The sequence below is a fragment of the Streptomyces sp. NPDC031474 genome (assembly GCF_055581185.1).
Map to the genome: position 1 here is coordinate 172,165 of NZ_JBVIJX010000011.1, position 55,554 is coordinate 227,718.

Annotated in this window: 55 protein-coding genes and 5 tRNA genes (2 of these 60 cut by a window edge); 34 read left to right on the top strand and 26 right to left on the bottom strand. The window is 70.1% G+C overall.

The window, feature by feature from the left end; translation table 11 throughout:
* The 4 genes from ACZ5SK_RS24275 to serA form a co-directional block, all read left to right on the top strand.
* On the top strand, nt 1-1,583 hold the 3' portion of the coding sequence (locus tag ACZ5SK_RS24275) for an acetolactate synthase large subunit (protein ID WP_334577021.1). 265 nt of this gene lie to the left of the window's left edge; only the last 1,583 of its 1,848 coding nucleotides appear in the window; its start codon lies off the left edge, out of view; it ends in the stop codon at nt 1,581-1,583.
* Between the two features lie 22 nt (nt 1,584-1,605).
* Nucleotides 1,606-2,130: an acetolactate synthase small subunit gene (gene ilvN, locus ACZ5SK_RS24280; RefSeq protein ID WP_079659303.1), complete on the top strand. Its 525-nt coding sequence runs from the start codon at nt 1,606-1,608 to the stop codon at nt 2,128-2,130.
* Nucleotides 2,131-2,260: 130 nt separating this feature from the next.
* Nucleotides 2,261-3,259: a ketol-acid reductoisomerase gene (ilvC, locus tag ACZ5SK_RS24285; RefSeq protein WP_093781113.1), complete on the top strand. Its 999-nt coding sequence runs from the start codon at nt 2,261-2,263 to the stop codon at nt 3,257-3,259.
* Nucleotides 3,260-3,494: 235 nt separating this feature from the next.
* On the top strand, nt 3,495-5,084 hold the full coding sequence (gene serA, locus ACZ5SK_RS24290; protein ID WP_361705167.1) for a phosphoglycerate dehydrogenase: 1,590 nt from the start codon (nt 3,495-3,497) through the stop codon (nt 5,082-5,084).
* Between the two features lie 165 nt (nt 5,085-5,249).
* Here the strand turns inward: serA and ACZ5SK_RS24295 are convergent, their stop codons facing one another.
* Nucleotides 5,250-6,761 carry an MFS transporter gene (locus tag ACZ5SK_RS24295; RefSeq protein ID WP_334577013.1) on the bottom strand — a complete coding sequence of 504 codons (1,512 nt, stop codon included), beginning with the start codon at nt 6,759-6,761 and terminating at the stop codon, nt 5,250-5,252.
* Between the two features lie 97 nt (nt 6,762-6,858).
* Here ACZ5SK_RS24295 and ACZ5SK_RS24300 point away from each other — a divergent pair, with 97 nt between their 5' ends.
* Nucleotides 6,859-7,440, top strand: a complete 582-nt coding sequence (locus ACZ5SK_RS24300) for a TetR/AcrR family transcriptional regulator (protein WP_334577011.1) — start codon at nt 6,859-6,861, stop codon at nt 7,438-7,440.
* Between the two features lie 421 nt (nt 7,441-7,861).
* Here the strand turns inward: ACZ5SK_RS24300 and ACZ5SK_RS24305 are convergent, their stop codons facing one another.
* A complete protein-coding gene (locus ACZ5SK_RS24305; protein ID WP_334577009.1) occupies nt 7,862-8,581 on the bottom strand; it encodes an HAD family hydrolase in 720 nt (239 codons plus the stop codon).
* A 2-nt stretch (nt 8,582-8,583) separates the two neighbouring features.
* Nucleotides 8,584-9,792 (bottom strand): PucR family transcriptional regulator, encoded by a 1,209-nt coding sequence (locus ACZ5SK_RS24310; protein ID WP_468417712.1) that lies wholly within the window; start codon nt 9,790-9,792, stop codon nt 8,584-8,586.
* Nucleotides 9,793-9,937: 145 nt separating this feature from the next.
* On the opposite strand from ACZ5SK_RS24310, the gene ACZ5SK_RS24315 reads away from it, so the two are divergent.
* Nucleotides 9,938-10,918, top strand: coding sequence for a proline dehydrogenase family protein (locus tag ACZ5SK_RS24315; protein ID WP_361705159.1), 981 nt, complete (start codon nt 9,938-9,940; stop codon nt 10,916-10,918).
* 76 nt (nt 10,919-10,994) lie between these two features.
* A complete protein-coding gene (pruA, locus tag ACZ5SK_RS24320; RefSeq protein ID WP_468417710.1) occupies nt 10,995-12,626 on the top strand; it encodes an L-glutamate gamma-semialdehyde dehydrogenase in 1,632 nt (543 codons plus the stop codon).
* A 55-nt stretch (nt 12,627-12,681) separates the two neighbouring features.
* Here pruA and ACZ5SK_RS24325 read toward each other — a convergent pair whose 3' ends face one another.
* On the bottom strand, nt 12,682-12,888 hold the full coding sequence (locus ACZ5SK_RS24325; protein ID WP_334577001.1) for a DUF5988 family protein: 207 nt from the start codon (nt 12,886-12,888) through the stop codon (nt 12,682-12,684).
* A 333-nt stretch (nt 12,889-13,221) separates the two neighbouring features.
* Between ACZ5SK_RS24325 and ACZ5SK_RS24330 the strand changes: the two genes are divergently transcribed.
* The 6 genes from ACZ5SK_RS24330 (at nt 13,222) to ACZ5SK_RS24355 (ending at nt 19,756) form a co-directional block, all read left to right on the top strand.
* Nucleotides 13,222-13,353, top strand: a complete 132-nt coding sequence (locus tag ACZ5SK_RS24330; RefSeq protein ID WP_015493350.1) for a hypothetical protein — start codon at nt 13,222-13,224, stop codon at nt 13,351-13,353.
* Between the two features lie 358 nt (nt 13,354-13,711).
* Nucleotides 13,712-14,755, top strand: coding sequence for a 3-isopropylmalate dehydrogenase (locus tag ACZ5SK_RS24335; protein WP_334576997.1), 1,044 nt, complete (start codon nt 13,712-13,714; stop codon nt 14,753-14,755).
* Nucleotides 14,756-15,004: 249 nt separating this feature from the next.
* Complete coding sequence (locus ACZ5SK_RS24340; RefSeq protein ID WP_334576995.1) at nt 15,005-16,093, top strand: branched-chain amino acid aminotransferase; 1,089 nt, start codon at nt 15,005-15,007, stop codon at nt 16,091-16,093.
* 77 nt (nt 16,094-16,170) lie between these two features.
* On the top strand, nt 16,171-16,425 hold the full coding sequence (locus ACZ5SK_RS24345) for a hypothetical protein (RefSeq protein ID WP_334576993.1): 255 nt from the start codon (nt 16,171-16,173) through the stop codon (nt 16,423-16,425).
* A 284-nt stretch (nt 16,426-16,709) separates the two neighbouring features.
* A complete protein-coding gene (gene cimA, locus ACZ5SK_RS24350; protein WP_334576991.1) occupies nt 16,710-18,314 on the top strand; it encodes a citramalate synthase in 1,605 nt (534 codons plus the stop codon).
* A gap of 56 nt (nt 18,315-18,370) precedes the next feature.
* On the top strand, nt 18,371-19,756 hold the full coding sequence (locus tag ACZ5SK_RS24355) for a hypothetical protein (RefSeq protein ID WP_468417705.1): 1,386 nt from the start codon (nt 18,371-18,373) through the stop codon (nt 19,754-19,756).
* A gap of 128 nt (nt 19,757-19,884) precedes the next feature.
* On the opposite strand, the gene ACZ5SK_RS24360 is transcribed toward ACZ5SK_RS24355, so the two are convergent.
* From ACZ5SK_RS24360 to ACZ5SK_RS24375, 4 genes are all read right to left on the bottom strand, one after another.
* A complete protein-coding gene (locus tag ACZ5SK_RS24360) occupies nt 19,885-20,673 on the bottom strand; it encodes a S1 family peptidase (protein ID WP_334576989.1) in 789 nt (262 codons plus the stop codon).
* A gap of 163 nt (nt 20,674-20,836) precedes the next feature.
* Nucleotides 20,837-21,346 (bottom strand): GNAT family N-acetyltransferase, encoded by a 510-nt coding sequence (locus ACZ5SK_RS24365; RefSeq protein ID WP_468576595.1) that lies wholly within the window; start codon nt 21,344-21,346, stop codon nt 20,837-20,839.
* Complete coding sequence (locus tag ACZ5SK_RS24370) at nt 21,343-21,528, bottom strand: DUF397 domain-containing protein (protein ID WP_468576596.1); 186 nt, start codon at nt 21,526-21,528, stop codon at nt 21,343-21,345. The genes ACZ5SK_RS24365 and ACZ5SK_RS24370 overlap by 4 nt, the downstream gene beginning before the upstream one ends.
* Complete coding sequence (locus ACZ5SK_RS24375; protein ID WP_319341199.1) at nt 21,525-22,349, bottom strand: helix-turn-helix domain-containing protein; 825 nt, start codon at nt 22,347-22,349, stop codon at nt 21,525-21,527. The genes ACZ5SK_RS24370 and ACZ5SK_RS24375 overlap by 4 nt, the downstream gene beginning before the upstream one ends.
* Nucleotides 22,350-22,461: 112 nt before the next feature.
* Between ACZ5SK_RS24375 and ACZ5SK_RS24380 the strand changes: the two genes are divergently transcribed.
* A complete protein-coding gene (locus ACZ5SK_RS24380) occupies nt 22,462-22,857 on the top strand; it encodes an ATP-binding protein (protein WP_334576982.1) in 396 nt (131 codons plus the stop codon).
* Between the two features lie 43 nt (nt 22,858-22,900).
* Here the strand turns inward: ACZ5SK_RS24380 and ACZ5SK_RS24385 are convergent, their stop codons facing one another.
* The 3 genes from ACZ5SK_RS24385 to ACZ5SK_RS24395 form a co-directional block, all read right to left on the bottom strand.
* Nucleotides 22,901-24,931, bottom strand: coding sequence for a tetratricopeptide repeat protein (locus ACZ5SK_RS24385; RefSeq protein WP_468576597.1), 2,031 nt, complete (start codon nt 24,929-24,931; stop codon nt 22,901-22,903).
* 317 nt (nt 24,932-25,248) lie between these two features.
* Nucleotides 25,249-25,887 carry a hypothetical protein gene (locus ACZ5SK_RS24390; protein WP_334576978.1) on the bottom strand — a complete coding sequence of 213 codons (639 nt, stop codon included), beginning with the start codon at nt 25,885-25,887 and terminating at the stop codon, nt 25,249-25,251.
* A 94-nt stretch (nt 25,888-25,981) separates the two neighbouring features.
* A complete protein-coding gene (locus ACZ5SK_RS24395; RefSeq protein WP_334576977.1) occupies nt 25,982-26,581 on the bottom strand; it encodes a YceI family protein in 600 nt (199 codons plus the stop codon).
* 389 nt (nt 26,582-26,970) lie between these two features.
* On the opposite strand from ACZ5SK_RS24395, the gene ACZ5SK_RS24400 reads away from it, so the two are divergent.
* On the top strand, nt 26,971-28,566 hold the full coding sequence (locus ACZ5SK_RS24400) for an acyl-CoA carboxylase subunit beta (protein ID WP_334576976.1): 1,596 nt from the start codon (nt 26,971-26,973) through the stop codon (nt 28,564-28,566).
* Nucleotides 28,567-28,623: 57 nt separating this feature from the next.
* Complete coding sequence (locus tag ACZ5SK_RS24405) at nt 28,624-28,818, top strand: acyl-CoA carboxylase subunit epsilon (protein WP_079659281.1); 195 nt, start codon at nt 28,624-28,626, stop codon at nt 28,816-28,818.
* 76 nt (nt 28,819-28,894) lie between these two features.
* Here ACZ5SK_RS24405 and ACZ5SK_RS24410 read toward each other — a convergent pair whose 3' ends face one another.
* The 8 genes from ACZ5SK_RS24410 to ACZ5SK_RS24445 all read right to left on the bottom strand — a co-directional run bounded on the left by ACZ5SK_RS24410 (nt 28,895) and on the right by ACZ5SK_RS24445 (nt 39,582).
* Nucleotides 28,895-29,476: a GTP-binding protein gene (locus ACZ5SK_RS24410; protein WP_026248371.1), complete on the bottom strand. Its 582-nt coding sequence runs from the start codon at nt 29,474-29,476 to the stop codon at nt 28,895-28,897.
* Complete coding sequence (locus ACZ5SK_RS24415) at nt 29,457-30,044, bottom strand: DUF742 domain-containing protein (protein WP_079659280.1); 588 nt, start codon at nt 30,042-30,044, stop codon at nt 29,457-29,459. The genes ACZ5SK_RS24410 and ACZ5SK_RS24415 overlap by 20 nt, the downstream gene beginning before the upstream one ends.
* A 96-nt stretch (nt 30,045-30,140) precedes the next feature.
* Nucleotides 30,141-30,554: a roadblock/LC7 domain-containing protein gene (locus ACZ5SK_RS24420; RefSeq protein ID WP_037781109.1), complete on the bottom strand. Its 414-nt coding sequence runs from the start codon at nt 30,552-30,554 to the stop codon at nt 30,141-30,143.
* 10 nt (nt 30,555-30,564) lie between these two features.
* A complete protein-coding gene (locus tag ACZ5SK_RS24425; RefSeq protein ID WP_334576975.1) occupies nt 30,565-33,939 on the bottom strand; it encodes a sensor histidine kinase in 3,375 nt (1,124 codons plus the stop codon).
* A gap of 376 nt (nt 33,940-34,315) precedes the next feature.
* A complete protein-coding gene (locus tag ACZ5SK_RS24430; protein WP_030793795.1) occupies nt 34,316-34,891 on the bottom strand; it encodes a GTP-binding protein in 576 nt (191 codons plus the stop codon).
* Nucleotides 34,872-35,270, bottom strand: a complete 399-nt coding sequence (locus ACZ5SK_RS24435) for a DUF742 domain-containing protein (RefSeq protein ID WP_009190816.1) — start codon at nt 35,268-35,270, stop codon at nt 34,872-34,874. Before ACZ5SK_RS24435 ends, ACZ5SK_RS24430 begins: the two co-directional genes overlap by 20 nt.
* A 112-nt stretch (nt 35,271-35,382) precedes the next feature.
* Nucleotides 35,383-35,796, bottom strand: coding sequence for a roadblock/LC7 domain-containing protein (locus tag ACZ5SK_RS24440; protein WP_003993189.1), 414 nt, complete (start codon nt 35,794-35,796; stop codon nt 35,383-35,385).
* Between the two features lie 9 nt (nt 35,797-35,805).
* The gene (locus ACZ5SK_RS24445; RefSeq protein ID WP_468576598.1) at nt 35,806-39,582 is read right to left on the bottom strand and encodes a sensor histidine kinase; all 3,777 of its coding nucleotides are present in this window, start codon (nt 39,580-39,582) and stop codon (nt 35,806-35,808) included.
* 603 nt (nt 39,583-40,185) lie between these two features.
* Between ACZ5SK_RS24445 and ACZ5SK_RS24450 the strand changes: the two genes are divergently transcribed.
* The 3 genes from ACZ5SK_RS24450 (at nt 40,186) to gltX (ending at nt 42,824) form a co-directional block, all read left to right on the top strand.
* Nucleotides 40,186-40,374, top strand: coding sequence for a hypothetical protein (locus tag ACZ5SK_RS24450; RefSeq protein ID WP_162499663.1), 189 nt, complete (start codon nt 40,186-40,188; stop codon nt 40,372-40,374).
* 187 nt (nt 40,375-40,561) lie between these two features.
* Nucleotides 40,562-41,347, top strand: a complete 786-nt coding sequence (locus tag ACZ5SK_RS24455) for a fumarylacetoacetate hydrolase family protein (protein WP_468576599.1) — start codon at nt 40,562-40,564, stop codon at nt 41,345-41,347.
* Nucleotides 41,340-42,824 (top strand): glutamate--tRNA ligase, encoded by a 1,485-nt coding sequence (gene gltX, locus ACZ5SK_RS24460; RefSeq protein WP_334576972.1) that lies wholly within the window; start codon nt 41,340-41,342, stop codon nt 42,822-42,824. Before ACZ5SK_RS24455 ends, gltX begins: the two co-directional genes overlap by 8 nt.
* A gap of 62 nt (nt 42,825-42,886) precedes the next feature.
* On the opposite strand, the gene ACZ5SK_RS24465 is transcribed toward gltX, so the two are convergent.
* A complete protein-coding gene (locus tag ACZ5SK_RS24465; protein ID WP_334576969.1) occupies nt 42,887-43,171 on the bottom strand; it encodes a type II toxin-antitoxin system RelE family toxin in 285 nt (94 codons plus the stop codon).
* Nucleotides 43,172-43,207: 36 nt separating this feature from the next.
* Here ACZ5SK_RS24465 and ACZ5SK_RS24470 point away from each other — a divergent pair, with 36 nt between their 5' ends.
* From ACZ5SK_RS24470 to ACZ5SK_RS24495, 6 genes are all read left to right on the top strand, one after another.
* Nucleotides 43,208-43,939: an HAD family hydrolase gene (locus ACZ5SK_RS24470; protein WP_334576967.1), complete on the top strand. Its 732-nt coding sequence runs from the start codon at nt 43,208-43,210 to the stop codon at nt 43,937-43,939.
* A 91-nt stretch (nt 43,940-44,030) separates the two neighbouring features.
* Nucleotides 44,031-44,102, top strand: a tRNA-Gln gene (locus ACZ5SK_RS24475).
* A gap of 21 nt (nt 44,103-44,123) precedes the next feature.
* Nucleotides 44,124-44,196, top strand: a tRNA-Glu gene (locus ACZ5SK_RS24480).
* Nucleotides 44,197-44,258: 62 nt separating this feature from the next.
* Nucleotides 44,259-44,331: transfer RNA gene (locus ACZ5SK_RS24485), tRNA-Glu, on the top strand.
* A gap of 20 nt (nt 44,332-44,351) precedes the next feature.
* Nucleotides 44,352-44,423, top strand: a tRNA-Gln gene (locus ACZ5SK_RS24490).
* 42 nt (nt 44,424-44,465) lie between these two features.
* Nucleotides 44,466-44,538, top strand: a tRNA-Glu gene (locus tag ACZ5SK_RS24495).
* A gap of 51 nt (nt 44,539-44,589) precedes the next feature.
* Here the strand turns inward: ACZ5SK_RS24495 and ACZ5SK_RS24500 are convergent.
* Nucleotides 44,590-45,234, bottom strand: a complete 645-nt coding sequence (locus tag ACZ5SK_RS24500; protein ID WP_334576965.1) for a MerR family transcriptional regulator — start codon at nt 45,232-45,234, stop codon at nt 44,590-44,592.
* A gap of 38 nt (nt 45,235-45,272) precedes the next feature.
* Between ACZ5SK_RS24500 and ACZ5SK_RS24505 the strand changes: the two genes are divergently transcribed.
* Nucleotides 45,273-45,782: a DUF4188 domain-containing protein gene (locus ACZ5SK_RS24505; protein WP_334576963.1), complete on the top strand. Its 510-nt coding sequence runs from the start codon at nt 45,273-45,275 to the stop codon at nt 45,780-45,782.
* Between the two features lie 84 nt (nt 45,783-45,866).
* Here ACZ5SK_RS24505 and ndgR read toward each other — a convergent pair whose 3' ends face one another.
* Complete coding sequence (gene ndgR / locus ACZ5SK_RS24510) at nt 45,867-46,583, bottom strand: IclR family transcriptional regulator NdgR (RefSeq protein WP_007384919.1); 717 nt, start codon at nt 46,581-46,583, stop codon at nt 45,867-45,869.
* A gap of 198 nt (nt 46,584-46,781) precedes the next feature.
* Here ndgR and leuC point away from each other — a divergent pair, with 198 nt between their 5' ends.
* The 4 genes from leuC to ACZ5SK_RS24530 all read left to right on the top strand — a co-directional run bounded on the left by leuC (nt 46,782) and on the right by ACZ5SK_RS24530 (nt 50,109).
* Nucleotides 46,782-48,212, top strand: coding sequence for a 3-isopropylmalate dehydratase large subunit (gene leuC / locus ACZ5SK_RS24515; protein WP_079659271.1), 1,431 nt, complete (start codon nt 46,782-46,784; stop codon nt 48,210-48,212).
* Between the two features lie 6 nt (nt 48,213-48,218).
* Nucleotides 48,219-48,812, top strand: coding sequence for a 3-isopropylmalate dehydratase small subunit (leuD, locus tag ACZ5SK_RS24520; protein WP_334576961.1), 594 nt, complete (start codon nt 48,219-48,221; stop codon nt 48,810-48,812).
* A 277-nt stretch (nt 48,813-49,089) separates the two neighbouring features.
* On the top strand, nt 49,090-49,320 hold the full coding sequence (locus ACZ5SK_RS24525) for an SCO5555 family protein (RefSeq protein ID WP_079659269.1): 231 nt from the start codon (nt 49,090-49,092) through the stop codon (nt 49,318-49,320).
* Between the two features lie 138 nt (nt 49,321-49,458).
* The gene (locus ACZ5SK_RS24530) at nt 49,459-50,109 is read left to right on the top strand and encodes an HU family DNA-binding protein (protein ID WP_334576959.1); all 651 of its coding nucleotides are present in this window, start codon (nt 49,459-49,461) and stop codon (nt 50,107-50,109) included.
* 68 nt (nt 50,110-50,177) lie between these two features.
* Here the strand turns inward: ACZ5SK_RS24530 and ACZ5SK_RS24535 are convergent, their stop codons facing one another.
* Entirely contained in the window at nt 50,178-50,390 is a 213-nt protein-coding gene (locus ACZ5SK_RS24535; protein ID WP_079659267.1) for a hypothetical protein, read from the bottom strand.
* A 9-nt stretch (nt 50,391-50,399) separates the two neighbouring features.
* Nucleotides 50,400-51,038: a 2-phospho-L-lactate guanylyltransferase gene (cofC, locus tag ACZ5SK_RS24540; RefSeq protein ID WP_457494183.1), complete on the bottom strand. Its 639-nt coding sequence runs from the start codon at nt 51,036-51,038 to the stop codon at nt 50,400-50,402.
* A 163-nt stretch (nt 51,039-51,201) separates the two neighbouring features.
* Here cofC and ACZ5SK_RS24545 point away from each other — a divergent pair, with 163 nt between their 5' ends.
* From ACZ5SK_RS24545 to ACZ5SK_RS24555, 3 genes are read left to right on the top strand one after another with little or no spacing between them, the layout of a single operon-like run.
* Nucleotides 51,202-52,038, top strand: coding sequence for a lysophospholipid acyltransferase family protein (locus ACZ5SK_RS24545; RefSeq protein WP_468576600.1), 837 nt, complete (start codon nt 51,202-51,204; stop codon nt 52,036-52,038).
* Nucleotides 52,035-53,045, top strand: a complete 1,011-nt coding sequence (locus tag ACZ5SK_RS24550) for an NAD(P)H-dependent glycerol-3-phosphate dehydrogenase (RefSeq protein WP_334576953.1) — start codon at nt 52,035-52,037, stop codon at nt 53,043-53,045. The genes ACZ5SK_RS24545 and ACZ5SK_RS24550 overlap by 4 nt, the downstream gene beginning before the upstream one ends.
* 59 nt (nt 53,046-53,104) lie before the next feature.
* Nucleotides 53,105-54,262, top strand: a complete 1,158-nt coding sequence (locus ACZ5SK_RS24555; protein ID WP_319671533.1) for a D-alanine--D-alanine ligase family protein — start codon at nt 53,105-53,107, stop codon at nt 54,260-54,262.
* Nucleotides 54,263-54,340: 78 nt separating this feature from the next.
* Here the strand turns inward: ACZ5SK_RS24555 and ACZ5SK_RS24560 are convergent, their stop codons facing one another.
* Together ACZ5SK_RS24560 and ACZ5SK_RS24565 are read right to left on the bottom strand one after the other, a co-directional pair.
* Complete coding sequence (locus ACZ5SK_RS24560; protein WP_334576949.1) at nt 54,341-54,841, bottom strand: DUF3515 domain-containing protein; 501 nt, start codon at nt 54,839-54,841, stop codon at nt 54,341-54,343.
* A gap of 20 nt (nt 54,842-54,861) precedes the next feature.
* Nucleotides 54,862-55,095: an Lrp/AsnC family transcriptional regulator gene (locus ACZ5SK_RS24565; RefSeq protein WP_079659261.1), complete on the bottom strand. Its 234-nt coding sequence runs from the start codon at nt 55,093-55,095 to the stop codon at nt 54,862-54,864.
* 206 nt (nt 55,096-55,301) lie between these two features.
* On the opposite strand from ACZ5SK_RS24565, the gene ACZ5SK_RS24570 reads away from it, so the two are divergent.
* Nucleotides 55,302-55,554, top strand: partial view of a thiamine-phosphate kinase gene (locus ACZ5SK_RS24570; RefSeq protein WP_079659260.1) — the start only. It continues 713 nt past the right edge of the window; the window shows 253 of its 966 coding nt (coding positions 1-253); its start codon is at nt 55,302-55,304; the stop codon falls past the right edge of the window.

Here is a 55,554-nt window from a genome sequence, read left to right on the forward strand (position 1 = left end):
GCAAGGTCGGGGTGTGCATGGCGACGTCCGGGCCGGGCGCCACCAACCTGGTCACTCCCATCGCGGACGCGCACATGGACTCGGTGCCGCTGGTCGCGATCACCGGGCAGGTCGTGTCCAAGGCGATCGGTACGGACGCCTTCCAGGAGGCGGACATCGTCGGCATCACCATGCCGATCACCAAGCACAGTTTCCTGGTCACCAAGGCCGAGGACATCCCGCGGGTCATCGCGCAGGCCTTCCACATCGCCTCCACCGGCCGCCCCGGCCCGGTCCTGGTCGACATCCCCAAGGACCTCCTCCAGGCGAAGACCACGTTCTCCTGGCCGCCCACCATGGACCTGCCCGGCTACCGCCCGGTGACCAAGCCGCACGCCAAGCAGATCCGCGAGGCCGCCAAGCTGATCACCGCCGCCAAGCGGCCGATCCTCTACGTCGGCGGCGGCGTCCTCAAGGCCGGCGCGACCGCCGAGCTGAAGGTCCTCGCCGAGCTGACCGGCGCGCCCGTCACCACCACCCTGATGGCGCTGGGCGCGTTCCCCGACAGCCACCCGCAGCACCTGGGCATGCCCGGCATGCACGGCTCCGTCGCCGCCGTCACCGGTCTGCAGAAGGCCGACCTGATCGTCGCCCTCGGCGCCCGCTTCGACGACCGCGTCACCGGCAAGCTCGACAGCTTCGCGCCGTACGCCAAGATCGTCCACGCGGACATCGACCCGGCGGAGATCGGCAAGAACCGCGCCGCCGACGTCCCGATCGTCGGGGACGCGCGCGAGGTCATCGCCGACCTGGTCCAGGCCGTCCAGAAGGAGCACAGCGAGGGCCAGCAGGGCGACTACACCGCCTGGTGGAAGGACCTCAGCCGCTGGCGCGAGACCTACCCCCTCGGCTACGACCAGCCGTCCGACGGCTCGCTCTCCCCGCAGCAGGTCATCGAGCGCATCGGGCAGCTCGCGCCCGAGAACACGATCTTCGCCGCGGGCGTCGGCCAGCACCAGATGTGGGCCGCGCACTTCATCCAGTACGAGAAGCCCGCCACCTGGCTGAACTCCGGCGGCGCGGGCACGATGGGCTACGCGGTCCCGGCCGCGATGGGCGCCAAGGCCGGTGCGCCGGACCAGCCGGTCTGGGCGATCGACGGCGACGGCTGCTTCCAGATGACCAATCAGGAGCTCACCACCTGCGCCCTGAACAACATCCCGATCAAGGTCGCCATCATCAACAACGGCGCCCTCGGGATGGTCCGCCAGTGGCAGACGCTGTTCTACAACCAGCGCTACTCCAACACCGTGCTGCACTCCGGCCCGAACGACGTCAACCCCGAGGCCCGGGGCACCCGCGTCCCCGACTTCGTGAAGCTGTCGGAGGCCATGGGCTGCCACGCCATCCGCTGCGAGTCCCCCGACGACCTCGACAAGGTCATCGAGGAGGCGAACTCGATCAACGACCGCCCGGTCGTCGTCGACTTCATCGTCCACGAGGACGCCATGGTGTGGCCGATGGTCGCCGCCGGCACCTCCAACGACGAGATCATGGCCGCCCGGGACGTCCGCCCCGACTTCGGCGACAACGAAGACGACTGAGCGAGAGAGACGTAAAGAAGACATGTCCAAGCACACGCTCTCCGTCCTGGTGGAGAACAAGCCGGGCATCCTGGCCCGGATCGCCGCCCTGTTCTCCCGCCGAGGCTTCAACATCGATTCGCTCGCCGTCGGCGTCACCGAGCACGCCGACATCTCCCGCATCACGATCGTGGTGAGCGTCGACGCCCTGCCGCTGGAGCAGGTCACCAAGCAGCTCAACAAGCTCGTCGAGGTGCTGAAGATCGTCGAACTGGAGCCGGGACAGGCCGTTCACCGCGAACTCGTTCTGGTGAAGGTGCGCGCCGACAACGAGACGCGCTCGCAGATCGTCGAGATCGTCCAGCTGTTCCGCGCCAAGACCGTCGACGTCTCCCCGGAGGCCGTCACCATCGAGGCCACCGGCGGCAGCGACAAGCTCACGGCCATGCTCAAGATGCTGGAACCGTACGGAATCAAGGAGCTGGTCCAGTCCGGCTCGATCGCGATCGGCCGCGGCGCCCGTTCGATCACGGACCGCTCGCTGCGCGCTCTCGACCGGTCGGCGTAAGGATGGTTCCGGGCGGTCGGGACGACCCCGGCCGCCCGCGCACCGCCCGTATGCCGAGACCCCGAAACTTCCCTTCCGCCCGCCGTCATACGGTGGGACGCAACACCTGCACACAAGGAGAGAACCCAAAGTGGCCGAGCTGTTCTACGACGCCGACGCCGACCTGTCCATCATCCAGGGCCGCAAGGTCGCGGTCATCGGATACGGCAGCCAGGGCCACGCCCACGCGCTGTCGCTCCGCGACTCGGGTGTCGACGTCCGGGTCGGTCTGCACGAGGGCTCCAAGTCCAAGGCCAAGGCCGAGGAGCAGGGCCTGCGCGTGGTGACCCCGGCCGAGGCCGCCGCCGAGGCCGACGTCATCATGATCCTCATCCCGGACCCGATCCAGGCCCAGGTCTACGAGGAGTCCATCGCCCCGAACCTGAACGACGGCGACGCGCTGTTCTTCGCGCACGGCTTCAACGTCCGCTTCGGCTTCATCAAGGCCCCGGCCGGCGTCGACGTCGCGCTCGTCGCCCCCAAGGGCCCGGGCCACCTGGTCCGCCGCCAGTACGAGGAGGGCCGCGGCGTCCCCGCGATCGCCGCCGTCGAGCAGGACGCCACCGGCAACGCCTTCGCGCTCGCCCTGTCGTACGCCAAGGGCATCGGCGGCACCCGCGCCGGCGTCATCAAGACGACCTTCACCGAGGAGACCGAGACCGACCTGTTCGGTGAGCAGGCCGTGCTGTGCGGTGGCACCTCGGCGCTGGTCAAGGCGGGCTTCGAGACCCTGGTCGAGGCCGGCTACCAGCCGGAGATCGCCTACTTCGAGTGCCTGCACGAGCTGAAGCTGATCGTGGACCTCATGTACGAGGGCGGCCTGGAGAAGATGCGCTGGAGCGTCTCCGAGACCGCCGAGTGGGGCGACTACATCACCGGCCCGCGCATCATCACCGACGCCACCAAGGCCGAGATGAAGCAGGTCCTCGCCGAGATCCAGGACGGCACCTTCGCCCAGAACTGGATGGACGAGTACCACGGCGGCCTGAAGAAGTACAACGAGTACAAGACCGCGGACTCCGAGCACCTGCTGGAGACCACGGGCAAGCAGCTCCGCAAGCTGATGAGCTGGGTGAACGACGAGGCGTGAGCCTTGAGGGCAGGGGGCCGGAGCGAGCCGCTCCGGCCCCGTTGTCCATTCCGTCCGACCACGGACGGGTGATCCTTTCGCGGAGGCGTAAGGCGGCCTCCGGCGCAGCACTACACTGCTGCACTACATACGCGTTCAGGCCCACAGCGTCGTGCGTCTTCCACGCGGCTAGCCCCTCCTCCGCCTGCGGCCGTCGGGACGGCCGTCCGCACGCATTGGACTTGTGAGGACTCACGTGAGCTCGAAACCTGTCGTACTCATCGCTGAAGAGCTGTCGCCCGCGACCGTGGACGCGCTTGGCCCGGACTTCGAGATCCGGCACTGCAACGGAGCGGACCGAGCCGAACTGCTCCCGGCCATCGCCGACGTCGACGCGATCCTGATCCGCTCGGCCACCAAGGTCGACGCCGAGGCGATCGCCGCCGCGAACAAGCTGAAGGTCGTCGCACGAGCCGGCGTCGGCCTGGACAACGTCGACGTCTCCGCCGCCACCAAGGCCGGCGTGATGGTCGTCAACGCCCCCACCTCGAACATCGTGACCGCCGCCGAGCTGGCCTGCGGTCTGCTGCTCGCCACCGCCCGCCACATCCCGCAGGCCAACGCCGCGCTGAAGAACGGCGAGTGGAAGCGCAGCAAGTACACGGGCGTCGAGCTGGCCGAGAAGACCCTGGGCGTCGTGGGTCTGGGCCGGATCGGTGCGCTGGTCGCCCAGCGCATGTCCGCCTTCGGCATGAAGGTCGTGGCCTACGACCCCTACATCCAGCCCGCCCGGGCCGCCCAGATGGGCGTCAAGGTGCTGTCGCTGGACGAGCTGCTGGAGGTCTCCGACTTCATCACCGTGCATCTGCCGAAGACCCCCGAGACGGTCGGTCTGATCGGTGACGAGGCGCTGCGCAAGGTCAAGCCGAGCGTGCGGATCGTCAACGCGGCGCGCGGCGGGATCGTCGACGAGGAGGCGCTGTACTCGGCGCTGAAGGAGGGCCGGGTCGCCGGCGCCGGCCTCGACGTGTACGCGAAGGAGCCCTGCACGGACTCCCCGCTGTTCGAGTTCGACCAGGTCGTCTCCACCCCGCACCTCGGCGCCTCGACCGACGAGGCGCAGGAGAAGGCCGGTATCGCGGTCGCGCGTTCCGTGCGGCTCGCCCTCGCCGGTGAGCTCGTGCCGGACGCGGTGAACGTCCAGGGCGGTGTCATCGCCGAGGACGTCAAGCCCGGTCTGCCCCTCGCGGAGCGCCTCGGCCGGATCTTCACCGCGCTCGCCGGCGAGGTCGCGGTCCGCCTCGACGTCGAGGTGTACGGCGAGATCACCCAGCACGATGTGAAGGTGCTGGAGCTGTCCGCTCTGAAGGGTGTGTTCGAGGACGTCGTCGACGAGACGGTGTCGTACGTCAATGCCCCGCTGTTCGCGCAGGAGCGCGGCGTCGAGGTGCGGCTGACGACCAGCTCCGAGTCGGCCGACCACCGCAACGTCGTGACCGTGCGCGGCACGCTCTCGGACGGCGAGGAGGTGTCGGTCTCCGGCACGCTGGCCGGTCCGAAGCACCTCCAGAAGATCGTCGCGGTCGGCGAGTACGACGTCGACCTCGCGCTCGCCGACCACATGGTCGTCCTGAAGTACGAGGACCGTCCGGGCGTCGTCGGCACCGTCGGCCGGATCTTCGGCGAGGCGGGGATCAACATCGCCGGGATGCAGGTCGCTCGCGCGGTCGCCGGCGGCGAGGCGCTGGCCGTGCTCACGGTTGACGACGCGGTGCCCGTCGCGGTGCTGGCCGAGGTCGCCGAGGAAATCGGCGCGACGTCTGCCCGTGCGGTGAACCTCGTCTGAGGTTGCCGCACCGTCTGGGGGCTGCCGCCCCCAGGCCCCCGCTTCGGCCCTGAACGGCCTCGTCATCGATCGCCGGACGGGCTGACATGGCTGACCACAGCTGAAAAGGCGCCGGGGCTGGAGTGATCCAGTTCCCGGCGCCTTTTGCATGTGCTGGTGCTCTGCTTACTTCACTCGGATCCTTCGCAGGGTCGCCGACGCAACCACCGCCGCCCCCGTCAGCAGCACCGCTGCCGCGATCGCCGCGCCCTGCATGCCGTGGGTGAAGGCCTCCCGCGCTGCCGTCGCCAGGGCGTCTCCCGTGCGCCCCGGGAGGTGGCCGGCGACCGCAAGCGCGCCGCCGAGGGTCTCCCGGGCCGGGGCCGGTGCGGAGGCCGGGATGTCGTGGCGGTAGATCGCCGTGCCGATGGAGCCGAGGACCGCCATGCCCAGGGCGCCGCCGAACTCGCCGCCGGTCTCCAGCAGCGAGGAGGCCGAGCCGGCGCGCTCGACCGGGGCCGCGCCCATCGCCAGGTCCGTCATCTGGGAGACGACCACGACCATCCCGGAGGCGAGGACCCCGCAGGCGACCAGGACGAGCCACAGGGAGTCGGTGCCGGCGAAGAGCAGCAGGGCGTAGCCGGCCGCGGCGATCACGAAGCCCGCCGTCACGACGTAGGCCCGGTTGACGCCCTTCTGGACCAGCGAGGTGGCCAGCGGGGCGGTCATGCCGATGAGCACCGAGGGCAGCAGCGCCCACAGGGCCGCCTCCAGCGCGCTCTTGTCGAGGACCGACTGAAGGTACTGCGTGGTGAAGTACGCCGAGCCCATCATCCCGAACGAGGCGACGAGGTTGAGGACGACGGCGGGCGCGAAACCGTGGCCACGGAACAGCAGCGGGGAGATCATCGGTGAGTCCGCCGTGCGCTGGCGGTGGACGAAGAGGGCGGCGAAGAGCAGGCCGAAGGCGATCGAGACGACGTATGCGGGGTGCCACCCCTCGGCGGCGATCTCCTTGAGGCCGTAGATCACGGGGAGCACGGCGGCCATCGACAGCGGGACGCTCGGCCAGTCGAAGCGGCCGGGGGCGGGGTCGCGCGACTCGGGCAGCAGGATCGGGCCGAGGACCAGCAGCAACGCCATCGCGGGCAGGTTGACCAGGAACACCGAGCCCCACCAGAAGTACTCGACGAGCACCCCGCTCATCACCGAGCCGAGGGCGACGCCTGCCGTCATCACGCCGGACCACAGACCGATCGCCTTCGCGCGCTGGCCCGGGTCGGTGAACATCGTGCGGATCAGCGCCATCGTCGAGGGCATCAGGGTCGCGCCGCCGATGCCGAGGAGCGCGCGGGCCGCGATCAGGGTCTCGGCGCTGTTCGCGTAGGCCGCGATCAGGGAGGCGGTGCCGAAGGCGGCCGCGCCGATCAGGAGGAGCTTGCGGCGGCCTATCCGGTCGCCCAGCGAGCCCATCGTCATCAGCAGGCCGGCCAGGACGAAGGCGTAGATGTCGAAGATCCACAGCTGCTGCGTGCCGCTCGGCTCCAGGTCGGCGCTGATCGCCGGGATCGCGAAGTAGAGGACGGAGACGTCCATCGAGACCAGCAGCAGCGGGAGCATCAGCACGCCGAGGGCGGTCCATTCGCGGCGGCCGGCGCGGGGCGCCGGTGGTGTGGCGGTGCTCGTCGAGTTCGTCATGCCGAGGACTGTACGGGCGTCTTAAACGGTTGTCTAGAACGAATGTATAAGTCGTTCGTCTAGGACGGTTGTATGGATCCGGGGTAGGGTGGCGGGCATGGGACACCGTGAGGATCTGCTCGAAGGCGCCAAGCGCTGCCTGCTGGAGAAGGGGTTCGTGCGCACGACGGCGCGCGACATCGTGAAGGAGTCGGGGACCAACCTGGCGTCCATCGGCTACCACTACGGCTCGAAGGACGCCCTCCTCACCCAGGCGTTCGTGGAGCTGGTGCAGGAGTGGGGCGAGAAGTTCGCCCCGGCCGACCGGCGCGAAACCGAGGAGCCAGGTTCGCTGGAGCGGTTTCGCAGCGTGTGGACGCGGATGCTGGCCACCATGGACGAGTCCAAGCCCGTCTGGGCGGCCAGCCTGGAGATCGCCACGCAGCAAGACCGCGTCGGCGAGCTGCGGAAACTGATGGCCGAGGCCCAGATCGAGGGGCGCTCCGGGCTGGTCGCCATGTTCACCGGGCAGGAGGAGTCCACGCTCGACGAACGCACCGTCCAGACCGTCGGCGGCTTCTATCAGGCGCTGCTCAACGGCCTGATGGTGCAGTGGCTCTTCGACCCGGCGAGCGCGACGACGGCCGACGACCTGACGGAAGGGCTGCGCCGGGTCATCGAGGCGGCCGACGGGAAGTGACCCCGCCGATACGGTCGGCCGGGTCGACTCGGCCGTCCCGCATCTCGATCACCCGGTCCGCGAAGTGGCGGCAGAGACCCGCTTCACCCACCTCTACGGCCGCTTCCTCGGTGGCCTGCTGAACGCCGGCCAGCCCCTCATCCTCCACACCACCCCGCATCGGCCGACGAGGTGTACCTGCTCGTCAACCACCGCAGCTTCCTGGAGACCACGGACGATCGGGCCTGGGAGAAGCGCATCGAGCGGTGGCGCCGCGGCTGAAGCGGCGGGAAGCGAAGGCGAGCTCAAGCGGTCGACGCACGCGGTGGCGCACCTGCCGGCGTCGGCCGACGAACGGAGAGTCGTCGAAGCGGGCCGCGCCCGGGGGGCCTCTACGGGATGAGCGCCGCGCCTGCCGCTTCTCCGGCGCCATGACCTCGCCTCAACTGGTGCTGGGCTTCGGCGATGTGACGGAGCGTGGGATCGCGGACGGGCTCGCGGCCGTGGCAGGCCTCCTCGGAGCGCCGACGACGTGACGGACGGCGGCCGCGGCATCCGGCGCGACGTGCGTGGGGCCGTACGCCGTCTCGGTCCAGGGCCGGCCGCCGGACACCCACACGCTCCGCGCGCCGACGCCCGCCGCGCCGAGGACGTCGGCGTGGGGCGAGTCGCCGATCATCCAGGCGCCGTCGAGGGACATTCCGACGGTGTCCGCCGCGATGCGGAAGATCTCCGGCGCGGGCTTCTCGTGACCGACCGTCTCGGAGACCACCCAGCCGTGCACGAGTGTGTCCAGTCCCGTGCGCCGGATCTTCGTCTCCTGCTGTGCCGCGCGGCCGTTGGTGACGACGACGCAGGTCCAGCCGGCCGCGACGGCCTCGCCGAGGGCGCGGCGGACATCCTCGGCAAGGGTGACGCGCTCGGCGGCGCCGTGGTCGAGGAAGGCCCGGACGGCGGTCTCGGGACAGGACGACCCGTACCGCTGTGCCATCGCGCGGGCCACCTCCCGCCGTGGCGTGTAGCCGCTCGCGTCGACGGCCGTCAGCCAGGCCAGGTCGCCGGCGGGCAACCCGTGCTCGGCCAGCACGGCGGCCGCCGCCCCGCGGAACGCGGCGTCACGGTCGACGAGGGTGTTGTCGAGATCGATCATCAGCAGGGCCACGGCTACAACCGTGCCCCCTTCAACGCCATGTGCAGCAGCAGTCGGTCCTCGCCGTCGTCCAGGTCCAGGCCCGTGAGCTGTTCGACGCGGGAGAGGCGGTAGTACAGCGTCTGGCGGTGGATGCCCAACTCCGCTGCCGTGCGGCCTGCTTGGCCCGCGCAGTTGAGGTACACCTCGGCCGTGCGGGCGAGTTCGTGGTGGGCGGGGGACAACAGGGCTGCCACGGCCGGGTCCTGGGCGGTGTGCGGGGGCAGCGCGGTCAGCAGGCGGTACGGGCCGATGGACGCCCACCGCGCCACGGGGCCGAGGCGGGGCTCCGCCCGCGCCGCCCGTGCCGACGCCGACGCCTCCTCCCAGGCCGCGCCGAGTTCCGTCAGGCCGACGCGCCCGGCGGCGACCCCCGCCGCGGCCTCTCCCGTCGACGCCTGACGTGCCCGCTCCAGCAGCCGGGCCGCCGCTGACGTCGCCGGAGTGAGGGTGTCCGCCGCGCGCAGGCGGACCAGCAGGGCCAGCGACTGGGCATCCTCCACTGCATCGAGCGCGGGGGAGGCGCCACCCCACGGCACCGTGCACAGTGCCGTCGCCCCCGGCAGCGTACGCAGCGAGGGGGCGTCGTCCGGGTCGGCGGACGGCCACGGGGTCACGCACACCACCGTGTGCGGGCCGTCGGCGCGGGCGCCGAGCGCGGTGCGCAGCTCCGCCACCGCCATGTCCCGCGGCCAGCCGGGCTGCGCGGTCAGCACCGCCCGCAGCTCCCGGGTGAGGTCGGCGCCGTGCTGGGCCTCGTCGGCGAGCAGGTCCCCGATCCTGCCGGTCACCTCCATCGCGGCCGCCAGCTGGACGTCCGACGGCCCGGGATCGTCGTCGAGCAGCCAGACGTAACCGAGGACGACCCCCCGATGGCGTACGGGCAGGCACACCCGCCCGCGGTACACGCCGGCCTCCGGGGTCGGCGGGATCCGGACCGGACCGTCGGCGCGCGTGATGCCGAAGCCCTCGAACCATGAGCGGACGGCGGCCGTGGAGCGGCGGGTCAGGATCGAGCGGGTGCGCACCGGGTCCAGCGCGGACGCGTCCAGCTCGCCCTCGCTGTCGTACACGCCGAAGGCGAGCAGCTCGAAGTCCCGGTTCTCCAGGGTCGCGGGGGCGCCGAGCAGCTCCGAGATCTCGTCGACCAGCTCCTGGTAGTCACCTTTGTTGTCGGCCGTCACATGGGCATTCTCCCCCGGTGCGCCGCTCCTTCATACATCTGTCTGAGATCTGTGGCACGGATGCGTGACAGCTGTCGATGGCCCACGATCGGAGGGATCCTTAGGTTTCACGGTGGTTCTATCTGCTGGTTTGTGGAGGTGCCCCGTGCTGGGTCCCGTGATTCTCGCCGCGTCGCGCAGCGACCGGATGCGACGCCTGATCTCGGCGGCCCCGGTGACGAAACAGGTCGTCGACCGCTTCATCCCCGGTGAGCGGGTCGACGACGTCGTGCCGATCATCGAGGAGCTCACCGCGAAGGGTCTTCAGCTGACGATGGACGTCGTCGGCGAGGACATCACCACCCCCGAACAGGCCGCCGCGGCCAGGGACGCGTACCTGGAGCTGGTCGACCGGCTCAGGGAGCTGGAACTCGGCGAGCGGGTCGAGATGTCCGTCAAGCTGTCGATGTTCGGCCAGGCCCTCCCGTCGCCCACCACCGCCCTGTTCGAAGGGCCCTCCGGGCCCGCCCCTACATTCCACGGCGGCCACGAGCTGGCCCTCGCCAACGTCCGCCCGGTCGTCGAGGCCGCCGCCGCCATCGGCACCACCGTCACCCTCGACGCCGAGGACCACACCACCCTCGACTCGATGTTCGCCATCCACGAGGAGCTGCGGAAGGACTTCCCCCAGACCGGCTGCGTCATCCAGGCCTACCTCTTCCGCACCGAGGCCGACGCCCGCCGCCTCGCCGCGAGCGGCAGCCGCGTACGGCTGGTGAAGGGCGCGTACAAGGAGCCCGCCGAGGTCGCCCACCAGCACAGGCACGAGATCGACAAGGCGTACGTCCGGGTCCTGAGGACTCTGATGGAGGGCGAGGGGTACCCGATGATCGGTTCCCACGACCCGCGCCTCATCTCCATCGCGCAGGAACTCGCCCGCAGGGCCGGACGCAAGCTCGACGAGTACGAGTTCCAGATGCTGTACGGGATCAGGAGCGACGAGCACCTGCGGCTGGCCGCCGAAGGGCACCGCATGCGCGTCTACACCGCCTACGGCACCGACTGGTACGGCTACTTCATGCGGCGCCTCGCGGAGAAGCCGGCGAACCTGCGCTTCTTCGTCCGCTCGATGGTCGGCAAGGGCTGAGCCCGCCACCCCCGCCCATCCCGCCCGAAACATCCGTCACACCCGCCACACCTGCTCAGAAGGAGTCACGGAAAACATGGACGCTGTGACCCAGGTCCCCACCCCCGTCAACGAGCCGGTGCACGGCTACGCCCCCGGCTCGCCCGAGCGCGCCCGGCTGGAGGCCAAGCTCAAGGAGCTGGCCGACAACCCGATCGACCTGCCCTGCACCATCGGCGGCGAGCAGCGGATGGGCGGCGGCGACCGCTTCGACGTCGTGCAGCCGCACAACCACAAGGCACGCCTCGGCACCTACGCCAACGCCACCCAGCAGGACGCGCAGGACGCCATCGACGCGGCCCTGGCCGCCGCGCCCGCCTGGCGTGCCATGTCCTTCGACGACCGCGCCGCGATCATCCTGCGCGCCGCCGAACTGCTCGCCGGCCCCTGGCGCGAGACCCTCGCCGCCTCCACCATGCTCGGCCAGTCCAAGACCGCCCAGCAGGCGGAGATCGACTGTCCCTGCGAGCTGGTCGACTTCTGGCGCTTCAACGTCGCCTACGCCCGCCAGATCCTCGCCGAGCAGCCCCCGGCCAACTCCCCGGGCGTCTGGAACCGTCTCGACCACCGCCCGCTCGAAGGCTTCGTCTACGCGATCACGCCGTTCAACTTCAGCGCCATCGCGGGCAATCTGCCCACCGCGCCCGCGCTGATGGGCAACGTGGTGGTCTGGAAGCCGTCCCCGACGCAGACCCACGCCGCCGTGCTGCTGATGCGGCTGCTGGAGGAGGCCGGTCTGCCCAAGGGCGTCATCAACCTGGTCACCGGTGACGGCATCGAGGTGTCGAAGGTCGCCCTGGAGCACCGCGACCTCGCCGGCATCCACTTCACCGGCTCGACCAAGACCTTCCAGTACCTGTGGAAGACGGTCGGCGCCAACATCGAGAAGTACCGCTCCTACCCGCGGCTGGTCGGCGAGACCGGCGGCAAGGACTTCGTCGTCGCCCACCCGAGCGCCGACCGGGCCGTCCTCAAGACCGCCCTCACCCGCGGCGCGTTCGAATACCAGGGCCAGAAGTGCAGCGCGACCTCCCGCGCCTACATCCCGGCGTCGATCTGGAACTCCGGCTTCAAGGAGGAGTTCGCGGCCGAGGTCGACCAGCTCACCATGGGCGACGTCACCGACCTGTCGCACTTCATCGGCGCGGTCATCGACGAGCGCGCGTTCGCCAAGAACAAGGCGGCCATCGACCGTGCGCAGGCCGACCCGACCTGCACGATCGTCGCGGGCGGCAGCTACGACGACTCGGTCGGCTACTTCGTCCGCCCGACCGTCGTGGAGTGCTCCGACCCGCACAACGAGGTCTTCACGACCGAGTACTTCGGCCCATTCCTCGCCGTGCACGTCTACGAGGACGACCAGTACGACGCCATGCTGACCCAGATGGAGTCGGTGTCGGACTACGCGCTGACCGGCTCCGTCGTCGCGGGCGACCGAGCGGCCGCCGCGTACACGATGGACAAGCTGCGCTACGCGGCCGGCAACTTCTACATCAACGACAAGTCGACCGGCGCCGTCGTCGGCCAGCAGCCCTTCGGCGGCGGCCGTGCCTCCGGCACCAACGACAAGGCCGGCGCCCCGCAGAACCTGATGCGCTGGACGCTGACCCGCGCCATCAAGGAGACGCTGGTCGCGCCGACCGACTACACGTACCCGCACATGGGCTGACCCCCGATCACGCCGGCGGGCCGGGTCCGTCACGGACCCGGCCCGTTCGCGTGCGCTAGCCGGGCAGCTCGGTCCGCTCCCACCACTGGTACACGGGCAGCCTGCCCTCCGGCGTGTTCCCGTGCCGCGCAGTCGCCCTGAAATGCTCGTATCCGCCGAGGAACTCGATCTTCACATCGGATCCGGGCGGCGGGAGGGGGACGATCCGTTCGGGCAGATCGTCCGGACCGCCCTCGAGTAGTGCCTTGGCCGTGTCGCTCATGACCTCACCGTTCCCGTTGCCGGAACGCGATGTCGCCCCCGGGCCCAGGATCAGCCGTTCGGGCGCTGGTCCGGGAGGGGTGGGCGTCCGTGAAACCGCAGCTCAGCGGGGTGTGACCCAGTACGCCGTCTCAGATAGTAGGAAGTCCGACTAATTGTGGAGACAGGCGCGTGCTCCTCCCTTAACTTTGTAGGAGCCGAACGTCTCGCTCGACCAAGCGAATGGCGGTCGTGAGCCGGGCCCCGCGCAGGCAACCCCTGCGGCCCGCTCCCCGCCCCCGGCGTCTCGAACCCCCCTTCCGTGCTCCCTGGATTTCGAAGGAGTCGATTTCCCATGGCCGAGACGACCGTCCGCCGCCGAGTCCGTCACGTCTCCCGTACGAGCGAGTCCGACCGCAAGAACGCCGCCGCCGCCCTTCAGCGCGCCCTCGACCGCCGCGACAACGGCGGCGAGACCGGCCACTGAGCCTAGGGCCTGTCCGGCGGATCATGCCGCAGACGCGGGGAATGGCACGCCCACCTGCCGCGTTGTCGTCGGTTGCCGACGCTCCGCGTCGACGCCCTCCTCCGCCTTGCAGTTGGACGCACCATTCCCCGCTCACCTGCGTTGATCAGGCGCCGCTGCTTTCCTGCGACTTGATCCGCCGGACAGGCCCTAGCCGCCGCACGTCCGGGAGCCGCACCCGCACGGGGTGCGGCGCGGGCCCCGAACGGGACTTCGGACCCCGCGCCGCACCTCGCCCCCTCCCGCTCGCACCCCGGCCGCCATGTCCGTATGGCGGACGGTCCGTGTCATCCCATGGGACGAGGAGTAGGGTTCCCGCATGTCTCGCAGCCTCAATCTCGCAGTGATTCCCGGTGACGGCATCGGCCAGGAGGTCGTGGCCGAAGGTCTCAAGGTCCTCTCCGCCGTCCTCCCGCAGGATGTGAAGCTGGAGACCAAGGAGTACGACTTCGGCGCCCGGCGCTACCACGCCACGGGTGAGACCCTCACCGACGCCGACGCCGAGGCGCTCCGCCGGCACGACGCGATCCTGCTCGGCGCGATCGGCGACCCGAGCGTCCCCTCCGGTGTCCTGGAGCGGGGTTTCCTGCTGAAGCTGCGGTTCCTCTTCGACCACCACGTCAACCTGCGTCCGTCGAAGCTCCTCCCGGGCGTCGCCACGCCGCTGGCCGGCCAGCCCGAGATCGACTTCATCGTGGTCCGCGAGGGCACCGAGGGTCCGTACACCGGCAACGGCGGCACGATCCGCAAGGGCACCCCGCACGAGGTCGCCACCGAGGTCTCCGTGAACACGGCCTTCGGCGTCGAGCGCGTGGTCCGGGACGCGTTCGCCCGCGCCCAGGCCCGCCCCCGCAAGAAGCTCACCCTCGTCCACAAGAACAACGTGCTGGCCTTCGCCGGTCACCTGTGGACGAACATCTTCAACCAGGTGGCCGAGGAGTTCCCCGAGGTCACCACCGACTACATCCACGTCGACGCGGCGACGATCTACCTCGTCACCGACCCCGGCCGCTTCGACGTGATCGTCACCGACAACCTCTTCGGTGACATCATCACCGACCTCGCCGCGGCCGTCTCCGGCGGCATCGGCGTCGCCGCGAGCGGGAACATCAACCCCTCCGGCGAGTTCCCGTCCATGTTCGAGCCCGTGCACGGCTCGGCCCCGGACATCGCCGGCCAGGGCAAGGCCGACCCCACCGCCACGGTCCTGTCCGTCGCCCTGCTCCTGCGCCACCTCGGTTACGAGGCCGAGGCGGTCCGTATCGAGGACGCCGTCGCGCGCGACCTGGAGGAGCGTGGTGCGCTGCCCGCGCGCAGCACCTCCGAGATCGGTGACGCGCTCTCCGTACGAGTAGCCGGCTGACCCGCGCTGCACGAAACCTTTCGAAGCCGCCGGGTTCGCATCAGCACCCGGCGGCTTCCGCATGTCCCCCGCCGGGTGCCACCATCAACCCTGGGTCGCATTCACGCCGTTTTGGCCCTCGTCCGCCGCTTGCGATAATCGAACGCGGAGCCGCGGTATGAGGGAAAGCTCGGACGTCCTGGCACCGGCCACTGGCCGTACGGACGTGAGCGCGGCCCGTCACTACACAACCGGTGAAGGACACCACTCATGACGACGCCCACGATCGAGCTCAAGCCCTCCGCCAGCCCGCTCTCCGCCGCAGAGCGGCAGGCGATCCTGGCGAACCCCGGGTTCGGCCGCCACTTCACCGACCACATGGTGACGATCAAGTGGACGGAGGGTCGCGGCTGGCACGACGGTCAGCTCGTTCCGTACGCGCCGATCCCGCTCGACCCGGCCACCATGGTCCTGCACTACGCGCAGGAGATCTTCGAGGGTCTGAAGGCGTACCGCCGTCCCGACGGCTCCGTCGCCACCTTCCGCCCCGACCAGAACGCCAAGCGTTTCCAGCGCTCCGCGCGCCGGCTCGCCATGCCCGAGCTGCCGGTCGAGACGTTCATCGAGGCCTGTGACGCCCTCGTCGGCCAGGACAAGGACTGGGTGCCCGCACACGGCGGCGAGGAGTCCCTCTACCTGCGCCCCTTCATGATCGCGACCGAGGTCGGCCTGGGCGTGAAGCCGGCCAACGAGTACCTCTTCATCGTGATCGCCTCACCGGCCGGCGCCTACTTCCCCGGCGGCGTCAAGCCCGTCTCCATCTGGGTCTCCGAGGAGCACGTCCGCGCCGTCCCCGGCGGCATGGGCGACGCCAAGACGGGCGGCAACTACGCCGCCTCCCTGCTCGCCCAGGCCGAGGCCGCCGCGCAGGGCTGCGCCCAGGTCTGCTACCTCGACGCGGTCGAGCGCAAGTGGGTCGAGGAACTCGGCGGCATGAACCTGTACTTCGTGTACGGCAACAAGATCATCACGCCGTCGCTGACGGGCTCCATCCTGGAGGGCGTCACCCGTGACAGCCTCCTCAGCGTCGCCCGCGACCTCGGCTACGAGGCCGAGGAGGGCCGCGTCTCCGTCGACCAGTGGCAGCGCGACTCCGAGAACGGCACGCTGCAGGAGGTCTTCGCCTGCGGCACCGCCGCCGTGATCACCCCGGTCGGCACGGTCAAGCGCACCAGCGGCGAGTGGCAGCAGTCGGGCGGCGAGCCCGGCGAGGTCACCCTCAAGCTCCGCCAGGCCCTGCTGGACATCCAGCGCGGCAAGGCCGAGGACAAGCACGGCTGGATGCACGAGCTGGGCTAGCCGCCCGGCCTCGTCGCGGGCCACTCCGTCCAGGGCCACCCCGTTCGGGGTGGCCCTTCGGCGTCTCCGGGTCCCGGGTGCGCCGAGCCCGGCGCGGTAGTACGGCCGGCGTCGTACGGCTGCCCCACGCCAAGGGCGAGCTGTTGCTGCTGCGCACCCTGGAGTGGAGCGAGGGCCGCCTCGGCGCCTACGCCGACCTGCACGTCCCCGACGGCCGCGCTCTGCCCTCGGGCACGTCCGGTGGTTCCCGGACGGCGGCCTCGGGGCCGGTCGCCGGCAGTGCGGCCCCCGTGGCTGCCGGCGCGCCCGAGCGCGCTCTGTTCGCATCCTGAGACACCCGGTGAGCACCGGGGCTGTCTGTGCCAGACTGCGTCCGTGCTCTCGTTCGCCATGATTATTGGCAGCAGGCGCGCCGGTCCGCAGTGACCGCTCCGTACGACCAGGTACGAGCGGCCATCGTCGTCCTCGACCCGCGCGCAGACCTCTCGCACCCGCGAGGGGTTTTTCGCTTTTCTGGCCCACCCACAGCCGGAGGCGAGAGCGCGAGGGACCATGGGGGGACGGTGGAGCCGGTCATCCGGTAACGACCGAGATCCGACACAGGAGCCTTCAGACCATGACCGCAACCAGCGAACTCGACGATTCGTTCCACGTCTTCGACACCACCCTGCGCGACGGCGCGCAGCGTGAGGGCATCAACCTCACCGTCGCCGACAAGCTGGCCATCGCCCGGCATCTGGACGACTTCGGTGTGGGCTTCATCGAGGGCGGCTGGCCCGGCGCCAACCCGCGCGACACCGAGTTCTTCGCCCGCGCCCAGCAGGAGATCGACTTCCAGCACGCCCAGCTGGTCGCCTTCGGCTCGACCCGCCGGGCGGGCACGAAGGCGGCGGAGGACCCGCAGGTCAAGGCGCTGCTGGAGTCGGGCGCACCGGTGATCACCCTGGTCGCGAAGTCCCACGACCGGCATGTCGAGCTGGCCCTGCGCACCACGCTCGACGAGAACCTGGCGATGGTGAGCGACACGGTGTCCTTCCTGAAGGCCCAGGGCCGCCGGGTCTTCATCGACTGCGAGCACTTCTTCGACGGCTACCGCGCGAACCCCGAGTACGCCAAGGCGGTCGTCCGGGCGGCGGCCGAGGCCGGCGCGGACGTGGTCGTCCTGTGCGACACCAACGGCGGCATGCTTCCCGCGCAGGTCCAGGCCGTCGTCTCCACGGTCCTCGCCGACACCGGCGCCCGCCTCGGCATCCACGCCCAGGACGACACCGGCTGCGCGGTCGCCAACACCCTCGCCGCGGTGGACGCGGGCGCGACGCACGTGCAGTGCACGGCGAACGGCTACGGCGAGCGGGTCGGCAACGCCAACCTGTTCCCGGTGGTCGCGGCCCTGGAGCTGAAGTACGGCAAGAAGGTCCTGCCCGACGGCAGGCTCCGTGAGATGACGCGCATCTCGCACGCGATCGCCGAGGTCGTCAACCTCACCCCGTCCACGCACCAGCCGTACGTGGGAGTGTCCGCCTTCGCCCACAAGGCGGGTCTGCACGCCTCCGCCATCAAGGTGGACCCCGACCTGTACCAGCACATCGACCCCGAGCAGGTCGGCAACACCATGCGGATGCTGGTGTCGGACATGGCGGGGCGCGCGTCCATCGAGCTCAAGGGCAAGGAGCTCGGCGTCGACCTGGGAGGCGACCGCGAACTCGTCGGCCGGGTCGTGGAGCGGGTCAAGGAGCGCGAGCTCAAGGGCTACACCTACGAGGCCGCCGACGCCTCCTTCGAGCTGCTGCTGCGGGGCGAGGTCGAGGGCAGCCCGCTGAAGTACTTCGAGGTGGAGTCCTGGCGGGCCATCGTCGAGGACCGCCCCGACGGCAGCCACGCCAACGAGGCCACGGTCAAGCTGTGGGCCAAGGCCGAGCGCATCGTCGCCACGGCGGAGGGCAACGGCCCCGTCAATGCCCTGGACCGCGCGCTGCGCGTGGCGCTGGAGAAGATCTACCCCCAGCTGGCCAAGCTCGAGCTGGTCGACTACAAGGTCCGCATCCTGGAGGGCGTCCACGGCACCCAGTCCACCACCCGCGTGCTGATCTCCACGAGCGACGGCACGGGCGAGTGGTCCACGGTGGGCGTGGCGGAGAACGTCATCGCCGCCTCATGGCAGGCCCTGGAGGACGCCTACACGTACGGGCTGCTGCGGGCGGGAGTCGACCCGGCGGAGTAGGCTCCGACCCTCCCACTGTGTGTCCGGTTTTATGGGGCTTCGGGTAGCTTCGAGGTATGAAGGTCGCGATCCCGACCCGCCCTCCCCGAGGCCTCACCGGACCGCTGCCGGCGCTGGCGCTCGTCGTCCTCATGGTTCTGGCCGTCCTCATGTCGGCGGGCGCCCCGCGCGCCACCGCGGCCACCACTGATCCGACGAGCGTCTCGGCCATCGCCGCTTCCCTCCGTGAGAGCCCGGTCTACGTCGACCCGGAGGCGAGCGGCGAGCTGTCCCGGGCGGACGCGCACGCGCTCCAGCAGCGGATCGAGGACGCCGGCAAGCCCCTGTTCATCGCCGTCCTGCCCGCCGGCCGGCCCACGCAGAACCTGTTCAGGGACCTGCGCACCGCCACCGGCGTCACCGGCCTGTACGCGATCCGCCTGGGCGACCGCTTCGACTCCCGCGCCGACTCCTCGGTCCTGCCCCGCACGGCCGTCCAGAACCTGGTCACCAGCGTCCGCGACGAGAGAGACGTCAACAGACAGCTGACGGACTTCACCGACCGGGCGCTGGCCAACATGGGGGGCTCGGCCCCCGCCGGGTGGAGCTCCTCGGGCGGCGACGGCATCTCGTCCACCGCGCTGATCACCGCGGGCGCGGTCCTGGTGGCCGGCGGCACCGGGGCGTACGCCCTCGTGCGGCGCAACCGCCGCCGGCGCGCGGAGGAGCAGCGGGCCGCCCTCGACCGGCTGCGGGTCGTCGTGGACGAGGACATCACGGCCTTCGGCGAGGAACTCGACCGTCTGGACTTCCACCCGGCCGAGGCGGGCGCCGACGACGCCATGCGCGCCGACTACGAACGCGCCCTGGACGCCTATGAGGAGGCGAAGTCGCTGATGGCGGCGGCCCTGCGACCGGAGGACGTCCGCCCCGTCACCCAGGAGCTGGAGGACGGCCGTTTCTCCCTCGCCCAGCTCGCCGCCCGCCGCGACAGAAGGCCGCTGCCCGAGCGCCGTCCGCCCTGCTTCTTCGACCCCCGCCACGGCCCCTCGGTCACCGACGCCACCTGGACGCCGCCGGGCGGGGCCACCCGGGAGGTCCCGGTCTGCGCGGCCGACGCGACCCGTCTCGCCGACGGCCGCGACCCGGTGATCCGCGAGGTCGACAGCGACTACGGCCGCCGCCCCTATTGGGAGGCGGGACCGGCCTACGGCCCCTGGGCGGGCGGCTACTTCGGCGGCGGCATCCTGCCCGGCCTCCTCGTCGGCACGATGCTGGGCTCCCTGATGGCGACCCCGTCCTACGCCGCCGACTACGGCACGGGTTACGGCGACTTCGGCGGCTACCAGGGCGGTGACGTCTCCGGCGCCGACTTCGACCCGGGTGACTTCGGCGGCGGCTTCGGCGGGGGAGGGGACTTCGGCGGCGGCGGGGGCGGCGGCGACTTCGGCGGAGGGTTCTGAGAGACCTGAGGGCCGGGCCACGGCCGCGAAGCCACGGGCACGGGCCCGGCGCGGGGCGGCGCCGGGCCCGCGGACCTCGTACGAGGTGGCTTGCGGGGGTGGGGTGGGCTACGCGGCCGCGGCGTGCGTCAGAGCGAGGCCGCCGCGGAGGCGATGGCCGAGGCGAAGGTGGACACCTCGGAGTAGACGCCGGGGGCGTTGGGCTGGGCGCAGCCGTCACCCCAGCTGACTATGCCGACCTGGATCCAGGCGCCGGCGTTGTCCCTGCGGAACATCGGGCCGCCGGAGTCGCCCTGGCAGGTGTCGACCCCGCCCGCGGCGAAGCCGGCGCAGATCTCGTCGCCCGCGACGAGGCCGCTGTAGAGACCGCCGTACGCCTTGCAGGTCGCGTCGCTGATGAACGGCACCGTGGCCTTGAGCAGGTAGCGCTGCTGGGCGCCGTTCTCGCGGGCCGCGCCCCAGCCGGCGACGGTGAAGTCGCCGGTGTTGTACTGCGTGGTGGTGGCGATCTTCAGGGTGGGCAGCGTGGTGATGGGCGAGGCGAGCTTGATGAGCGCCCAGTCCTTGCCGTTGCCGTTGTAGCCGGGGGCCCGGTACACGTACGTGGACCTGACCTGGACCCGGCCGCTGGTGGACTGCAGGTCCACGACGCCGGCGGTGGCGGTGATGCTGGTGTTGGCGCCGGTCCCGCTGACGCAGTGCGCGGCGGTGAGCACGATCTGCTGGGTGTAGAGCGCGCCGCCACAGCCCATGGAGAGCCGGACCATGAACGGGAACTCGCCCTGCGCGGCGCGGGTTCCGCCGACGACGGGCGAGGGGGCGGCCTGGGCGGCCGAGAGGGGCTGGAGGCTGGCGATCGCGAGGGCGGCGGCGCCGACGGCGGCGAATCTCTTGAGCGCCGTGAGGAGCTTCTTCAAGGTGCTGCCTTCCGTGGGGGGTTGGCTTGGATTTGGTGGGGACATGTCAACGCATAGCGCAAAGGAATGCCCATGCGCTGGCATGGTCAGGTCAAATCTGTTGCTGGATTATGGGAACGCCCCGACCCCTCACACAAGGGGGCTGATTCAGCCACCTGCCGCGTCAGACCCCAGGACGCGTAACGGGAGCGAGCGAGGCGAGCGAGGCGAGCGAGGCGAGGGGCTCACCACTCAGGCGGCACACCCTCCACTCGTCGAGGAACTCCACCCCGAGTGACTTGTAGAAGCCGATCGTCGGCTCGTTCCAGGCCAGCACCCACCACTCGAACCGCTCGTAACCCTTTTCCCGGCAGAGCGCGGCAAGAGAGGCGAGCAGCGCCTTGCCATACCCCCCGCCACGGGCCTGCGGCCGCACGAACAGATCCTCCAGATGCATGCCACGCGTGCCGGTCCAGGTCGAGAACCGCGGAAACCACAACGCGAACCCGACGACCTGCCCGTTCTCGTCATCCTCGGCGATCAGCACGAACGCGGCGGGATGCTCCCCGAACAAGGCCTCAAGCAGCTGCTCCTGGCTGGCCCGAGCCTGCTCCACGGCCTTCTCGTACTCGGCGAGCTCGCGAATCATCGCGCATATCTGCGGCACGTCGTGCGGGGTGGCGGATCGAATCACGCGACGGACCCGAGCTGGGTGAGGAAGTCGCTCCAGGTGTCGGCGGCGACGGTGAGTATGGGACCGTCGGGCGTCTTGGAGTCGCGGACGTGGACGGCGAAGGCGTGCGAGGCGACTTCGACGCAGTTGCCCCCTTCGTTGCTGCTGTAGCTGGACTTGAACCACTCAAGTGCGGTGCTCATCGGTCTCCTAGCAATCCGTGCAGGAAGCGCACGCTTTCGCCGGTAGAGAGGGCCTGTGATCGCAGCATCGCATACTTGAGGTGATAGTCACTGACCTCGTCAGGATCGTCGACGAGGAAACTGGCGCGCTGCACCTCCAGGTAGACCAAGCGCTCGTGGTCGGGAGTCTCCAAGAGCGTCATAGGGCCTGCCAGTCCGGCGTGTGGCATGCGGTCCATGGGCATGATCTGGAAGCTCATGTGGACGGGTTCCGAGTACTCCAGGATCTGCCGGATCTGTGCCCGCATCACCTGGGGACCGCCGACCTCTCGCCGCAGGATGCTCTCCTCGATGATGAAGTGCCCCACGGGCGGTTGCGTCCTCTGCCAGATCAACTGCCGGTCGAGACGGGCGTTCACCCACTGCTCCGCGGTCTCGCTCCCCAGAGCGGGATAGCGGGCATCGAAGGCGGCCAGGCAGTATTCCCTGGTCTGGAGCAGCCCCGGCACCATCTGCGTCTCATACGTCTGGATGTTCACTGCCTCCTGTTCGTGCTCCACCAGCCCCTGCGCGAACTGCACGACCCGGTCCCGGACCGGCAGTTTGGTCACAAGCACCTCTAACACCCCACCCGTGCCCAGCAGTTCGTCGAACTGTTCCGCCCGATCGGGCTGGAGCGCGAGCCGCCCCTGCTCGATGGACCCCACCAGGTCGACGGAGATCGTCGCCATCTCGGCGAGCTGTTCCTGTGTGAGGCGGGCCTGTTTGCGGCAGTGCGCCAACAGCGCCCCGACCGCCACCCATGAACCGACCTTCTTGCCGGGCTTCTTCGCCGTCTGCATGCGGATCCCTTTCCCCCGTGCACATCCCGAGCCGTCGCAGCGAAGCCGTAGAAAAGCAAACTACGGATTCACTCACTGCTCCACTTTAGTGACCCACAGTGACAATCGCCTCGTGAACGTCGAATCCCGCTTCTACCTCCGCGACCGCAGAAACGTCAGCCGGGCCCGGGACTTCACCCGAGAGACCCTCACCACCTGGTCCTGGACCGACCGCACCGACGACGTCCAGCTCTGCGTCAGCGAACTCGCCACGAACGCCGTCCTCCACGGCGTCCCGCCCGGCCGGGGCTTCGCCCTCCATCTCGCCCTGCACCCGACGGACGGCGTCCTGCGGGTCGAGGTCCACGACAGCGGTCCGGGAGGAGTCCGGGCCCGGGACCACGCGTCCCCCGACGCGGAACACGGCCGAGGCCTCCTCCTCGTCACCGCGCTCGCGGACAAGTGGGGGGTGGGGGAGCGGAAGCCGGGGAAGGTCGTGTGGTGCGAGTTCTACGGCTGCTCAGCGTGACGACGGGCGGTAGCTGCATGAGCGTCCCTGAACCCTGCGCGCCTTACCGTTGCCCGGCCAGCCGTAGGGCCTCCTCCGCCTCCTTCTCCGACCCGGCGTATTCGAAGCAGGCGGCGGCGATTCTCAGGACCTCGTTGGCCTCGGCGTGCCGGCCCAGGGAGCGGAGGGCCTGGCCATGGTGGAGGGCGGCTCTCGCCGCCTCGTGCGGGTCGTCGAGGGCGGTGTGGAGGCGGGCGGAGCGCAGGTACTCGTCCGCGGCCCGGTCCGGGCGGCCGGCCGCCGTCCAGAGGTGGCCCAGGAAGGACCGCGCCCTCGCCTCGCCGGCCTTGTCGCCCAGGTCGAGAGCGATGCCGAGGGCTTTGCGCGTGGCGGCGAGCGAGTCGTCGTAACGTCCCAGCGCGTAGAGCGTGAGGCCGTAGTTGCCGAGCGCGACTCCCTTGGCGCGCCGGTCACCGAGGGCTTCACAGAGGCGCAGGCTGCTCTTGTGGGCCCGGACGGCCTCGGGGTACCTGCCCAGCCCGCTCAGGACGGACCCGAGGTTCGCCCACGCGCCGGCTTCCGCCCGCTGGTTCCGCGTCTCGGCGAAGAGCTCTGTCGCGCGGCGCAGGAAGGGGACCGCCTCCTCCTCCCGGCCGAGGGTGGCCAGGCTCATGCCCAGCGACTGGCACGCGGCGGCCTCGGCCTCGGTGTCGCCCAGACGCCGCGCGGTCCGGTGCGCGGCCGTCGCCACCTCCAGCCAGTCGTGGTGGGCCCGGCGCAGATTCAGGTACATGTCGAGATTGATCCCCAGTGCCATGGCCTTCCTGGCCCGCTCCGGGGAGTCCGAGTCCATCCACCGGGCCAGGCCGAGGAGCATCTGGCGTTCCGAGTCGAGCCAGTTCAGCGCGCGCAGGTAGTCGCCGCGGAAGGAGTCCAAGGAGTCGGGGATCGAGGGGTGCATGCCGGGCCAGAGGCAGTTGTTGGCGGACCGCACACCGATCTCGGAGATGTCGAGGAGGTGCCCCAGGGCGGTCTCCGTCTCCTGGGCGGTCTCCGGGTCCGCGTCCGACACGCTGCGGACGTACACCTGGACCAGGTCGTGCATCCGCCACAGCTCGCCGCCGGGGTCCGCGGTCAGCAGGGACGCGGCGACCAGGTCGTCCAGCAGGGGCAGCAGCTCCTCCAGCGCCATGTTCGCGAGGAGGACCGCGGAGCCCATCCACACCTCGGCTGCGGGCGCCTGCCCCAGCGCCCGCAGCACCCGGGCCACCTCGGGCTCCAGCCGGCCGTACATCACATCGAAGACCGGCCGCAGCGCCAGCTTTCGCCAGTACTGGTCCACCCCCCCCTTGTGCCGCAACGCCCGCACCCGGTCGGCGGCGGTGCGCAGTTCGGCGGTCAGCGTGCTGATCGGGCGCGTTCCACGGCGTCGTAGCAGCGCGGCGGCGATCAGCAGGGCGAGGGGCAAGTGGCCGCACAGGGCCGCCAGTTCACGGACGGCGTCGGGTTGTTCGGTGGCGCGCCGGTCCTCGGGGTCGCGTTCTCGCAGGCAACGGTCCACGAGCAGGCAGGCGTCCTCGGTCTCCAGCGCACCGATCGTGAACTGCCGTACGGGGAGGGAGTCCTGGACGTCCCGGGAGGTCACCAGCACGCGGTGCCCGTCGCCTTCCCCGGGCAGCAGGGGGGCGACCTGGGCCGGGTCGGAGACGTTGTCGAGGACGATCAACATCGGCTCGCGGCGGGCGAGTTCGGCACGGTAGCGGCCGTAGAGGTCCTCGTCGCCCGGCCCGCTCTCGCCGAGCACCCGCAGCAGCGACAGCACGGCGTGCTCGGGGGTCGCCGGGACCTCGTCGTACCCGCGCAGGTCCACGAAGAGCGCCCCGCCGGGGAACCAGCCGCGCTTCCGTGCCGTGTACGCCGCGTGCAGGGCGAGGGCGGTCTTGCCCACACCGCCCAGACCGGCGACGGCGGCGACACCGACCCCGGCGCCGACGGCTCCGCCAGGTCCGGCGGCCGGATCGAGGACGTCCAGCAGCCGTTCGACCTCGGTGTCCCGGCCCGTGAACACGGCGGGTTCGCCCGGCAGATTGGACACGGCGCCCGAAGGCGGGGGAGCGGGCCCCGACCCGGTGACGGGCCCAAAGAACACATTCCCCCGGAACTCGACGTGATCCCCGTCTCCCACCAGTCCCGCCCCCTCCGTCACCGAACAGGGCGAGCGTCACCCTTGGGACAGCAACTGACCCATCCGGCACCTACGGCCATCGTATGACCGCAGCGGCCGACCCGGGGACGACGCCCGCACCCCTGCCCCTCTCCTTCCCCCGCGCTCCCACCCTCGACGCCTGAACTCGCTGGAAGCCGGCGCCGGACCGGTCCACGTGAACCGCGGTCGGTTCGGGGGGGCCCGGGTCAGTCCTGGACCGCCGCCTTCGCGAAGCCCAGCAGCCCGCGGAAGTCGATCCCGCCGGGGTCCCCGTGCGCGTTCTCGGGCACGTGCATGTGCCCGCACACGCCCTTGAACGCGTTCCACTGCGCCCCGCTCATCCGCTGCCCGCCCCCGTCGCCCACGGACTTCGGGTACACGGGCCACAGCGTCGGCCCCTGCAACGGCACGTTGTGGTGGATGTGCATCCACGCCAGGTACTGGGCGACCCCGCGCAGCGCCCACTCCGGGGCCTTCGGCCAGTAGACGTGGGCCCGGTCGCCGGCGTTCAGCCGGGCGTGGACGTCGGGGTCGCAGGTGCCGACGAGTTCCGCCTGGCACACGTTCAGCGTGTTCGTCTCGACGCCGCCGGGCGGGTTGGCCAGCGCGCGTGAGGAGACATCGATGTCGAAGTGCTGGTACCACTTCAGCCGCTTGGCGGCGAAGTCCGGCACCGCTGTCAGGTTGGGCGCGACGGCGCCGCCCTGGTAGTCGGGCAGCGAACTGCCCTCCGTGGTGTGCAGGACGACGACGTTGACCTCCATACGGTCACCGCCGAAGTGGTCCTGGTACCAGTGGTCGCGGTTGGCGCCCGGGTAGTGCTGGGGTCCGGTCATGGTGCTCATGCCTCGCGACTGTGACACAGAGCACAGCGAGGGGCCGGGAGCTACTCGCTTCCGGCCCCTATCCGCCGATTTCTTACGAAATTCGACGGCTGTCTTACGCGTTCTTGATCGCCGAGATGTCGAAGTTCAGCTTGATCTTGTCGGAGACCAGGACGCCGCCCGTCTCCAGCGCCGCGTTCCAGGTCAGGCCCCACTCCGAGCGCAGGATCTCGGCCTTGCCCTCGAAGCCGACGCGCTCGTTGCCGAACGGGTCCTTGGCGGCGCCGTTGAACTCCAGGTCGATGGTGAGCGGCTTGGTGACGCCGAGGATGCTCAGGTCGCCGGTGATGCGGTAGTCGTCGCCGCCGACCGCCTCGGCGGAGGTGGAGCGGAAGGTCATCGTCGGGAACTCGTCGGTCTTGAAGAAGTCCGCGCTCTTCAGGTGGCCGTCACGGTCGGCGGAGCCGGTGTCGATGCTGTCCATCTTGACGTCGATGGTGGCGGTGGACTTCGACGGGTCCGAGCCGTCCAGGTGCAGCGAGCCGGTGAAGTCGATGAACTTGCCCTTGACGTTGGTGACCATCGCGTGGCGCGCGACGAAACCGAGCGTCGAGTGCGCCGGGTCGATCGTGTAGTCACCGGTCAGGGCGGCGAGATCGGGGTTCACCGCGCCGGCGGCGGTCTCGTCGGTGCTCTTGCGGCCGAAGATGCCCATGACGTGCTCCTTGGAGTGGGGACGGGACGTAAACGGGAACGGGGAAGATCGATGATGTTGAATCTTCAACGAGGTCAACACGAACGACCGTAGACCTATTCCGTTCAATGTTCAACATCATCCGAGGCGTGTCCCCTGATTGCTCCATGCGATGATCGTGGACGGCCGTCCGGGTCCTCCCGTTCACCCTGGGGAGGGCATGCGACCCCGTCGAATGTGAGCCGGGTCTCAGCCCCGGCTTTGTTCGACCTGAACAAGCCCCGGACCCCCTGAGCAGTCGGAACGCCTGCGTGCCCGCCTGGTTCTGTTCAGTGCTACCAGGAAAACGCGTCGGAGACTGTACGGAGTCGACGTCCCTCTTTCCTTGGCGGGCTTCGTAAGGTCGCTACATGACCGTTTTGGAAGAGACGACGGGTGAGCCGACCGGGGAACCCACGGACGCGCGCGGCCGCGTGGCCGAGCTGCATCAGATCCGTGCCCAGGCGCTGGCCGGCCCGAGCGAGAAGGCGACCCAGGCGCAGCACGCCAAGGGCAAGCTGACCGCCCGGGAGCGGATCGAGCTGCTTGTGGACCCCGGGTCCTTCCAGGAGGTCGAGCAGCTGCGCCGGCACCGGGCGACCGGGTTCGGCCTGGAGGCCAAGAAGCCGTTCACCGACGGTGTCATCACCGGCTGGGGCACGGTGGAGGGCCGTACGGTCTTCGTCTACGCCCATGACTTCCGCATCTTCGGCGGCGCGCTGGGCGAGGCCCACGCCACGAAGATCCACAAGATCATGGACATGGCCATCGCGGCCGGCGCCCCGCTGGTCTCCCTCAACGACGGCGCCGGCGCCCGCATCCAGGAGGGCGTCTCCGCGCTCGCCGGCTACGGCGGCATCTTCCAGCGCAACACCAAGGCCTCCGGAGTCATCCCGCAGATCAGCGTGATGCTCGGTCCCTGCGCGGGCGGCGCGGCCTACAGCCCCGCCCTGACCGACTTCGTCTTCATGGTCCGCGAGACCTCGCAGATGTTCATCACCGGCCCGGACGTCGTCAAGGCGGTCACCGGCGAGGAGATCACCCAGAACGGCCTCGGCGGCGCCGACGTGCACGCCGAGACCTCCGGCGTCTGCCACTTCGCGTACGACGACGAGGAGACCTGCATCGCGGAGGTCCGCTACCTCCTCTCGCTGCTGCCGCAGAACAACCGCGAGAACCCCCCGCGCGTCGAGTCCGGCGACCCGGCCGACCGCCGCAGCGACGTTCTGCTCGACCTGGTCCCGGCGGACGGCAACCGCCCGTACGACATGACCAAGGTCATCGAGGAGATCGTCGACGACGGCGAGTACGTCGAGGTCCATGAGCGCTGGGCCCGCAACATCATCTGCGCCCTGGCCCGGCTGGGCGGCCAGGTCGTCGGCATCGTGGCCAACCAGCCGCAGTCCCTCGCCGGCGTCCTGGACATCGAGGCGTCGGAAAAAGCTGCGCGTTTTGTCCAGATGTGTGACGCTTTCAATATCCCGATCGTCACCTTCCTGGACGTCCCCGGGTTCCTCCCGGGCGTCGACCAGGAGCACGGCGGAATCATCCGTCACGGCGCGAAGCTGCTCTACGCCTACTGCAACGCGACCGTGCCGAGGATCTCGCTGATCCTGCGCAAGGCGTACGGAGGTGCCTACATCGTCATGGACAGCCAGTCCATCGGTGCGGACCTCACCTACGCCTGGCCGACGAACGAGATCGCCGTGATGGGCGCCGAAGGTGCCGCCAACGTCATCTTCCGGCGTCAGATCGCCGAGGCCGAGGACCCCGAGGCCATGCGGGCCCGCATGGTCAAGGAGTACAAGTCCGAGCTGATGCACCCGTACTACGCGGCGGAGCGCGGCCTGGTCGACGACGTCATCGACCCCGCCGAGACCCGCGAGGTCCTCATCAGGTCCCTCGCCATGCTGCAGTCCAAGCACGCCGACCTGCCCTCGCGCAAGCACGGCAACCCCCCGCAGTAACCCTGCGGATCCTTCGCGGTACCCCTGCGGAAACCTCTCTCCCGGAGACTGACACCCATGAACACTCCCGACATCCGCGTCGAGAAGGGCCACGCCGAGCCCGAGGAAGTCGCCGCCATCACGGCGATCCTCCTGGCCCGCGCCGCCGCCCGCTCCTCCGAGACCCCCGAGGCGCACCACCGCCGCCCCAAGGCCGGCTGGCGCCGCCTGGAGCGTGAGGGCGGCTTCCGGGCCCCCCACAGCTGGCACTGAGCCCGCAGCGCAGGCACGAAGAAGGGCCCCTCTCCAGGAGAGGGGCCCTTCTGCATGCCCAGGGGGCGCGGGCGAACTACCGCAGGCGAGCCATGAGCGCATGCTCCACAAGAGTGATCAGCGCCGACTTGGCGTCGGCGCGATGCCGCGCGTCGGTCGTGATGATCGGCGTGTCCGGCCCGATCTGCAGGGCCTCGCGCACCTCGTCCGGGTTGTACGGCTGGTTCCCGTCGAAGCCGTTCAGGGCGATCACGAACGGCAGACCCGAGTTCTCGAAGTAGTCGACCGCCGGGAAGCAGTCGGCGAGACGACGGGTGTCCACGAGCACGATCGCGCCGATCGCGCCGCGCACCAGGTCGTCCCACATGAACCAGAAGCGGTCCTGGCCGGGGGTGCCGAACAGGTACAGGATCAGGTCCTGGTCCAGGGTGATGCGGCCGAAGTCCATGGCGACCGTCGTGGTCGTCTTGTCCCCGGTGTGGGTGAGGTCGTCGATACCCGCCGACGCGGACGTCATGACGGCCTCGGTGCGCAGCGGATTGATCTCCGAAACAGCCCCGACGAACGTGGTCTTGCCCACGCCGAAGCCGCCCGCCACCACGATCTTCGCGGAAGTGGTGGAGCGGGAGGGACCCCCGCTAGAGCTTGCGAAGTCCACTGAGCACCCTTTCGAGCAGTGTCACGTCTGGCTGGCCGCCGGCGCTCTCGTCGCCGCCGGGCTGATGGATGGCGACCAGTCCCGCCTCCGCCAAGTCGGCGACGAGGATCCTGGCCACGCCGAGAGGGATGGTCAGCAGCGCCGAGATCTCGGCGACCGACTTGATCTCTCGGCAGAGGTTGCAGATCCGCTGATGCTCGGGCAGCTGGCCCTGCATCTGATGCGGCTGCGCAGTGGTGTGCACCAGCGCCTCGATGGCGAGCTGGTAACGCGGGCGGGTCCGGCCACCGGTCATGGCGTACGGACGCACCAGCGGGTTGTTCGACGCCCCGGCGGGGGCCGCCTCAGGGGTACGGCGATGCGGCTGCACGGGCTGGATGCGCGGCGCCGGCGGCTGGTCGTACGGGGACGGCCCGGGGCCCTGCGGACCCTGCGGCGAGTACGGCCTCTGCTGGCTGGGCGCGGAGGGGAAGTTGTAACGGTTCGCGTTCTGGGAACCATCGCCCTGGCCCTGGGCAGGGCCGTACGACCAGTTACCCGAATTCGAACCGCCTGGGGGTGTTGCCACTTTCTCTCCTCCTCCGAATGTGCCTGGCGCCCATCACGTGGAAGCCGCGTCCCGAAACCCTACGGCCTCGGGACGCCAAAACGCACCGTCCGTCTGTCAGTTGAGCAGGCTCCCTTGGAGCTCCGCACGAAGGTCGGGCGTCAGGACCGAACCCGCACGGTCCACCAGAAGGGCCATCTCGTACCCAATGAGACCGATGTCCGCCTCGGGGTGAGCGAGAACCGCGAGCGAGGAACCGTCGGATACGGACATGATGAAGAGGAATCCCCGCTCCATCTCCACAACCGTCTGATTCACGCTGCCGCCCTCGAAGATCCGGGAGGCGCCTGCCGTCAGTGACGTCAGACCGGAGGCGACGGCCGCGAGCTGGTCGGCACGGTCGCGGGGAAAGCCTTCGGACATCGCCAGAAGGAGTCCGTCGGCGGAGACCACCACCGTGTGGGACACCCCCGGGGTGTTGTCCACGAAGTTGGTGATCAACCAGTTCAGGTTCTGTGCCGCCTGGCTCATCGGGCTCACACTAACGCTCCTGGTTGTAGGTGCTGTCAGAACCGAAGCCCTGACCGTTCGTTTCACTGCTTCCTGCGTTGCGTCCCCGCTGGACGCCCCGACGCAGGTTGCTCAACCTGCCTCGGACGTCCTCCGGGGCGCGGGAGACCTGAGGGCCTCCCTGAGGGGTGCTCTCGGCCGCGCCCTCGACCAGATTGGCCTTGGGCACCCGCCGCGGCAGGCCGGAGGAGGTGACCCCGCCCGCCTTGGGCTTCTTCAGAGCGGAGGCCTGGTGCCAGCGCTCGTCGTTCGCCGAACGCCAGATGTCACCGCCGCCGGTGCTCTGAGAAGACGTGGCCGACGCTTCCTGCTTCGCGGGGCCCGAGCCGTTCGCACCGCTTGCGGCGGAGCCGCGGCGGGGGAGACCGGCGTCGGTCAGTGCGTGGGAGGCGGAGGGGGTCGGTCCCGGACGGTCGAAGCCTACGCGGTTCTGCTCACCCGCGTCAGCGGCCGGCGCGGATTCCGCTTCCGGAGCGTACTGGTCCGGGTAGCCGTTCTGGTAACCGTTCGGGTGGCCGTTCTGCTGGGGCTGCTGGGGCCAGTCGTCCTGGTAGGACTGCTGTTCCTCGTACGGCTGGAAGCCTTCGGAGGCGGGGGCGGGGGACGCCGGCCGCTCCTCCTGGGCGGGCTCCGCATAGGCGGGGTCCGGGTAACCGCCGTTCGACGAGAAGGCGTCGTTCGACGGGAAGCCGTCGTTCTGCGGCAGACCGCCGTTGGTGGAGTAGGAGTCGGCCTGCGGCGCACCGCCGTTCGGCGCGAAGTACTGATCGTCGTACGCCGGGCGCTGCTGCTCCTCGTACGCCGTCTGCTGGTCGAACGCCGCGGGCTGCTCGGCATAGCCGGTCGCGCTGCTGTCGTAGCCGTTGCGGGCGCCGTTCTGGGCGGGATCGTAGCCGTCCTGGCCCGCGTCGAAGGCCGGCTGCTGACGGGTCGAGTCGAAGCCCTCGCCGAAGGCGGGCGTCTCGCCGGGCTGCTGCTGTTGCTGCCCGGCCGGCTGACCCGGCTGACCCGGGCCCGGCTGGGTCTCCAGGGCCGCACGGCGCTCCTCGCGCATCAGGGAGCGGCCCACCGGGTCCAGCTCGCGGATGTCGTCGGGGACCTCGTACTGGCTGTCGTCGAAGCCGAGTTCGGCGGCGGTGCGCATCGGCAGGCCGGTGTTGAAGTCCTCGCCGCCGGGGCGGAAGTCCTGCTCCGGGATGATCTGCGAGACGGTGAACTCGTCGCGGTCGGGCTGGTGCTCGCCGCCACCGCCACCGTGCGTGATCGCGTCGGGCAGCATGACCAGCGAGGTCGTGCCGGCCTGCTCGCCCGAGGGACGCAGCTGGACGCGGATGCCGTGCCGGTCGGACAGCCGGCCGACCACGAACAGACCCATGCGCTGCGAGATCGCGGCGTCCACCGTCGGCGGGTTGGCCAGCTTGTGGTTGATGTCCGCGAAGTCCTCGGCGGTGAGGCCGATGCCCTTGTCGTGGATCTCGATCATCACGCGGCCGTCGGGAAGACGGGTCGCGGTGACACGGACCTTGGTCTGCGGGGAGGAGAACGTCGTGGCGTTCTCCAGCAGCTCGGCGAGCAGGTGCACGAGGTCGGTGACGGCGCGGCCGTGGATCTCGGCCTCCGGGACGCCCGACAGCTCGATGCGCTCGTACTGCTCCACCTCGGAGGAGGCGGCGCGCAGCACGTCGACCAGCGGGACCGGCTGGTCCCAGCGGCGGCCGGGCTCCTCGCCGGCGAGGACCAGGAGGTTCTCGCCGTTGCGGCGCATACGGGTCGCGAGGTGGTCCAGGCGGAAGAGGTTCTCCAGCTGGTCCGGGTCGGCCTCGTTGTTCTCCAGGTCGGTGATCAGGGTCAGCTGGCCCTCGATCAGGGACTGGTTGCGGCGCGACAGGTTGGTGAAGATCGCGTTGATGTTGCCCCGCAGCAGGGCCTGCTCGGCGGCGAGCCGGACGGCCTCGCGGTGGACCTGGTCGAAGGCGCGGGCGACCTCGCCGATCTCGTCCGTGGTGGTGATCGGGATGGCCTGCACGCGGGTGTCGACCCGGCCGGGGTCGGTGCGGGAGAGCTGGTCGACCAGCATCGGAAGGCGCTGCTCGGCGATGCCGAAGGCGGCGTTGCGCAGCTGGCGCATCGCACGGCTCATCTGGCGGGCCACCGCGCCGGCGAGGATGAACGCCAGGAGCAGGGCGACGACGACCGCGGCACCGGTGATGATCGCGGAGGTCTTGGCGTCAGCGGCGATGTCCGAGGCCTCGGTCACGGCCTTGTCGGCCATGTCCGACTCGATCTGCCGGTAGGCGTCGTACTTCAGCGTGGTGACCGCCCACCAGTTCTCCTTGCTGATGCCCTTCTCGGCGAGCCCGGCGCGCTCGGCGCCCGAGGTCGTCTCCATCGTGGAGATGGCGCCGACCATCGTGGTCGGGTCGGACGGCGGCGGAACGTAGTCCGGGTCCTTCTGCTTCGCGGCGGCGGCCTGTGCGGCGCCGTCGCTCTTGATCTTCGCGGTTTCCTCGTCCAGCCTCTTCGCGTCGGCCGCGGTGCCGCCGCCGATGTACTCCTCGATGGCGATGCCCTCGAGGTAGGCGTAGGAGGAGAGGGAGACCTTCTGCTTGGCGAAGTCGGTGTCCTGCGGGCCCGGCTTGATCAGCAGGTGCATGCCGATCGAGCGCTCCAGGGACAGCGCGGCCTTGGTCAGTGAGATGGCGTAGACGGTACGGCCGTAGGAGGTGATGTTTCCGGTGCCCAGACCGAGCTCGTTGGAGAACTCCATCAGGGGGTGCGCGACCTGGGTGTAGCCCTCCTCGGTCTGCACGCCGTTGAGCTTGGAGGTGTAGGCGGCCGCGCGCAGCGTCGTCAGCCTGGTCTCCGCGGTGCGGAACAGCTGAAGGCGGCGCTCCAGACCGGCCTTGGCCGGCATGTGCTTCGCGGCCTCGTCGAAGGCGTCGGCCGCGGTGTTCGTGGCCTGGCGGGCCGCGGTGACCGTCGCGTCGTTCTGCTTGCCCGCGAGGAGGGGCGCGGCCGAGATGTCGCGCTCCTTGTAGAGGGCGTCGCCGTAGCTCAGGGCGGCCCGCACCAGACGCGCGGTGTTCTCCGCGTCCTCGGCCTCCTGCCAGGTGTCGATCGAGCTCTTCACCTGGAAGCCGCCCATGACCAGGCCGACCACCACGGGTATGAGCAGAATCGCGTTCAGCCGGGTCGGCACCCGCCAGTTGCGCGGGGAGAGACGGCCGCCGCTCTTGGCGGGCGCGGCCGTCGGCTCCGAGCCGGGCGCAGGGGTCGCCGCTCCGCGCGGCGGCGGGGTGAAGTTGCCCCGGGCCGCCGGCTCGGGACTTTTCTTGCTTCGCCTCACTCGACCAACAACCTCTCGGCGGTCGGCACCTTCGTCGTGCCGCAGTGTCTCAGAGCCCGGTCAGCCATCGACCATGAGTACGTCATTGACTATTGGGCAGTTCAGGCATTCCAGCACGACGACCAGTGCTCCTCCAAACATGGGAAAGAGTTGGTTCGACGTGATGTAAACCCCAGATAAAACGGTCAAAAAGAACGAGCCCCACCATAAGGCGGGGCCTTCGTGAGCACAGTGAGACCGAGTGACCGCGACGCGTGGCGGTACCACCCGATTCCTCTGCCGAAACGTTATGAACACCGGAGCCGACCGTGTCAAAGGCCACAGCCGGCTCCGAAGTGTCTACGACAACTGCCGTACGGCACCGGGTACTTGAAAGTTACCGCAGTCGTGCCATGAGTGCGTGCTCCACCAGCGTGATCAGCGCACTCTTGGCATCCGAGCGGTGCCGGGCGTCCGTCGTGATGATCGGGGTGTCCGGTCCGATCTGCAGCGCCTCGCGCACCTCTTCGGGCTGGTAGGGCTGCTGGCCGTCGAAGCCGTTGAGGGCGACGACGAACGGCAGACCGCTGTTCTCGAAGTAGTCGACCGCGGGGAAGCAGTCGGCAAGGCGGCGCGTGTCCACCAGCACCACCGCGCCGATGGCGCCGCGCACCAGGTCGTCCCACATGAACCAGAACCGGTCCTGGCCGGGGGTGCCGAACAGGTACAGGATCAGGTCCTGGTCGAGCGTGATGCGGCCGAAGTCCATGGCCACCGTGGTGGTGGTCTTGTCCCCGGTGTGGGTGAGGTCGTCGATGCCCGCGCTCGCGGACGTCATGACGGCCTCCGTGCGCAGCGGGTTGATCTCGGAGACGGCGCCCACGAACGTGGTCTTGCCCACGCCGAAGCCGCCCGCCACCACGATCTTCGCGGAGGTGGTGGCCCGCCCCCCGTCAGAGCTTGCGAAGTCCACTGAGCACCCTTTCGAGCAGCGTCACGTCCGGAGCGCCGCCGTTGTTCTCGTCGCCGCCCGGCTGGTGGATGGCCACCAGTCCGGCCTCGGCGAGGTCCGCGACCAGGATCCGCGCCACCCCCAGCGGCATGGCCAGGAGAGCCGAGACCTCCGCGACCGACTTCACCTCGCGGCACAGATGGCAGATGCGCTGGTGCTCCGGGAGCAGCCCCATGAGCGCTGCCGGGTCGGCCGTGGTGCTGATCAGCGCCTCGATGGCGAGCTGATAGCGCGGCCGGGTCCGGCCACCGGTCATCGCGTACGGACGCACCAGCGGCTGGTCGCCCTCATCCCCGTACGGCTCCGCGTACGGGTCATGATGGGCGGTGGGCGGGGTCATGGATCCTCCGGGCGGGACAGCATTCTCGGTCAGTCGTGCCGTCCGTCGAGGCCGGTGGGGGGATTGTGTCGGCCGGACGGTGATTTCGTGAGGTGGGTGGTACTCGGGCGGGTCAGTGGAGCAGACTGCCCTGAAGCTCGGCGCGCAGGTCGGGCGTGAGTACCGCGCCCGCCCGGTCGACAAGGAGCGCCATCTCGTAGCCCACGAGGCCGATGTCGCACTCGGGGTGGGCGAGCACCGCGAGGGACGAGCCGTCCGAGACGGACATGAGGAAGAGAAAACCTCGCTCCATCTCCACGACGGTCTGCGCCACGCTGCCGCCCTCGAAGATCCGGGAGGCTCCGGCCGTCAGCGAGGTCAGTCCCGACGCGACGGCCGCCAACTGGTCGGCACGGTCGCGCGGAAAGCCCTCGGACATCGCGAGCAGGAGCCCGTCGGCGGACACCACGACGGTGTGGGACACCCCAGGGGTGTTGTCCACGAAGTTGGTGATCAACCAGTTCAGGTTCTGTGCCGCCTGGCTCATCTGACTCAACTAACGCTCCTGCTGGTGAGTGGGGTTCGGGAAGCTGCCGGTCTGGCCGTTGCCGACCTGACGACCCTGCGCGATGCCCCGACGGAGATTGGTCAGTCGGCCGCGTACGTCGTCAGGCGCACGCGAGACCTGCGGACCGGTTTGGTGCTGTTGCTGCTGAGCCGTGCCCGGGACGAGGTTCGCCCGGGGCACCCGGCGCGGCAGGCCGGAAGTGGTGACGCCGCCCGCGGCCGGCTGCCTGACGCGCTCGGCCTGCCGGACGAGTTCGTCGTTCGGCGAGGTGCGCCAGGAGGCACTGGCGGCTGCGGGACGCTGGGGAGCAGCCGGAGCCTGCGGCTGCTGGTGTTGCTGGGGAGCCGGCTCCGGCTCCGGTGCGGAACCGCCCGCCTGCTGACCGTGGAACCAGTTGGTCTCCAACGTGTCGTACAGCGGCGTGCGGCCGTCCCCGGGACCGGCCGGCGGCAGAGCCTCCGGCTCCGGACGCCCGGCCGGACGCGGCGGGACCGCCGGCTGCTGCCCGGTGCCGTAGCCACCGGGCTGCGCGACGGGGAACTGTCCCGTGGACGAGGGGTCCTGGCGGCCGGGCAGCGAGTGCTGACCGGTCGAGGAGCCGTCGTAGCCGGGCATGGCGAACTGCCCGGTGGAGCCGTTGTCGTACGCCTGCGGTGCGAAGTGGTTCGGGGCCGCCGGGGCGTTCTGGCCGCCCGGGGCGCCGAAGACGTCGGACCGGGTGAAGCCGTTGGTGTCCTGCTGACCCTGACCCTGACCCGGACCCTGGCCGCCTGCGCCGGGGCGCTCGAACTGGCCGGTGTCCTGTCGGCCGTTGACACCCGGCCGCTGGAACTGGCCGTTGTCCTGACGCCCGTTGAAGCCCGACTGGCCGTTGCCCACGGCCGGGAACTGGCCCGTGCTCTGCAGCCCGTTCGCCCCCGGACGACCGAAGTCGGCGGGGCCCGCCGGACCCTGGCGGTCGTCCGGTCGTGGGATCGCCGGTATCTCGGCGGTGGCCCCGGGACCCTGACGGTCGTCGATGCGGGGCATCCGCGACGTCTGGGCGACGTCCGGCTCCTCGTGACCGCGCGGGGCGTCCAGCGGGGTGCGCGGCACCGGCGGCTGGGCGTTCTCGTCGCCCCAGCTCGGCACGCGCGGCTGCGGGTTGCCGCCGGGCAGCTCGGCGCGCGGACCACCGCGCGGCGGCAGCTGCGGCTGACGGCCGCGGCCGCCCTGCTCGGCCTTGTTGCCCCGCTGCGGCGGACGTCCGCCGCCGAACATGTCGGTGCCCTGCGTGCCCGTGCCGGCCGCCTGCAGACCCTGCGGCGCGCCCGGCGCCTGGCTGCCGAAGCCGGCCGGAGCGGGCCGGCCCTGCTGGGGGGAGGCCGGAGGCTGCTGCGGGCCGCGCGGCGGCTGGCCGCCGGGACGGCCACCGCCGTCACGGCCGGGCAGTGCGGCCCGGGGACCCTGACCGGCGCCGAGCAGACCGCCCCCGCCGGGACCGGCGCCGAGGGCGCCGCCCTGCGAGCCGTTCTGGCGACGCGCGGCGGCGACGCCCGCCGCGGCCTGCGCGGCGGCGGGACCGCCCGCGGTGCCGCCCTGGCCGGGCTTGGGCTGAGGCTTCTTGCCGCCCTGCGCGACGTCCACCGGCAGCATGACCAGCGCGGTCGTACCACCGGAGTCGGAGGGGCGCAGCTGGATGCGGATGCCGTGGCGCTGGGACAGCCGGCCGACCACGAACAGACCCATGCGACGGGAGACCGACACGTCCACGGTGGGCGGCGAGGCGAGCCGCTCGTTGATCGCGGCGAGGTCCTCGGGGGACAGGCCGATGCCGGTGTCGTGGATCTCGATCAGGACGCGGCCGTCGGGCAGCGCGTGACCGGTGACCTTGACCTTGGTCTGCGGCGAGGAGAACGAGGTGGCGTTCTCCAGCAGCTCGGCGAGGAGGTGCACGAGGTCGTTGACGACCCGGCCGGCCACTTCGGTGGTCGGCACGGAGGACAGCTCGATGCGCTCGTACTGCTCCACCTCGGACGCGGCGGCACGCAGGACGTCGACCAGCGGGACCGGGCGGGTCCAGCGGCGGCCGGGCTCCTCACCCGCGAGGACGAGGAGGTTCTCACCGTTACGGCGCATGCGGGTCGCGAGGTGGTCGAGCTTGAAGAGCGAGGACAGCTGGTCCGGGTCGGCCTCGCGGGACTCCAGTTCGGAGATGAGCGAGAGCTGACGCTGGATGAGGCCCTGGGAGCGGCGCGAGAGGTTGGTGAACATCGCGTTGACGTTGCCCCGCAGCAGGGCCTGCTCGGCGGCGAGGCGGACCGCCTCGCGGTGCACGTCGTCGAAGGCCGCGGCCACCTGGCCGATCTCGTCCCGGGAGTGCACACCGACCGACTCCACGGACGTGTCGACGTCCTGCGGGTCGGACTCGGACAGCTGCTTGACCAGCTCGGGCAGGCGGTCCTGGGCGACCTTGGTGGCGGTCTCCTGCAGACGGCGCAGCGAGCGGATCATGGACCGGGCGACGACGAACGCGCCGACCAGCGACACACCGAGCACCAGCAGGATGAGCGCACCGGAGATGATCGCTTCGCGCTCCGACGCGGCGCGCAGCTCACGCGCCTTCTGCTCCATGTCCTCGAGCAGCGTGTGCTCGATGTTGTTCATCTGCGTGATCTTGGTCGTGCTGTCGTCGATCCAGTCCTGGTAGGACCGCTTGTCCAGCGACTGCAGACCGGTGGCGGAGCTGAGCGCCCGGGTGGCGTAGGTGTCCGCCTCCTCGATGACCGGGTTGCCCTGCTCGATGGGCTTCAGCAGCTCCTCGGCGCCGTCGTCGCCGTAGATGCTGCGGAAACTCGAGAGTTCGGATTCCTGGTTCTCGAGCGCGGCCTCGGCGTACTGCCGGTCGTTCTCCTTGAGGTCGCCGCTGACGGTGTTGCCCACGGGCAGCGCCGCCGCGAGCACGGCGCGCTGGACGGAGGCGTACTCCTTGGCGGAGGAGAAGGCGGCCAGTGCACGCGTGCGCTGGATCATCTCCGGGTTGTTCGTGGCCTGCGCCATGTCCTGCGACAGGTCGAGCAGGCCGGTGATGAGGCGGTGGTAGGCCTCGACCGTCTGGGTGGAGTTGCCCCTGTCCGCGTAGGCCGTGCTGCGGATCTTGGCGAGGTTGTTCAGGTCGCTCAGGAGACCCACGAGGGTGTCGCGGACACCCTGGAGGTTGCCGTCCGTGGTGGCGCCGTCGATCTCCTCCGAGGCGTCCTGGAAGGCGACGAGCGCCTTGTCGGTCTTGTCCCGGTAGCCCTTGACGCCGAAGTCCGTCGCCTTGGCGCCGTGCGCCAGCGGGCCCGCGGAGCGGTCGCGCTCGTTCTGGAGCTGCACGGCGAGTTCCGTGGCCTGCTTGGTCATGTCCGTCAGCAGCTTCATGTTGTCGAGCTGCTGGATGTCGTCCATCGACTGGTTGATGCGGATGGCGCCCAGCGTGGTGGCCGCGACCACGGGCAGCGTCAGCAGCGCCACCAGACGCGTGGAGATACGCCAGTTGCGCAGCGCGACGCGTGAGCCGGTGCCGGGCGTGCCGGACGGCGGCTTGACGGTCGGAGTCGGAGGAGGAGAACTCGGCGACGCGGACGCGCCGGGGCGCCCAGGGCGCTCACCGCCGTCGCCGGACGGGGCCGGGCCCGGGTTCTGGGCGTGCTGGGGCGAGGAGCCGACTGCCATCGGGCCAGTCCCGCCGTGCGGCTCCGGCTCGGCCGAAGCGCTGCCATCCCTCTTGAAACGTCCCTGCACTAGCGTCGCAACCTCTGGACCAGGCGCCCCTCCGCGTGAACGGAAGGACGGTGTCGGCGTGTTGAGGGGCGTCCTGAATTACGCCCCCCGATGGTCGTGAGTGACCGGCGCTCGCTCCCCCTGTCTCGCCGCCACCGGGCGCGCTGGGCGCCCCCTGTGCGCCGGCTCGAACCCGCGGCGGTCCGAGGAATTCCAGCACAGTGCAGGATCTCCAACAAGGCCCGTTGGCCAGGCTGTGACATCCGTGACACCACGTAAGGGTCAAGTTACGGGATGTAGAAGGTGATCCCCCGTAAGGCGGACATAAAAGGGCGAAGTGAGGAGGTCTGGGGGGTGTCCCAGTCGACATGATCGGGAGCGGAATGCGCGCTTCAGGTGTGCAATGTCCGTTTCGTAGTGGTCACTTGAGGGTCTTAATTGACCGTTTTGCCCGCCAAGTCGTGAGGAAACTCACACACCGATCATGCGACCTTCCCGCGTTCCACGGGAATCGCGTGTTTAGCCTGACGCTTTACAGGGATGGCAAATCCGACAAGCTGCGCTTGCGCGGGGGCCCTTGACGGCTTCCCCCGGCGCCCCGAGACGACAGGGTCACGTACAACAGTGAAGACGACGACGATGTTCCACAAGATCGCCAACCCGCGGCGCACGACGCTGGCGCACCTCAAGGACGCCGACGAACTGCAGCTCCCGGAGCAGCGGGAGCACTCCGTCGAGCTGCCTGCCCAGACTGCCAACCCCAAGCGCACCATCCTCATGGAGGCCCCGGTCACGGCCTCCGTCGCGGAGTAGATCCTCACGGACCTTCGTGGATCTTCACGTCTTCACGCGGAGATACGGGCGCCGACCGCGGAATGCTCAAGGCGGCGGCCCACGGATGTCAAGGGCGTCCCCGGCCGGGGACGCCCTTCCGCGTTAGCCTGGACCGTCACACTCCATTGCCAGCTCGGTCTTCTCAGTGAAGGAACGCAACCAACCCGTGCGCATCGCCAGGTTCTCCATCGACGGGAACGTCGCCTTCGGCGCGGTCGAGGGCGACAAGCCGGACGAGCTCGTCCTCGACATCATCAAGGGCATCCCGTTCGTGGACTTCGAGCTTTCCGGCACCAAGGTGCCGCTGAGCAAGGTCCGACTGCTCCCGCCCGTGCTTCCCAACAAGGTCGTGGCATTCGGCCGCAACTACGCCGAGCACGCGCGCGAGCTGGGCAACGAGGTGCCCGACGCCCCCTTCGCCTTCTTCAAGCCGTCCACCTCGGTGATCGGCCCCGGCGACGACATCCAGTACCCGTCCTTCTCCGCGGACGTCCACCACGAGGCCGAGCTCGCCGTGGTCATCGGCCGGCTGTGCCGCGAGGTCCCGCGTGAACGCGTCAAGGACGTGATCTTCGGCTACACCTGCGCGAACGACATCACCGCGCGCGACGTCCAAAAGCGCGAGAGGCAGTGGGCCCGGGCCAAGGGCTTCGACACCTCCTGCCCGCTCGGCCCCTGGGTGGAGACCGGCCTGGACCTCGAGACCGCGAGCGACCTCACCGTCCAGCTCACGGTCAACGGACAGCAGCGGCAGCTCGGCCGCACCAGCGAGATGATCCACTCGATCGAGGATCTGATCGTCAACATCACCGAGGCCATGACGCTGCTCCCCGGCGACGTGATCCTCACGGGCACCCCGGCAGGGGTCGGCCCCCTGGCTGTCGGCGACGAGGTCGCCGTCACCATCGAAGGCATCGGCACTCTCACCAACAAGGTTGTCAAGCGTGGCTAGCGCACCCGGCTCTCCCGTACGCGTCCGTTTCTGTCCCTCGCCCACCGGTAACCCCCACGTGGGCCTGGTCCGCACCGCCCTGTTCAACTGGGCGTTCGCCAAGCACCACCAGGGCGCCCTGGTCTTCCGCATCGAGGACACCGACGCGGCCCGCGACTCCGAGGAGTCGTACAACCAGCTGCTCGACTCGATGCGCTGGCTGGGCTTCGACTGGGACGAGGGCCCGGAGATCGGCGGCCCGCACGCGCCGTACCGCCAGTCGCAGCGCATGGATCTCTACAAGGACGTCGCCGAGAAGCTCCTCGACGCCGGCCACGCCTACCGGTGCTACTGCTCCCAGGAGGAGCTGGACACCCGCCGCGACGCCGCCCGCGCCGCCGGCAGGCCGTCCGGCTACGACGGCCACTGCCGCGACCTCACCGAGGCGCAGGTGGCGGAGTACCAGGCCCAGGGCCGCACCCCGATCGTCCGCTTCCGCATGCCCGACGAGACGATCACCTTCACCGACCTGGTCCGCGGCGAACTGACCTTCACCCCGGAGAACGTGCCCGACTACGGCATCGTCCGTGCGAACGGCGCCCCGCTGTACACGCTGGTCAACCCGGTCGACGACGCGCTGATGGAGATCACGCACGTCCTGCGCGGCGAGGACCTGCTGTCCTCCACCCCCCGCCAGATCGCCCTCTACAAGGCGCTGACCGAGCTGGGCATCGCGAAGTCCGTGCCCGCCTTCGGCCACCTGCCGTACGTGATGGGCGAGGGCAACAAGAAGCTCTCCAAGCGCGACCCGGAGTCGTCCCTCAACCTCTACCGGGAGCGCGGCTTCCTCCCCGAGGGTCTGCTCAACTACCTCTCGCTGCTCGGCTGGTCCCTCTCGGCCGACCAGGACGTCTTCACGATGGGCGAGATGACCGCCGCCTTCGAGATCGCGGACGTCAACCCCAACCCGGCGCGCTTCGACCTGAAGAAGTGCGAGGCGATCAACGCCGACCACATCCGCCTGCTCGACGTGAAGGACTTCACGGAGCGCTGCGCCCCCTGGCTGAGGGCCCCCTTCGCGCCGTGGGCGCCGGAGAACTTCGACGAGGCGAAGTGGCAGGCGATCGCCCCGCACGCCCAGACCCGCCTGAAGGTCCTCTCGGAGATCACCGACAACGTCGACTTCCTGTTCCTCCCGGAGCCGGTCGAGGACGAGGCGAGCTGGACGAAGGCGATGAAGGAGGGCAGCGACGCGCTGCTCACGACGGCCCGCGAGAAGCTGGAGTCGGCCGACTGGACCTCCGCCGAGTCGCTCAAGGAGGCCGTGCTGGCCGCCGGCGAGGCCCACGGCCTCAAGCTCGGCAAGGCCCAGGCCCCCGTCCGGGTGGCCGTCACCGGCCGCACGGTCGGCCTCCCCCTCTTCGAGTCCCTGGAAGTCCTGGGCAAGGAGAAGACCCTGGCCCGCATCGACGCGGCCCTGGCGAAGCTGGCGGCGTAACGCCCACGCGTGAGTGAGGGGCGGCACCCGGGATTCCGGGTGCCGCCCCTCACCCGTTCGCCTCAGACGGCGTCGTTCTCGTCGATCAGGTAGGCGAACTCGTCGAAGATCTCCAGCACGACCACGACCAGCACGGCTGCCGCCACCATGTACTCCAGCATGACGCCAGGGGCGACGTACGCCTTGCGCAGGTGCTCGTCGGGGCCGAGCTGCGCGGTCGCGACCTTGCGGAATGGGTCGCGCGCCAGTATCCGCACGGCCTTGTCCAACTGGGCGCGACGCTCTCCGGGCAGACCGTCGTAGGCCGCCCGGGCCTCGACGGTGAACTGGACTCGGTACTCGCTCATACCGTCAGTGTGCCAGCCCGCGATACCGTCGGGGACATGAGCATTCGCGCCGTGGTCTGGGACGTGGACGACACCCTTTTCGACTACACGACCGCGGACCGCGAGGGCATGCGGTCGTATCTGACGGCCGAGGGGCTGATCGACCGCTACGGGACCGCGGAGCAGGCGCTCGCGCGGTGGCGCGAGGTCACCGACCAGCAGTGGGCGCGGTTCTCGGCGGGCGGGATCACCTTCGAGGACCAGCGCCGGGACCGGGTACGGGTGTTCCTGGAGCGCGAGATGACGGAGGCGGAGGCCGACGACTGGTTGGTGCGGTACCACAGCCACTACGAGGCCGCCTGGACGCTCTTCCCGGACGTCCTGCCCGTCCTGGACGCCCTCGCCGCCAGTCACCGCCACGCGGTGCTCTCCAACTCCAGCATCCACGTCCAGGACCACAAGCTCCGCGTCCTCGGCGTCCACGACCGCTTCGAGGCCATCCTGTGCGCCGCGGAGCTCGGCGTCTCCAAGCCGGACGCCGGCGCGTTCCTCGCGGCCTGCGAGGCGCTGTCCCTGCCCCCGCACCAGGTGGCCTACGTCGGCGACCACCCGGAGATCGACGGCCGGGGCGCCGCCGACGCCGGACTGCTCTCGGTGTGGATCGACCGCTACGGCGGCACGGCGACCGTGGAGCCCCCGGTGGGACGGCACCGGATCGCCACCCTCGCCGAACTCCCGGCGATCCTCGGCTCGGATACCCGTTTTGGAGCGCAGTCCACCTTCGGGTAATGTTCTTCCTGCGCCGCCGGGGAGCGGGCCGAAAGGCCGGAACCGGAGGAGCGAAACTAGAACAAGATCCCCTACGGGGCTTGCGTTCCAGTGGCCTATGGTGTAATTGGCAGCACGACTGATTCTGGTTCAGTTAGTCTAGGTTCGAGTCCTGGTAGGCCAGCTCGCAGAGCTCATCTGCAAAGCCCCCGTTGTGTAGCGGCCTAGCACGCTGCCCTCTCAAGGCAGTAGCGCCGGTTCGAATCCGGTCGGGGGTACAGATCCTTCCCAGGAAGACAGTCCGGGTCGCACCCGCTGTCTCTCATGCAGGATCGCTAGGGCCCCCGTTGTGTAGCGGCCTAGCACGCCGCCCTCTCAAGGCGGTAGCGCCGGTTCGAATCCGGTCGGGGGTACGATTCACCTTGAATCACCTTGGTCTATGGTGTAATTGGCAACACTACGGTTTCTGGTACCGTCATTCTAGGTTCGAGTCCTGGTAGACCAGCTCGGATCTGCGGCGTGTAATTTAAACGCTTGCAAGATCCTCGCCCCCGTTGTGTAGCGGCCTAGCACGCCGCCCTCTCAAGGCGGTAGCGCCGGTTCGAATCCGGTCGGGGGTACGCAGTACGACAGGGCCTCCACTTCGGTGGGGGCCCTTCGGCGTTCCCGGCTCATTCGAAGCCGTACCGCCGCGCCGACTCCTCCTCCTGCGCCAGCCGGTGCAGCGCCTGCAACATCGGCTCGACCAGGATCGCGCCCAGCACCGCCGCCTCGATCCGCTCCGACTCCGACTCCTGCGTCTCCACGAAGTCCAGATCGAGCCGGGCCGCCCGGTGCATCAACCGGGCGTAGGCCACGAGCAGTTCGGCGTCCCACTCATAGCCGAGGCGGCGCAGCGCGGCCACCGCCACCACCAGCGAGCGGTAGGCGGGGGAGACGGTCGTCAGCAGGCGGGCGTTCGACCAGCCCAGGGTGCGCAGCAGTTCGTCCGCCTCCAGACGGGCGGCGCGCACATACTCGTCCTCCGCGTCCGGCGCGGGGACCTGCGGCAGCGCCCAAAGGGCCGCGCCGAGGCGGACCGTGCGGCCCAGGGAGTCGTCGTCGACATGCCCGAGCACCTCGCGGACCGTGGCCACGGGCAGTCGGCCCACCTGGATCATCGCGCGCACCAGCCGCAGCCGGCGCAGATGCTCCTCGTCGTACTCGGCGGTCGTCAGGTTGATCTGGCGGCCGGGCGGCAGGAGACCTTCGCGCAGGTAGTACTTGATCGTCGCGGTGGAGACACCGCTGCGTTCGCTCAGCTCGGCCAGCCGCATGCCTTGCGCCCTTCCTTGGTCAGCGGCACTATCCAAGCATGTCTGTCGCAGCGAACCGCACCACCGCCGACGCCCGCGGAGACGTGGTCGTCCTGCTGATCGGGATGCGCGTCAACCGCTTCTGGGCCGTGCACCAGTGGGTGCCGGTCATGCTGGCCATGCTCCGCATGCTGGCCGAGCTCAAGAAGGATCCTGGCCGTGGGCTGCTCTCCCGCGTGCTGCTGACGGCCTCCCCGCGGACGTACTACGTCGTCCAGTACTGGGAGTCCAAGGAGAAGCTGTACGCCTACGCGAGTGCGCCCGACGCGTTCCACCATCGCGCGTGGGCGAAGATCAGCCGCCTGGAGAAGAGCGGGAAGGTACGCGGGCACGTGGGGATCTGGCACGAGGCGTATGTCGTGCCGGAGGGCTCGTACGAGGCGGTCTACGGCGACATGCCGGCGTTCGGCCTCGCGGCCGCGCACGGGCAGGTTCCGTTGGGGGAGCGGGGGCGCTATGCGAAGGACCGGTACGCGTACCGGTCGGAGCAGACGGAGTCGAAGGCCTGAGCGGGGCCGGGAGGAGCCTGCCGCGGCGTTGAGGCCGGCTCTTTTCCGGGCGTGTGCTCGGGATGCGCTCGGTGGAGGGGCGGCTCAGCCCGTCCTGCGCAGGGCCTCCGACAGGCGGGCCGCCGCGTCGATGACCGCCTGGGCGTGCATACGGCCCGGGTGGCGGGTCAGCCGCTCGATCGGGCCCGAGACGGAGACGGCGGCCACCACACGGTTGGAGGGGCCGCGCACGGGGGCCGACACGGACGCGACGCCCGGCTCGCGCTCGCCGATGGACTGGGCCCAGCCGCGACGCCGTACGCCCGACAGGGCCGTCGCCGTGAAACGGGCGCCCTGCAGACCCCGGTGCAGACGCTCCGGCTCCTCCCAGGCCATCAGGATCTGGGCCGAGGAGCCGGCCTTCATCGTGAGCGTGGAGCCGACCGGGACCGTGTCCCGAAGGCCGGACAGGCGTTCCGCCGCGGCCACGCAGATGCGCATGTCGCCCTGGCGGCGGTAGAGCTGTGCGCTCTCGCCCGTGATGTCGCGCAGATGGGTGAGCACCGGGCCCGCGGTGGCCAGGAGGCGGTCCTCGCCCGCGGCCGCGGCCAGCTCGGCCAGACGGGGGCCGAGGATGAAACGGCCCTGCATGTCGCGCGCCACCATACGGTGGTGTTCCAAAGCCACGGCCAGGCGGTGGGCCGTGGGTCGTGCGAGTCCGGTGGCAGCGACCAAGCCTGCGAGGGTGGCCGGACCGGACTCCAGGGCGCTCAGGACAAGGGCTGCCTTGTCCAGAACGCCGACGCCGCTACTGTTGTCCATGCAACGATACTCCCGTCTCACTCTGTGAAACGCAAGTTCATTTTTCCGTGAGACGCGCAACCCTTGGATGCATGACGGCCCGCGGACCAACGGGCCTGGCGGCGAGTGCCCGGAAACGCCGAGAAACACGACCGTGGGCGTCGCCTCCACAAGATCTCTAGTTGGGCCGGCGCACCTTTGCCGGCCGGAGGGAAAGCGATGGGTAGGACACTCGCGGAGAAGGTCTGGGACGACCACGTCGTCCGGCGCGCCGAGGGCGAGCCCGACCTCCTCTTCATCGATCTGCACCTGCTGCACGAGGTGACCAGCCCCCAGGCCTTCGACGGCCTCCGTCAGAACGGCCGCCCCGTGCGCCGTCTCGACCTCACCATCGCGACCGAGGACCACAACACCCCGACCCTCGACATCGACAAGCCGATCGCCGACCCGGTCTCGCGCGCCCAGCTGGAGACGCTGCGCAAGAACTGCGCCGAGTTCGGCGTGCGACTGCACCCGCTCGGCGACGTCGAGCAGGGCGTCGTGCACGTCGTCGGCCCGCAGCTCGGTCTGACCCAGCCCGGCATGACCGTCGTCTGCGGCGACTCCCACACCTCCACGCACGGCGCCTTCGGCGCGCTGGCGTTCGGCATCGGCACCTCGCAGGTCGAGCATGTGCTGGCCACCCAGACGCTGCCGCTGGCCCGCCCCAAGACCATGGCGATCACGGTTGACGGCGAGCTGCCCGACGGCGTCACCGCCAAGGACCTGATCCTGGCGATCATCGCCAAGATCGGCACCGGCGGCGGCCAGGGCTACATCCTGGAGTACCGCGGCTCCGCCATCGAGAAGCTCTCGATGGAAGCCCGGATGACCATCTGCAACATGTCGATCGAGGCCGGCGCCCGCGCGGGCATGATCGCCCCCGACGAGACGACCTTCGAGTACATCAAGGGCCGCGCCCACGCCCCCGAGGGCGAGGACTGGGACGCCGCCGTCGCGTACTGGAAGACGCTGAAGACGGACGCCGACGCCGAGTTCGACGCCGAGGTCGTCATCGATGCCGCCGCGCTGTCGCCGTTCGTCACCTGGGGCACCAACCCCGGCCAGGGCGCGCCGCTTTCGGCGGACGTCCCCGACCCTGCTTCGTACGAAGACGCTTCGGAGCGCCTCGCCGCCGAAAAGGCCCTGGAATACATGGGGTTGGAAGCCGGACAGCCGCTGCGCACCATCAAGGTGGACACCGTCTTCGTAGGCTCCTGCACCAACGGCCGCATCGAGGACCTGCGCGCCGCCGCCGCGATCGTCGAGGGCCGCAAAGTCGCCGACGGTGTACGGATGCTGGTCGTCCCGGGCTCCGCGCGGGTCGGTCTGCAGGCCGTTTCCGAGGGTCTGGACGTCGTCTTCAAGGAGGCCGGCGCCGAATGGCGGCACGCGGGCTGCTCGATGTGTCTGGGCATGAACCCGGACCAGCTGGCCCCCGGTGAGCGCTCCGCGTCCACCTCCAACCGCAACTTCGAGGGCCGGCAGGGCAAGGGCGGTCGTACGCACCTGGTGTCGCCGCAGGTCGCGGCCGCCACGGCCGTCCTGGGCCACCTGGCCTCCCCGGCCGACCTGTCCGACGCCGAGACCCGTACGCCCGCTGGAGTCTGAGAAGTCATGGAAGCATTCACCACGCACACCGGCCGGGCCGTCCCGCTGCGCCGCTCCAACGTCGACACCGACCAGATCATCCCTGCTCACTGGCTCAAGAAGGTCACGCGGGACGGGTTCGAGGACGGGTTGTTCGAGGCCTGGCGCAAGGACGAGAACTTCATCCTCAACCGCCCCGAGCGGCAGGGCGCCACGGTCCTGGTCGCCGGCCCCGACTTCGGCACCGGTTCCTCCCGTGAGCACGCCGTCTGGGCGCTGCAGAACTACGGCTTCAAGACCGTGATCTCGTCCCGGTTCGCCGATATCTTCCGCGGCAACTCGCTCAAGAACGGCCTGCTCACGGTGGTGATCGAGCAGAAGATCGTGGACGCGCTGTGGGAGCTCACGGAGAAGGACCCGCAGGTCGAGATCACCGTCGACCTTCAGGCCCGCGAGGTGCGCGCCGAGGGGATCACCGCCTCCTTCGAGCTGGACGAGAACTCCCGCTGGCGGCTGCTGAACGGGCTGGACGACATCTCCATCACCCTCCAGAACGAGGGCGACATCTCCGCGTACGAGGCCAAGCGGCCGTCGTACAAGCCGAGGACGCTCCAGGGCTGACCCAGGAGCCCCCGAGCAGGCCCTGAGCAGGTCGACTTTCGGCCACCGCGACACCCCCGCCGTACCCCCGATCGGACCGATCGGGGGTACGGCTGTTTCTGTACCCGTTCGGCCCCGACACCCTTCGCCGTTCCTGCCAACTTCCCACGTTAGGACGGGTGTTGCCTGGGTACGCGCCCTGTACCGACATGACCGCCGGAAGTGCCCGGACGGCCGTTTGAGGCGGCAGTTGCCCCCTGGGCGGGCGACAACTCGCCCCAGATGGCACAATCTGTGCATGGAACACGACGGCCAACTCGAGCTCTATACGGCGGTCGCGAACCAACTCAAGGAAGCGCACACAAGGGTGCGCGCACTGCAAGTCCCGGAGGGCGTACGGATGGCGCTGACCCGGAAGCTGCTGGTCATTACGGCCGCGGCCAAGCACGATCTCGCCGATGCGACAAGGCGTCTGGAGCGGTTCATGGCGGACCTCGACGAGGGGCGAATGCCCGAAGAGGAGCGCTGATCGCCTCCGGAGCGGCCGATTTCGTTGCGGCACAAGGGTGATTAGCCCGTTTCGTGTTTGATTTGCGGTATATATCTGCCTAACGTGCGAAAAAGCTTGAACACTTTCGTTCTGGCGAATGTCTCCGAAGGGGAAGACGTGAACAAGGCGCAGCTCGTAGAAGCGATTGCCGACAAGCTGGGCGGCCGCCAGCAGGCCGCCGAGGCGGTCGACGCGGTCCTGGACGCCATCGTCCGCGCGACCGTCGCCGGCGACCGGGTCTCGGTCACCGGCTTCGGTTCGTTCGAGAAGGTCGACCGGCCGGCCCGCTACGCTCGCAACCCCCAGACGGGCGAGCGGGTTCGGGTCAAGAAGACGTCCGTGCCGCGCTTCCGCGCAGGCCAGGGCTTCAAGGACCTGGTGAGCGGCTCGAAGAAGCTCCCGCGCGGCGGCGAGGTCGCCGTCAAGAAGGCCCCCAAGGGCAGCCTGACCGGCGGCGCTTCCGCCACGGTCAAGAAGGCCGCCGCGAAGAAGGCGACCACGAAGACGGCCGCCGCGAAGCGGACCACCGCCGCCAGGAAGACGACGGCCGCCGCGAAGAAGACCACGGCCACCGCCAAGAAGGCCACCGCGAAGAAGGCCACCACCAAGACGACGGCGGCCGCCAAGAAGACGACCACCGCGAAGACGGCCGCCGCCAAGAAGACGACGGCCAAGAAGGCCCCGGCGAAGAAGGCGACGGCCAAGAAGGCCCCCGCCAAGAAGTCGGCCGCGCGCAAGACCACCGCCAAGAAGGCCACCGCCCGCTAGGCACGAGCCAGCAGGGGCACTCACGCGCCGGGCCGGACTCCCTCACGGAAGTCCGGCCCGCGGCGTGTTCAGAACGTCTGCAGCGTCACCAGGGTGATCCGGGGAGCGTCCTTCGGATCCTGCGGCTCCGCCACCTCGATCCGCACCCGCTGACCGGGCCGCAGCAGCCGCAGCCCGCCCGCGTCGAACGCCGACGCGTCGAAGGGCACCGGCGTGCCGTCGTCCAGCAACACCTGCCCGCTGCGCGTGCCGGGGTCGTACGTGTATGCGGTCGCCTGCATGGCGGCAGCCTACTGCCCCGCGGTCAGCAACCGCGCCGCCGCCGCGGCCGTTCGGGGGCCCACGCCCAGGGACAGGGCCGTGCGCAGGTCCTCGCCGGTGTCGACGTCCTGGCGTACGGAATCCACCCCGTCGAGAAGGAGTTCCACAGCGCCGGAAGCGCGATGGCGGGCGCGGGAATCCGTGCCGAATGCGGGGAGCAATTCACGGCCGGCGGTCACTGCGAGAAGCGTGGTGCCGATTGCGGCCGTATCCGGGAGAAAAGCGCGAGGGAATTCCGCGGCCGCGTCCAGAACCCGGGCCAATTCCGCCGGGCGCAGGGCCGGCAGATCCGCGTTGAGGGCCGCGAGCGGGGAATCGGGGCGTACGGCGCGTACGGCGGCCGCTCCGTGGGCCAGAGCCGCGTTCAGGCCCGTGCGCGGCTCGCCGGGGACGATGCGGGCGCCCAGGGCCGCCAGGGTGCGTCCGGCCAGCGCGTCGTCCGTGACTACTGCCACATCCCGCACCGCAGGCGAGGCCAGCGCCGCCGCCACGGTGTCCTCGGCGAAGGCGAGGGCGAGGCCCGGGCGCAGGCCGTCGGTCGCGGTGTCCGCGAGCCTGCTCTTGGCCAGCGCCAAGGGCTTCAGGGGTATGACCAAGGTCCACTCCACCGGCGTACCGTCCCTCTCTTGTCGCGGCCATTGTCACCCGGCCCATTCGCCGCTCGGGCGGGCGGGCGTACCGTGTTCTCGACAGACCGGCGGCCCGGGGCGACACTTGTGCGGCCCCAGGCCCAGGAGCAGGCCTTGGGAAGTCCTAGAGGAAGGTGTCCGCGTGCCCCGCCGCAGAATCGGCTTCTGGTACCGCTTCGCAGCGGTCCTCTGCAAACCTTGGCTGGTGGTTCTGATCAAGCGGGACTGGCGCGGAATGGAGCACATTCCGGCCGACGGCGGCTTTATCACCGCGGTGAACCACAATTCGCACGTCGACCCGTTCGCCTACGCGCACTTCCAGTACAACACCGGACGGGTGCCGCGTTTCCTGGCGAAGAGCGCGCTTTTCAAGGACGGATTCGTCGGCGCCGCGATGCGCGGCACCGGACAGATCCCCGTCTACCGCGAGAGCACGGACGCGCTGAGCGCCTTCCGGGCCGCGATCGAGGCCGTGGAACGCGGCGAGTGCGTCGCGTTCTACCCCGAGGGCACCCTCACCCGCGACCCCGATGGCTGGCCCATGACCGCCAAGACCGGCGCCGCACGCGTCGCCCTGCAGACCAAGTGCCCCGTGATCCCGGTCGCCCAGTGGGGCGCCAACGAACTGCTCCCGCCGTACGCCAAGAAGCCCAACCTCCTTCCGCGCAAGACCCACCATGTGCTCGCGGGGCCGCCCGTGGACCTCTCGCGGTTCTACGGCAGGGAGATGACGCCGGAGCTGCTGAAGGAGGCGACCGAGGTCATCATGGCCGCCGTCACCGTGCAGCTGGAGGAGATCCGGGGCGAGAAGGCGCCCGAGAGGCCCTACGACCCCCGCCAGGAGCGGATCGAGCAGCGCCGCCGCACCCGGGCGCAGACCGGCACGGAAACGGGCGCAGGCGCGGTCGCGGAGACGGGCGCAGGCACGGGCGCGGAGATGGGCGCCGAGATCAGTCACGAGGGGGAGAACAGCAAGTGAGCAAGTCCGTGAAGGCGGCGGTGTTCAGCGCCGGTTCGTGGGGGACGGCCTTCGGCATGGTGCTCGCCGACGCGGGGTGCGAGGTCACCCTGTGGGCGCGCCGCCCCGAGGTGGCAGAGGCGATCAACACCGCCCGCGCCAACCCCGACTACTTCCCCGGCGTCGAGCTTCCGGAGAACCTGCGGGCCACGACGGACCCCGCCGAGGCCGCCGCCGACGCCGACTACACGGTCCTGTCGGTGCCCTCCCAGACCCTGCGCGCCAACCTCGCCGAGTGGACGCCGCTGCTCGCCCCGAACACCGTCCTCGTCTCGCTGATGAAGGGCGTCGAACTCGGTACGACCATGCGGATGAGCGAGGTGATCGAGGACGTCGCCAAGGTGGGCCCGAACCGGATCGCCGTGGTCACCGGACCCAACCTCGCCAAGGAGATCGCCTCCCGGATGCCGGCCGCGGCCGTGGTCGCCTGCACCGACGAGGCCGTCGCGCAGAAACTCCAGGCCGCCTGCCACACGCCGTACTTCCGCCCGTACACCAACACCGACGTGGTGGGCTGCGAGCTGGGCGGCGCGGTGAAGAACGTCATCGGCCTCGCCGTCGGCATCGCGGACGGCATGGGACTCGGCGACAACGCCAAGGGCTCGCTCATCACGCGCGGCCTCGCCGAGACCACCCGACTGGGCCTGGCGATGGGCGCGGACCCGCTCACCTTCGCCGGACTCGCCGGGCTCGGCGACCTGGTGGCCACCTGCTCCTCGCCGCTCTCCCGCAACCACACCTTCGGCACCAACCTCGGCAAGGGCATGACCCTCCAGGAGACCGTCGCCGTCACCAAGCAGACCGCCGAGGGCGTCAAGTCCTGTGAGTCGGTGCTGGATCTGGCCCGCCGGCACGGCGTCGACATGCCCATCACCGAGACGGTCGTCGCCATCGTGCACGAGGGCAAGCCTCCGGTGGTCGCCGTCAAGGAGCTGATGTCGCGCAGCGCGAAGCCCGAACGACGCTGAGCGAACCCGGCGGGCGGACGCTGACTCCCGGCCCTACCACCGGGTACTCTCAAGCCGATATGAGCACCGAGAACCTCCCCCAGAGCCCTCAGCAGCCCGTCCGCAAGCCGCGGGTGGCCGTCGTCTTCGGCGGCCGCAGCTCCGAGCACGGGATCTCCGTGGTCACCGCCGGCGCGGTCCTGCGGGCCATCGACCGGACCAAGTACGAGGTCCTGCCGATCGGCATCACGCGCGAGGGCCGCTGGTTCCTCACCGCCGACGCGCCCGAACGCATGGCGATCACCGATCGCCGTACGCCCGACGTCGACGAACTCGCCGAGTCGCGGGACGGCGGCGTGGTGCTCCCCGTCGACCCCGCGAACCGTGAAGTCGTCTACTACGAGGCCGGATCGGTGCCGAAGGCGCTCGGCGAGGTCGACGTCGTCTTCCCGGTGCTGCACGGCCCCTACGGCGAGGACGGCACCCTGCAAGGCCTGCTGGAGCTCTCCGGCGTCCCGTACGTGGGTTCGGGCGTGCTCGCCTCGGCCGTCGGCCAGGACAAGGAGTACATGAAGCGGGTGTTCACCTCCTTCGGGCTCAAGGTCGGCCCGTACGTGGTGATCCGGCCGCGCGAGTGGGAGCAGGACGAGTCGGCCGCCCGCAAGAAGATCGTCGACCTCGCCGGCGAGCACGGCTGGCCGCTCTTCGTGAAGCCCGCGCGCGCGGGTTCGTCGATCGGCATCACCAAGGTCGACGACCTCGCAGGCCTCGACGAGGCGATCGCCGAGGCCCGGCGCCACGACCCGAAGATCCTGGTCGAGGCGGCGCTGCGGGGCCGCGAGATCGAGTGCGGAGTCCTGGAGTTCGAGGACGGCCCCCGCGCCTCCGTCCCGGCCGAGATCCCGCCGCCGGACGCGCACGCGTACTACGACTTCGACGCCAAGTACATCGACTCGACCCCGGGGATCGTCCCGGCGCCGCTGACGGACGAGGAGAGCGCCGAGGTCCGCAGGCTCGCCGTGGACGCCTTCGAGGCGGCGTCCTGCGAGGGGCTGGTGCGCGCGGACTTCTTCCTCACCGAGGACGGCGAGTTCGTCATCAACGAGATCAACACGATGCCCGGCTTCACCCCGATCTCGATGTACCCCGCGATGTGGCAGGCCACCGGAATCGCCTACCCGGAGCTGGTGGACCGCCTGATCCAGGCAGCGCTGCGCAGGCCTACGGGTCTGCGGTAAGTCCCCCAGGGGCGCGGGGAACCGCGCGACCGGCCCGAGGCGGCCCGCGGCCGAACGACAGCCGGGCCGGTGCAGCGCTCAGTCGGCGATCCCCTCGGGGATCGCCTTCTTGATGGCCGGCGCCAGATCGATCAGCGCGCCGGAGCTGTCCGCGCCGTCCGGCACCGTCACCTCGACATACGCGCTCCGGTTGGCCGTGGTGAAGCGGTTTCCCCCACCGTCCCGCTTCTCCATCAGCCAGTCGACGCCGTTCACCCCGCCGGCCACCGCGTCCGGGTCGCCGCCCTCCGAGACCTTCGGGTCGATCATCTTCGGCGGCTGTGCGACACCACAGCGCAGTATGATCTCCGGGCCTCCCCAGCCCGCGGTCAGCGCGGAGGCGGGCTCGGGATCGTGGCGGCTCTCACCGTCCACCTTCGACGGCAGTGCCTTGTCCAGGTTCCCGCACAGTTTCACGGTCTTCGCACCGGGGCTGGGAACCGACACCGACGCGCTGTCGTCTGCTGAGGAGCAGCCCGCGGCCGTGATCAGCAGGACGAGGACGGGCAGACCGAGCGGCCGGTGACGGAAAAGGTTCACCGGCCAAGGGTAGACGGGGGCTACAGATGCACGACCGGGCAGGTCAGGGTACGGGTGATCCCGTCCACCTGCTGGACCTTGGCGACCACCATCCGGCCGAGGTCGTCCACCGTGTCGGCCTGGGCCCGCACGATGACGTCGTACGGCCCCGTCACGTCCTCGGCCTGGACGACGCCAGGAATCTTGCTGATCTCCTCGGCGACGGTCGACGCCTTGCCGACCTCCGTCTGGATCAGGATGTACGCCTGTACCACGGAACCTCCAGGGCGGCCACGAGGATCATGTGGGGAAAAGGAACGCCACGGTATCGCGTCGCCGCGCGCCGCGGGGAGACCTGCGCGGACCCCGGCACGCGCGCCGGGGCACGGGCATGGCAGAAGTTGACGGCTGACTCGACCGTATCGAGGACACTGGTTATGCGCGACCGGGCACGGACAGGTACAGAAGGGGCCAAAGGGCAATGAAGGGCACTGTTGGTGAGCTCGGCGAGTTCGGGCTCATCAGGGAGCTCACCTCCCGTCTCACCACCACCCCCGCGGTCCGGGTCGGCCCCGGCGACGACGCCGCGGTGGTCGCCGCGCCCGACCGGCGGGTCGTGGCCAGCACCGACATCCTGCTGGAGGGCCGGCACTTCCGCCGCGACTGGTCCACGGCCTACGACGTCGGCCGCAAGGCCGCCGCACAGAACCTCGCCGACATCGCCGCCATGGGCG

Excerpts from the sequence above, each read along its gene's own strand:
- ilvN (WP_079659303.1), top strand. The coding sequence starts at position 1,606 with ATGTCCAAGCACACGCTCTCCGTCCTGGTGGAGAACAAGCCGGGCATC.
- ACZ5SK_RS24295 (WP_334577013.1), bottom strand. The coding sequence starts at position 6,761 with ATGACGAACTCGACGAGCACCGCCACACCACCGGCGCCCCGCGCCGGC.
- ACZ5SK_RS24300 (WP_334577011.1), top strand. The coding sequence starts at position 6,859 with ATGGGACACCGTGAGGATCTGCTCGAAGGCGCCAAGCGCTGCCTGCTG.
- pruA (WP_468417710.1), top strand. The coding sequence starts at position 10,995 with ATGGACGCTGTGACCCAGGTCCCCACCCCCGTCAACGAGCCGGTGCAC.
- ACZ5SK_RS24325 (WP_334577001.1), bottom strand. The coding sequence starts at position 12,888 with ATGAGCGACACGGCCAAGGCACTACTCGAGGGCGGTCCGGACGATCTG.
- ACZ5SK_RS24330 (WP_015493350.1), top strand. The coding sequence starts at position 13,222 with ATGGCCGAGACGACCGTCCGCCGCCGAGTCCGTCACGTCTCCCGTACG.
- ACZ5SK_RS24335 (WP_334576997.1), top strand. The coding sequence starts at position 13,712 with ATGTCTCGCAGCCTCAATCTCGCAGTGATTCCCGGTGACGGCATCGGC.
- ACZ5SK_RS24340 (WP_334576995.1), top strand. The coding sequence starts at position 15,005 with ATGACGACGCCCACGATCGAGCTCAAGCCCTCCGCCAGCCCGCTCTCC.
- cimA (WP_334576991.1), top strand. The coding sequence starts at position 16,710 with ATGACCGCAACCAGCGAACTCGACGATTCGTTCCACGTCTTCGACACC.
- ACZ5SK_RS24355 (WP_468417705.1), top strand. The coding sequence starts at position 18,371 with ATGAAGGTCGCGATCCCGACCCGCCCTCCCCGAGGCCTCACCGGACCG.
- ACZ5SK_RS24370 (WP_468576596.1), bottom strand. The coding sequence starts at position 21,528 with ATGAGCACCGCACTTGAGTGGTTCAAGTCCAGCTACAGCAGCAACGAA.
- ACZ5SK_RS24375 (WP_319341199.1), bottom strand. The coding sequence starts at position 22,349 with ATGCAGACGGCGAAGAAGCCCGGCAAGAAGGTCGGTTCATGGGTGGCG.
- ACZ5SK_RS24390 (WP_334576978.1), bottom strand. The coding sequence starts at position 25,887 with ATGAGCACCATGACCGGACCCCAGCACTACCCGGGCGCCAACCGCGAC.
- ACZ5SK_RS24395 (WP_334576977.1), bottom strand. The coding sequence starts at position 26,581 with ATGGGCATCTTCGGCCGCAAGAGCACCGACGAGACCGCCGCCGGCGCG.
- ACZ5SK_RS24400 (WP_334576976.1), top strand. The coding sequence starts at position 26,971 with ATGACCGTTTTGGAAGAGACGACGGGTGAGCCGACCGGGGAACCCACG.
- ACZ5SK_RS24405 (WP_079659281.1), top strand. The coding sequence starts at position 28,624 with ATGAACACTCCCGACATCCGCGTCGAGAAGGGCCACGCCGAGCCCGAG.
- ACZ5SK_RS24420 (WP_037781109.1), bottom strand. The coding sequence starts at position 30,554 with ATGAGCCAGGCGGCACAGAACCTGAACTGGTTGATCACCAACTTCGTG.
- ACZ5SK_RS24435 (WP_009190816.1), bottom strand. The coding sequence starts at position 35,270 with ATGACCCCGCCCACCGCCCATCATGACCCGTACGCGGAGCCGTACGGG.
- ACZ5SK_RS24440 (WP_003993189.1), bottom strand. The coding sequence starts at position 35,796 with ATGAGCCAGGCGGCACAGAACCTGAACTGGTTGATCACCAACTTCGTG.
- ACZ5SK_RS24465 (WP_334576969.1), bottom strand. The coding sequence starts at position 43,171 with ATGAGCGAGTACCGAGTCCAGTTCACCGTCGAGGCCCGGGCGGCCTAC.
- ACZ5SK_RS24470 (WP_334576967.1), top strand. The coding sequence starts at position 43,208 with ATGAGCATTCGCGCCGTGGTCTGGGACGTGGACGACACCCTTTTCGAC.
- ACZ5SK_RS24500 (WP_334576965.1), bottom strand. The coding sequence starts at position 45,234 with ATGCGGCTGGCCGAGCTGAGCGAACGCAGCGGTGTCTCCACCGCGACG.
- ACZ5SK_RS24505 (WP_334576963.1), top strand. The coding sequence starts at position 45,273 with ATGTCTGTCGCAGCGAACCGCACCACCGCCGACGCCCGCGGAGACGTG.
- ndgR (WP_007384919.1), bottom strand. The coding sequence starts at position 46,583 with ATGGACAACAGTAGCGGCGTCGGCGTTCTGGACAAGGCAGCCCTTGTC.
- leuC (WP_079659271.1), top strand. The coding sequence starts at position 46,782 with ATGGGTAGGACACTCGCGGAGAAGGTCTGGGACGACCACGTCGTCCGG.
- leuD (WP_334576961.1), top strand. The coding sequence starts at position 48,219 with ATGGAAGCATTCACCACGCACACCGGCCGGGCCGTCCCGCTGCGCCGC.
- ACZ5SK_RS24525 (WP_079659269.1), top strand. The coding sequence starts at position 49,090 with ATGGAACACGACGGCCAACTCGAGCTCTATACGGCGGTCGCGAACCAA.
- ACZ5SK_RS24535 (WP_079659267.1), bottom strand. The coding sequence starts at position 50,390 with ATGCAGGCGACCGCATACACGTACGACCCCGGCACGCGCAGCGGGCAG.
- ACZ5SK_RS24555 (WP_319671533.1), top strand. The coding sequence starts at position 53,105 with ATGAGCACCGAGAACCTCCCCCAGAGCCCTCAGCAGCCCGTCCGCAAG.